This is a genomic window from Pseudomonas sp. JV241A (genome assembly GCF_900275665.1).
Classification (GTDB): Bacteria; Pseudomonadota; Gammaproteobacteria; order Pseudomonadales; family Pseudomonadaceae; genus Aquipseudomonas; species Aquipseudomonas wadenswilerensis.
Genome location: NZ_OPYO01000003.1, coordinates 113,702 through 170,742, shown reverse-complemented (window position 1 = coordinate 170,742; position 57,041 = coordinate 113,702). Strand labels below are relative to the sequence as shown.

Genomic DNA, 57,041 nt, shown 5'->3' with positions numbered 1-57,041 from the left:
ACTGCACTTTTCCGAAGGCCTGCGCGAAGAGCTCAAGCGCACGGGCATCAAGGTCTCGGTACTTTGCCCAGGCCCGGTGCGCTCGCCGTTGCGGCGCATCCCACGGTTGGAGAAAGGCCAGCGCTGCCTCAGCCCGGAAGAAGTCGCCCTGTACACCGTGCGTGCCCTGGACAAGAACCGCGCCCTGATCATCCCCGGCCGCCGTAACCGCTGGCTGGCCTTCAGCCCGCGCCTGCTGTCGCGCTGGGTAACGCGCAAGCTGGCCGGCGCCATCAACCAGGCCTATTGCCCTCGCTAATTTGCACAGAGCTGGGCGCAAGCGCCTGGCCTGCGTACACTCAAGTCCGATTACCCTCATGGAGCAACCGTAAGTGGAAACTCTGTTTACCAAGATCATCAACCGGGAAATCCCGGCCAAGATCATCTACGAGGACGACCAGGTTCTGGCCTTCCACGATATCGCCCCGCAGGCACCGGTACATTTTCTGGTCATCCCGAAAAAACCGATCCGCACGCTCAACGACCTCACCGAAGAAGACAAGGGCCTGGCCGGGCACATCCTCTTCACCGCTCAGCGGTTGGCCAAAGAGCTGGGCTGCGAAGACGGCTTTCGGGTGGTCATGAACTGCAATGAGCAAGGTGGGCAGACCGTCTACCACATTCATATGCACGTGCTTGGCCAGCGTCAGATGCACTGGCCACCGGGCTGATCCAGGGCAAGCCCCGACTTCGCGATTGGGGTAAACTGTCGGGCACATTCTTGCGGAGGTGCCCGATGGCTACCGAACGTCACTATTCCCCGCTCGACCGCTTGTTGCTGCAGGCCGACACCGCCATGCGCACCTTGCTGCCCTTCAGCGGCCAGCCTTCCCGACCGTCGCCGGCGATCATTCAGCCAGACGTCACTCTGGACGAAACGCAGACCCGCCATGTGGCCGGGCTCATGCGCATCAACCATACCGGCGAAGTCTGCGCCCAGGCGCTGTACCAGGGCCAGGCCCTGACCGCCAAGCTGCCCCAGGTACGCAAGGCCATGGAACACGCCGCCGAAGAAGAGATCGACCACCTGGCCTGGTGCGAGCAGCGTATTCGCCAGCTTGGCAGCCACCCCAGCGTGCTCAACCCGTTGTTCTATGGCATGTCCTTTGGCATTGGCGCCCTCGCCGGCCTGGTCAGCGACAAGGTCAGCCTGGGTTTTGTCGCCGCCACCGAGCATCAGGTCTGCAAGCACCTGGACGAACACCTGGAGCAGATCCCGGCCGAGGATGAAAAGTCCCGGGCAATTCTCGAGCAGATGCGCGTCGACGAAGAGCAACATGCCGAATCCGCACTGGATGCTGGCGGCTTCCGCTTCCCGGCACCAGTCAAGTTCGGCATGAGCCTGATGGCCAAGGTCATGACCAAAAGCACCTATCGTATCTAGGACCGCCGATGACAGAACGCTTCGATGCCAAGGACCTGGCCCGCGCAGTCAGTGCCGGCGTTCTGAACCCGGGCCAGGACCAGGCCCTGATTGAGTTTCTCAAGCGCCAGCCGCAAGCCCAGGCCAGTTTTCAACTGGCCCATGTGGCTTTTTACTTCGGCGCCTTGCTGATCATGGCCGCCATGGGCTGGTTGCTCAGCGAAGCCTGGATGCGCGTCGGTGACAGCGCCCTGCTGCTGGTTGCCCTGATCTACATCGGCGTGCTGACCCTGGGTGGCTTACTCATGCAGCGCCGCGGCCAGATCATCCCCGCTGGCGTGCTCGCCGCGGTGGCGGTGAGTATCGTGCCGCTGGCGGTGTTCGCGGTGGAACGTATCACCGGTTTCTGGCCACTGGACGATGCCCAGGGCAATTACCACAACTACTACACCTATGTGCAGGGCGGCTGGCTGCTGATGGAGGCGGCGACGGTACTGGCCGGCTTGTTGATGCTGCGGCTGATCCCTTTCCCATTCATCGTCATGCCGATCGCCGTGGCCTTGTGGTTCATGTCCATGGACCTGAGCGAATGGTTCTACGGCGAAGCCTTCGACTGGAATCAGCGGCGCACGGTGTCACTGTGGTTTGGCCTGGCGACGTTGCTGGTATTCCTGGTGGTCGACGGTCGCACTCGCCAGGACCACGCGTTCTGGGGTTATCTGGCCGGATTGCTGGCCTTCTGGTTCGGCTTGCCGCTGCTGGACACCGACAATGAATGGGACAAAGCCCTGTACTGCCTGATCAACCTCGGCCTGATGGGCGTTGCGCTGCTGCTGCGCCGACCGCTGTTCATGGTCTTTGGCGGCATGGGCGTGGCGATGTACCTGGGTTATCTGTCTTACCAGGTGTTTGCCGAATCGCTGCTGTTCCCGGTGGTACTGACCTTTATCGGCCTGGGCGTGATTGGCCTGGGCCTGCTGTATCAGAAACACCGCGATAATCTGAGCCGTTGGCTACGTGCACAAGTGCCGGAGGGTTTACTCAATCTATTGCCAGGACTGCGTCGCTGATGATCAGGCTGTTTTGTGTTCGCTTGTTGCAAAGCCTGGGTCTGGCGCTGGTGGCCTACCTGTTCGTGTGCCTGATGACCGCCAGCATGAGGGAAGCGCCCTTCAGCCTGACGCTGCCAGAAATCTCCCAACCTGATGGCAACAGTGCTTTCGACCTGCTGTTGTTCTCACTGCCCGGGCAACTGCTGTTCGTGTTGGTCGGCTGTTTTATCCACAGGCGGCGACTGCTCGGCGGGGTCTTTGCGCTGTTTGCCGCGCTGATTGCCTTGCTGCAGTGCCTGCTGTTTGCCGATGCCTTTGGCAATACCTGGAGCACAGCAGAAATCTTCGGCTTGCTTGGCTTTAACCTGCATTGGTTTTTGCTGGCGCTGGTTCCAGGGCTGGCCTGGCTGATTGGGCTGGAGCGCCTGCGCGTTTAGCCTGAGCGTGGGGCAAGCCCGCTCCTACAGAAGCGGGCTTGCTGACCATCAACCGAGCTCGACGATCTCGTAGCCATGGGTGATCTCGACACCGGCCCGGCCGAGCATGATCGAGGCCGAGCAATACTTCTCTGCCGACAACTCGACCGCGCGCTTGACCTGGGCTTCTTTAAGGCCACGGCCCTTGACCACGAAGTTCAGGTGGATCTTGGTGAACACCTTCGGGTCTTCACCGGCGCGCTCGGCTTCAAGAAACACTTCGCAGCTCTCCACCGCCTGGCGGGATTTCTTCAGGATGCTGACCACATCGAAGTTGCTGCAGCCACCCAGGCCCAGCAACAGCATTTCCATGGGCCGTACACCCAGGTTGCGGCCACCGGCCTCGGGCGGGCCGTCCATCACGACCACGTGGCCACTGCCCGATTCGCCCAGAAACATGGCTTCACCTGCCCACTGGATACGCGCCTTCATTACCTGGACTCCCTTGTTTGAAAAAAGGCTGCCAGCTTAGACCCTGCGGGCCCGGTGGAAAAGCTCAAGCGCATGAGTAAATCTGCCGATAGAAGGGCAAGCGTCTGATAAGCTGACGCCAAATCACTGGCGCTTATCGCCAGACTACCTATAAAAGTAAATGAAGCGTCGCCTCCTGACCGGGATCCAGCCATGGTTGCATCAGCCCTTCCAGCCAAGATCAAGAACATCGACAAGCTGCTGGTCCATTGCCAGCGCCGCCGCTATGCGGCCAAGAGCAACATCATCTGCGCCGGCGACAAGGCCGAAACCCTGTCGTTCATTATCAAGGGCTCGGTGACCATTCTCATTGAAGACGACGATGGCCACGAAATGATCATCGCCTACCTCAACAGTGGTGATTTCTTCGGTGAGCTCGGTCTGTTTGAACCGGCCGGGCAGGAACAACAGCGCAGCGCCTGGGTCCGGGCCAAAAGCGAATGTGAGGTTGCGGAAATCAGCTACGAGAAATTCCGCGAGCTGGCACGCCACGACCCGGAGATCCTCTACGCACTGGGCAGCCAGATGGCCCAGCGTCTGCGCAATACCACGCGCAAGGTCGGCGACCTGGCATTCTTCGACGTCACCGGCCGGGTAGCCCGCTGCCTGCTGGAGCTGTGCAAGCAGCCGGATGCAATGACCCACCCCGACGGTATGCAGATCAAGATCACCCGCCAGGAAATCGGCCGGATCGTTGGATGCTCACGGGAGATGGTCGGCCGCGTCCTCAAGGACCTTGAAGAGCGCAGCCTGGTACACGTCAAGGGCAAGACCATGGTGGTCTTTGGCACCCGTTAATCGCGGGCGATGCCCTTGGTCACCTCGGCATAGGCCTGGCCCAGCCGCTCGAGCAGCGGCGCCTGGGGCACCACTTCGTGCAGGGCGATGTGGCTGTCAGCCAGGCAGTGCTGCTCCAGTTCGCAGCATTCGTTGAAGCGGTTGACCGCTGCCACCATTGATTCGCGCTCGTTATCCAGCAACAACGCACCATGCACCAGTACCACCGGGCGCTTGCCTCCCAGGCCCTGGCGCCAGCGCTGGGCAGTGCCGACCAGCTTGCGGCCGTTGAGGTTGACGTTGTAGCGCCCATCACAGAACGCCCCTTCGATTTCCCCCACCGACGCCAGCCCACCCCATTCACGCAGCACATCACACAACGGCAGGCACAGGCGCTCGTAGGCGCTTTCTATGCGGCCGTGATCACCTTCGCTTTTTGGTGCTACGTATACCAGCGCGATGTTGATCACCGCAGGTGACTGCGGCACCGGCTCGCCACCGGTTTCGCGCAGCAGCACCGGCCAGCCAGCAATCGCAAGCTCCGCGCAGGCAGCCTCGAAACCGTCCAGGCGGCTCATGCGCCGGGGCATGACCAAGGCGCGGTCAGTCGGACGCCAGAACAACAGGCCATGATCCTTTTCGCCTTTGCATACAGCCGCCAACAACTCCTGCTCGGCGTGCAGCCCGGCCTCGACAGTGACATCAAGCACTTGATCAGTCATCGCATAAACCTTGTAGAGACAAAAAAGCCGGCATCGCCGGCTTCAGAGTTGAATCAGTCCAGGCCTTGCACCGGGTTCTGCACCACGCGCTCCGGGAAGAACAGGCGCTGCAGTTCCAGCCCCGGGTGCTCGGCACGCATGAACGCTTCGCCGACCAGGAAGGAGTACACCTCGTTGATTTCCATCAGCTCGACGTCGGCGCGGTTGAGGATGCCGCTCTCGGTGATGGCCAGGCGGTCACGAGGGATGCGCGGCAGCAGGTCGAGGGTGGTTTCCAGGCTGACTTCAAACGTGTGCAAGTTGCGGTTGTTGACGCCGACCAGTGGCGTGTCGAGAGTCTTCAGCGCCCGCTCCAGCTCGTCGCCGTCGTGCACTTCGACCAGGACGTCGAGGCCGACGCGCTTGGCGGTATCGGCAAGTTCGGCCATCTTCACGTCATCCAGCGCCGCAACGATCAGCAGCACACAGTCAGCGCCCAGGGCCCGGGCTTCGACGATCTGGTAAGGATCGATCATGAAGTCCTTGCGGATCACCGGCAGCTTGCACGCGGCGCGCGCCTGTTGCAGGTAGATGTCGCCGCCCTGGAAGTAGTCGACATCGGTCAACACCGACAGGCAGGTCGCCCCGCCCTTCTCGTAGCTGACGGCGATGTCGGCCGGAATGAAGTTTTCGCGGATCACACCCTTGCTGGGCGAGGCTTTCTTGATCTCGGCAATGACTGCCGGTTGCTTGCGCCTGGCCTGCTCAATCAGGGCCTTGGCAAAGCCGCGCGGGGCATCGGCGACTGCAGCCATGCGCTCCAGCTCGGCCAGGCTGACCCGGGCGCTGCGCTCGGCCACTTCCTCGACCTTGCGGGCAAGGATCTTTTCCAGAACCGTCGGCACACTCATCCTTCATTCTCCTGCTTGAATACCGCGGTAAAGGCACCGAGTTCTTCGAGTTTTTCCCGGGCGAGACCGGTGTGCAATGCATCATGAGCGAGCTCGACGCCTTGCTTGAGGCTCATGGCGTGGTCGGCAGCGTAAAGCGCGGCGCCGGCGTTGAGCACGATCATTTCCGCAGCCTTCTGGCCGTTCTCGGTCTTGCGCCGGCCCAAGGCATCGCGGATCAGCTCCAGCGACTTGGCCGGGCTCTCCACGGCCAGGCCGTGCAGGCTCTGGCTTTTCATGCCGAGGTCTTCGGGCTCGACCCAATATTCCGTGATCTGGTCATTCTTCAGTTCGGCAACGAACGTCGGCGCCGCCAGGCTGAATTCGTCCAGGCCGTCTTTCGAATGCACCACCAGCACATGCTTGCTGCCAAGGCGTTGGAGCACTTCAGCCAACGGACGGCATAGCGCCTGAGTGAACACGCCGACGACCTGGTGCTTGACCCCGGCCGGATTCGTAAGCGGGCCGAGCATGTTGAACAAGGTACGCAGGCCCAGGTCACGACGTGGGCCGGCGGCGTATTTCATCGCCTTGTGGTGGGTCTGGGCAAACATGAAGCCGATACCGACGCTGTCGATGCAGCGTGCCACTTGTACCGGCGTGAGGTTCAGGTAGATACCGGCTGCTTCCAGCAGGTCGGCACTGCCGCTCTTGCCCGAGACCGCACGGTTTCCGTGCTTGGCCACGGTGCAGCCGGCGGCGGCAACGACGAATGCCGAAGCGGTGGACACGTTGAAGATGTTGGCGCCATCGCCGCCGGTGCCGACCACGTCGACCACCTGGTCGAGGGTGTTGAGCTCGACCTTGTCGGCCAGCTCGCGCATCACTGAGACGGCACCGACGATTTCATCGATGCTCTCGCTCTTCATGCGTATGCCCATCAGGAAGGCGCCGATCTGCGCCTCGCTGCATTGGCCGGTCATGATTTCGCGCATGACATCGCGCATTTCTTCGGTGCTCAGGTCCAGGTGACCGACGATACGGCTCAGCGCGCTCTTGATATCCATGTTCAATCCTTAACGGCGGCCGCCGGTCTGCTTGAGGAAGTTGGCGAACAGCTCGTGGCCCTGCTCGGTGAGGATCGATTCGGGGTGGAACTGCACCCCTTCGATATTCAGCTCTTTATGCCGCAGGCCCATGATCTCGTCCACCGAGCCGTCTTCAAGGACGGTCCAGGCGGTCAGCTCCAGGCATTCGGGCAAGGTTTCGCGCTTGACCACCAACGAGTGGTAGCGGGTGACGGTCAGCGGGTTATTGAGGCCAGCGAACACGCCCTGGTCCTTGTGCAACACCGGGCTGGTCTTGCCATGCATCACCTGGCGGGCGCGCACTACATCACCACCGAAGGCCTGGCCAATGGACTGGTGGCCCAGGCATACGCCGAGGATCGGCAGCTTGCCGGCAAAGTGCTTGATGGCCTCCAGCGACACACCGGCTTCAGTCGGGGTGCACGGGCCGGGGGAGACGACAATGCGCTCGGGGTTCAGGGCTTCGATCTGGGCGATGGTCAGTTCGTCATTGCGAATGACCTTGACCTCTGCACCCAGCTCGCCGAGGTATTGCACGACGTTGTAGGTGAAGGAGTCGTAGTTGTCGATCATCACTAACATCTGGGTTCAACCTCTTGCATCTACTGACTTTGAATACATGCCTTTCGAAGTGCCTGTGCGCTGTGCAACAGGTGCTAGTTCGCCTGTGCGCACCAGCCACAGCCGGCTACAGCAGGTAAAGCGTTCAGAAAGGCAAAGCGGTACAGGGCCGGCGAACCGGCAAGAGATAAAGTCAGGCGCGCCAACGCCAACGGGCGTGGGCCTTGATAACGCGCATCAAGAGTTTGCTGACGATCAACACGGGGTAGGTCTCGTTCATACGTTCCCGCACAGTAGCCTACCGGCGCGGTCCACGCAATATGACCGAGGCATGCCGAAACGCTTTAGCGATGGAAGACGCGCGGAATGTTTTGCTAACGTCTTTAGGCGTCATCCGATAACAACAACGAAAAAGGATCTTTGCGATGTTGAAAGCGCGCTCACTGTTGCCCTGTGCATTCTCGCTTCTGGCCCTGGCCTGCTCCAGCGCCCATGCGGCCCCCTCCCCCTACTCGACCTTGATTGTCTTCGGCGACAGCCTTGCCGATGCCGGGCAATTCCCCGACGGTAACGGTGCGCCGGGCTCTACCCAGCGCTTTACCAACCGTATCGGCCCGACCTATGGCAACGGCGAGGCCTTCGGCGCGGTATCGCCCATGTTGCTCGGGGCGCAGCTGGGTATTGCTCCGACTGACCTGGGCGCTTCGACTTCACCGGTCAATGCCGCACTCGGTCGTCCTGACGGCAACAACTGGGCAGTGGGCGGCTACCGCACCGACCAGATTCTCGACTCGATCACCGGCACTTCCGACGTGATCATTCCACCAGGCAATCCCGGGGCCGGCACCGTGCTGCGCGAACGCCCGGGGTATCTGGCCGGCGGACTGCGCGCCGATCCCAACGCGCTTTACTACCTGACCGGCGGCGGCAACGACTTCCTCCAGGGGCAGATCACCAGCCCGGCCAGCGCCGCAGCCGCCGCCAATCGCCTGGCCGCCAGCGCCCAGGCCCTGCAGCAGGGCGGCGCGCAGTACATCATGGTCTGGTTGCTGCCCGACCTGGGCCTGACCCCGGCGATGAATGGCACCCCGATGCAAGGCCCGGCTTCGCAGCTGAGCAGCCTCTTCAACCAGCAACTGGTCGGCCAACTGAGCCTGATCGACGCACAAATCATTCCGCTCAACGTGCCACTGCTGCTCCAGGAAGCCCTGGCCACTCCGGCGCAGTTCGGCCTGGCCAGCGGTCAGAACCTGGTCGGCACCTGCTTCAGTGGCAACGGCTGCGTGCAGAACGCGACCTACGGCATCAACAGCGCCACGCCCGATCCGAGCAAGTTGCTGTTCAACGATTCGGTCCACCCCACCACTGCCGGGCAGGAGCTGATTGCCGACTACGCCTTTTCGATCCTCTCCGCACCATGGGAGCTGACGCTGCTACCAGAAATGGCCCACGCCAGCTTGCGCGCGCACCAGGATGAACTGCGCAACCAGTGGCAAGGCCACTGGCAACCGGTTGGCCAGTGGCAGGCAATCGTGGCTGCTGGTGGGCAGAATCTGGATATCGACAGCCAGCGCAGTTCCGCCAGCGCCGATGGCCATGGCTACAACCTGACCCTGGGCGGCAGCTACCGCCTGGATGACGCCTGGCGTATTGGTATTGCTACCGGCGTTTACCAGCAGAAGCTCGAAGCCGGCGAGCAAGACTCCGACTACAAGCTCGACAGCTACCTGGCCACCGCCTTCGTGCAGTTCCAGCAGAACCAATGGTGGGCAGATGCGGCCCTGACCGGCGGGCACCTGGACTACAGCGACCTGAAACGCACCTTCGCTCTGGGCGTGAACGATCGCAGCGAGAAAGGTGATACCGATGGCGAGCTGTGGGCGTTCGCCGCGCGCCTGGGATATGACCTCGCGGCTCCCGGCAGCCAGTGGAGCCTGTCGCCTTTCGTCAGCGCCGACTATGCGCGGGTGAAAGTCGATGGGTATTCGGAGAAAGGCACCCGCGCCACGGCCTTGAGCTATGACGATCAGGACCGTGAATCGCGGCGTCTGGGCCTGGGTTTGCAGGGCAAGTATCAGGCACGACCAAGCACCTTGCTGTTCGCCGAAGTGGCTCACGAGCACGAGTTCGAAGACGACCGCCAGGACCTGACCATCCACCTCAACAGCCTGCCGGGCAACGACTTCACCCTGACCGGCTATACCCCGCAGAGCAATCTGAATCGGGCAACCCTGGGCTTGAGCCAGACCCTCGCACCGGGGCTGGCCCTGCGCGGCAGCTACAACTGGCGCAAGAGTGACGAGCTGACCCAGCAAGGGATCAACCTGGCGTTGAGCCTGGAGTTCTAAGGAGGGGATACGGCGCCTGCCACAAGCAGGCGCCGTGGATCAGGCTCAGCTACGTGGTGTCTGCTCGGCCAGCGCCACCGCACGGAACATGGCCCGGCGCTTGTTGATGGTTTCTTCCCACTCAAGCGCTGGCACCGAGTCGGCAACGATACCGCCACCGGCCTGCACATGCAGCTCACCGTCCTTGATCACTGCGGTACGGATGGCAATCGCGGTGTCCATGTTGCCGTTCCAGGCAAAGTACCCCACCGCACCGCCGTAGACCCCGCGCTTGACCGGCTCCAGCTCGTCAATGATTTCCATGGCGCGGATCTTCGGCGCCCCGGACAAGGTGCCCGCCGGCAGGATCGCGCGCAGTGCATCCATGGCGCTCAGGCCCTGCTTCAGCTCGCCGGTGACGTTGGAAACAATGTGCATGACGTTGGAGTAGCGCTCGATCACCATCTTCTCGGTGACCTTGACCGAGCCGGTTTCCGAGACCCGGCCAGCGTCGTTACGGCCCAGGTCGATGAGCATCAGGTGCTCGGCGATTTCCTTGTCGTCGGACAGCAGGTCTTCTTCCAGCGCACGATCGGCTTCTTCGGTGGCACCGCGTGGGCGGGTTCCGGCGATCGGGCGAACGGTGACCAGGTTGTCCTCGACCCGCACCAGCACTTCTGGCGAGCTGCCCACTACATGGAAGTCGCCGAAGTTGAAGAAGTACATGTACGGCGTCGGGTTGAAGCAGCGCAGTGCCCGGTACAGGTCGATCGGCGCGGCCTTGAAGTCGATGGACATGCGCTGCGATGGCACCACCTGCATGCAGTCGCCAGCGAGGATGTACTCCTTGATGGTATCGACCGCACGCTCGTAGTCGCTCTGGGTAAAGCTGGAGCGGAACGCCGGCTCTGCCGGCAACGGGCCGCCCAGGTCCAGCCCGCGACGCGGGGCGATGGGCTGGCGCAGCTGTTCGAGCAGGCCTTCGAGACGGGCCAGGCCGTTTTCATAGGCCTGTTCCTGAGCCGGATCGGCGAGCACGATAGCGTGCATCTTGCCGGCCAGGTTGTCGAACACCACCACCGCGTCGGACACCATCAGCAGGATGTCCGGTACGCCCAGCGGATCAGGGTTCGGGCACTTGCCCAGGCGCCGCTCGACATAGCGCACGCAGTCATAACCGAAGTATCCGACCAGGCCACCATTGAAGCGCGGCAGGCCGGCGATGGTCGGCACCTGGTAGCGCTCCTTGAAGGCTTCGACGAAGGCCAGCGGATCTTCTACTTCATGCTGTTCGATCAGTTCACCGTCGTGGGTGATCCGGACCTGGTGATCATGCACCCGCAACACCGTACGGCACGGCAGGCCGATGATCGAGTAACGCCCCCACTTCTCGCCACCCTGCACCGATTCGAGCAGGTAGGAGTTGGGTTGATCAGCCAGTTTCAGGTAGATCGACAGTGGCGTGTCGAAGTCGGCCAGGGTTTCGCAGGCCAGGGGAATGCGGTTATAGCCGGCAGCGGCCAGGCGCAGGAATTCTTCGCGGGTCATGATAGCCTCGTGGCAAGCAGCAGATGGGTCAGGCAGGCAAGCAGGCCGGCATGTGCCGGCAGATGGCAGTCAGGCGCGCCAACGCCAGCGGGCCAGGGCCTTGATGACTTTCATCCAGAGTTTGCCGGTAACCGCCACGATGGAATCTCGATCTGAGGGGGATTGAACGTCCGCCAACGTTATCCCAGTGGCCGGATCTAAGCAACCAGGCAACAGCGCGCGCAGGTCGTCGATGACCAGGCACGGCGCCTCTTCGCTGATCGGCCGGCCATGGTTGTAGCCATAGGTCAGGCCGACGCACTTGACTCCAGCCGCTTTGGCCGCCAGCACATCGCTGCGCGAGTCGCCGACGAACAGGGCCTGCTCAGGCGCAACGCTGGCCATTTTCATGACAAACAGCAAGGCGGCAGGGTCGGGCTTTTTCTGCGGCAGGGTATCGCCGCCGATGATCCAGCGGAAATAGCGGCCGATCTTCATCTGATCGAGCAAGGGTGCAACGAAGCGCTCGGGCTTGTTGGTGATCAGGGCCATTTCCACGCCCTGCTTGTGCAACCACTTGAGGGTGTCGCGCACGCCGGGGTAGACCACCGTCAGCTCATGACTTTCGGCGTAGGCCTGCATGAACAACTCCAGGCCCCGCTCGGCTTCGTCGTCATCGACCGCTTCGTGGTCGATGCCACCAGCCAGGGCGCGACGCACCAGCACCGGCGCACCATTGCCGACCCAGTGGCGTACCGCCTCAAGGCCGGCGGGCTGACGCCCCATTGCGAGCAGCATGTTGTCCACCGCCGCTGCCAGGTCCGGTACCGAATCGATCAGGGTACCGTCCAGATCAAACATCACCAGTTTGGGCAGGGCGCCGGGGAACAGCTGCTCGAAGCCACTCATGGGCGGGCCAGGGCCAGTTCGGCGTGCATCTTGGCAATCACCTCACGGTAGTCCGGGGTGTTGAAGATCGCGGAACCGGCGACGAAGGTGTCGGCGCCCGCGGCGGCGATTTCACGGATGTTGTTGACGTTCACACCACCGTCGATTTCCAGACGGATGTCACGGCCACTGGCATCGATCAGCGCACGGGCTTCGCGCAGCTTGTCGAGGGTGCCGGGGATGAACTTCTGGCCACCGAAGCCCGGGTTGACGCTCATCAACAGGATCATGTCGACCTTGTCCATCACGTACTTGAGGGTGTCGAGCGGGGTCGCCGGGTTGAACACCAGGCCGGCCTTGCAACCGCCGTCGCGAATCAACTGTAGCGAACGATCGATGTGCAGGCTGGCTTCCGGATGGAAGGTAATGTAGCTGGCGCCCGCTTCGATGAAGTCGCCGATGATGCGGTCGACCGGACTGACCATCAGGTGCACATCGATCGGCGCGGTGATGCCGTACTTGCGCAGGGCGGTGCAGACCATCGGGCCGATGGTCAGGTTGGGCACGTAGTGGTTGTCCATCACATCGAAGTGAACGATGTCGGCACCCGCGGCCAGGACGTTGTCGACTTCCTCGCCCAGGCGGGCGAAGTCGGCAGAAAGAATCGAGGGGGCAATAGCGTAGGGCTGCATGGCGCACCTGTAGGCAGAATCACAGTGGCGCGCATTGTACCTCAGGGAAACAGTCTAGGGCTGACCGGTATCAAGGCGGTCGACGGATGTTCATCGCAGGGCAAGCCCGCTCCTATGGGAGCGGGCTTGCCCTGCGAAAAGGCCTCAACCCGGCTGCTGGGTACGCAACTTCTCGCTACGCCCACGCAACCACTCCAGGGTCAGCAACAGCACCACCGAGAAGGCAATCAACAAGGTTGCCGCTGCGGCGATGGTCGGGCTGAGGTTCTCGCGAATGCCGCTGAACATCTGCCGGGGCAGGGTCGCCTGCTCGGGACCGGCGAGGAACAGGGTGACCACTACCTCATCGAAAGACGTGGCGAAGGCGAACAGCGCCCCGGAAATCACCCCCGGCGCAATCAGCGGCAAGGTCACCCGACGGAACGTGGTCAGCGGCGAAGCACCCAGGCTGGCGGCGGCGCGCACCAGGTTATGGTTGAAGCCCTGCAGGGTCGCCGAGACGGTGATGATGACGAACGGCACACCGAGCACCGCATGCACCAGGATCAGCGAGATGAAGCTGTTGCCCATGCCCAGCGGGGCAAAGAACAGGTAGCTGGCCACACCGATGATCACCACCGGCACCACCATGGGTGAAATCACCAGGGCCATGATCAGCGACTTGCCCGGGAAATCACCCCGGGTCAGGCCGATCGAGGCCAGGGTCCCGAAGACCATCGCCAGCACCGTGGCGGCTGGCGCCACGATGATGCTGTTCTTCAGCGCCCGCATCCACTCGGCCGAGGCGAAGAAATCGTGGTACCACTGCAGCGAGAAGCCCTGCAGCGGGTAGACCAGGAAGCTGCCGGAGTTGAACGACAGCGGAATGATCACCAGCACCGGCAACACCAGGAACAGCAGGATCAGCCCGCAAAGGATGCGCAAACTGTAGAACCAGACCCGTTCGACGGGCGACATGTAGGGACTCAGCATGACAACGCTCCTCAGCTCAGGCGCAGGCGGCTGGCGCCGACCAGCCAGCTATAGATCAGGTAAAGCAGCACGGTGGCCAGCAACAGCAAGCCGCCCAGCGCGGTCGCCATGCCCCAGTTGATGCTGGTGTTGGTGTAGAAGGCCACGAAGTAGCTGACCATCTGATCGTTGGGGCTGCCAAGCAGCGCCGGGGTGATGTAGTAGCCGATGGCAAGGATGAACACCAACAGACAGCCCGCGCCTACACCAGCGTAGGTTTGCGGGAAGTACACCCGCCAGAAGCTGGCGAACGGATGACAGCCGAGGGAAATCGCCGCACGCATGTAGGTCGGCGATATGCCCTTCATCACGCTGTAGATCGGCAGGATCATGAACGGCAGCAGGATATGCACCATGGAGATGTACACCCCGGTGCGGTTGAACACCAGTTCCAGCGGCTTGTCGATGATGCCCATGGCCATCAGCGCGCTGTTGATCAGCCCGCCCGATTGCAGCAGCACGATCCAGGCCGCAACCCGAACCAGGATCGAAGTCCAGAACGGCAGCAGCACCAGAATCATCAGCAGGTTGCTCTGCCGGGTCGGCAGGTTGGCCAGCAGGTAGGCCAGGGGATAAGCCAGCACCAGGCAGATAGCGGTGATGACGAAGCCCATCCACAGGGTACGGGTGAAGATATCCAGGTAGATGGCCTGGTCCGGGGTGGCCTTGGCCAGCTCGCCGAGATCATCGATACGATGGTCGAGGGCCGCCAGCAGGTAAAACGGGGTGACGCTACTGGTGTTACGGCGAATCGCCTGCCAGTAGGCCGGATCGCCCCAGCGCTCGTCCAGTTCCTGCAGGGCTTCTTTATAGGAAGCCGGCTCGGTCTTGAACGGCAGCGCCCGGGCGGTCTTGGCCAGCAGGCTGCGATAGCCGGCCAGCTCCATGTTCAGGCGCTTGGAGGTATCGCCCAGGGTCTGGTTCTTGCGCGCCTGGGCAAGGTCTTCGCTCAGCGCCTTGTACACCGCCTCCCCTGGCAGGCCCTTGCCATCCCACTCGGCCACGGCGGTCACGGTCTGCGGCAAGCCGCCCACCACTTCCGGGTTACCCACGCTCTTGTACAACAACGCGGCAATCGGCACGAGGAACACCAACAGCAGAAACAGCGCCAGTGGCGCGATCAGCGCTTGCGCCTTCCAGCGGTTGACCCGCTCGGCACGCTTGAGGCGCTGCTTGAGGTTGGAACCGGCGCCTTCATTCAGGGGCACTGCGATGGCCATAGCGAACTCCGAAATCTTGAGAACAAGGAGCGCCGGCGGCAAGCCGACGCCCCATCAGCCGCCCTTACTTGGCAGCCCAGGCGTTGAAGCGTTGCTCCAGCTGCTCGCTGTTGTCCGCCCAGAACGCCACGTCGATCTGCACCTGGTTGGCGATGTTCTCCGGGGTGGTAGGCATGTCTTTCTTGATCTCGTCGGACAGCAGCGCGACCGCCTTGGAGTTGGCCGGGCCGTAGGCGATGTTCTGCGAATAGGTCTTCTGCTGTTCAGGCTGGACCGAATAGGCGATGAACTTCTTCGCCTGCTCGACATCTTTGGCGCCTTTCGGGATGGCCCAGGCGTCGAAGTCGTAGATACCGCCGTTCCAGACGACTTTCAGGTTGCTCTCTTTTTGCACGGCGGCAATGCGGCCGTTGTAGGCCGAACTCATGACCACGTCACCCGAGGCCAGGTATTGCGGTGGTTGCGCACCGGCTTCCCACCACTGGATGCTCGGCTTGAGTTCGTCGAGTTTCTTGAAGGCACGGTCCTGGCCTTCCTTGGTGGCGAGTACCTTGTAAACGTCCTTGGGCGCAACACCGTCGGCCATCAGGGCAAATTCGAGGGTGTACTTGGCGCCTTTGCGCAGGCCGCGCTTACCCGGGAACTGCTTGGTGTCCCAGAAATCCGCCCAACTGGTCGGCGCAGTCTTCAGCTTGTCGGCGTTGTAGGCCATGACCGTGGACCAGACGAAGAAGCCAACACCGCAAGGCTGGATAGCGCCGGGAACGTAGTCGGATTCGTTACCGAAAAGTGCAGGATCAAGCTCCTCGAACATGCCTTCGTCGCAACCACGGGCAAGCTCTGGCGATTCGACCTCCACCAGGTTCCACGACACGCTCTTGGTGTCGACCATGGCTTTGACCTTGGCCATTTCACCGTTGTACTCGCCAGCGACGATCTTGCCGTTGCCCGCCTTTTCCCATGGCTCGTAGAACGCCTTGACCTGGGCCGCCTTGTTGGCGCCGCCGAAGGAAATCACGGTCAGGTCGGCCGCCGCCATGGCCTGGGTTGCCGCGAACAGGCCCAGGGTCAGGGCGGTCAACTTCAAGTGTTTGCGCATTATTATTCTCTCCACAGTACAGGGTTGGTGAAGCAAACCTTCAATTGGCTTCCAGCAAAGGATCGAGCGCGCGGGCGTGCTCCACCTGCCAGCCAAGCGGTACCACATCGCCCACGGCCAGGGCCGGGTCGAGTTCGGCAATCGGCTGCTTCACGAAGAAATCGGCCTTGCCGCAGACTTCCAGGCGTACCCGCACGTGGTCGCCCAGGTAGATGAATTCGGCTACGCGCCCGGAGAAACGGTTGACGCAGCTTTCGCTGTGACCATTGAGGCGCACGCGCTCGGGGCGGATCGACAGGGTTACCGGCTCGCCGGCCTGGCCGACATTGACCGCCAACGCCTCGACCTTCTCGCCGCGCGGCAGCAGCACCTGGCAGCGCTCGCCGTCGTGGCTGAGCAGACGACCATTGATGCGGTTGTTTTCGCCGATGAAGTTGGCGACGAAGGTGTTCTTCGGCTCTTCATAGAGGGTGCGCGGGTCGGCGATCTGCTGGATCTCGCCCTGGTGGAACACCGCGACGCGGTCGGACATGGTCAGCGCTTCGCCCTGGTCGTGGGTGACGTAGACCACGGTGACGCCCAGGCGCTGGTGCAGATGCTTGATCTCCATCTGCATGTGTTCGCGCAACTGCTTGTCGAGGGCCCCCAGCGGTTCGTCCATCAGTACCAGTTGCGGCTCGAACACCAGCGCGCGGGCCAAGGCCACCCGCTGCTGCTGGCCACCGGAAAGCTGGCCGGGGTAACGCTGGGCGAAGGCGTCGAGCTGGACCATGTTGAGCACACGTTTGACCCGCTCGCTGATGTCGGTCTTGCTCAGGTTGCGCACGCTCAGGGGAAAAGCCAGGTTCTCGGCCACGGTCATGTGCGGGAACAGCGCATAGTTCTGGAACACCATGCCGATGTCGCGCTTGTGCGGCGGCACGTTGTTGATCGAACGGCCGGCCAGTTGAATCTCGCCTGCGGTCGGCGTTTCGAAGCCGGCCAGCATCATCAGGCTGGTGGTCTTGCCAGAACCGGACGGGCCGAGCAAGGTGAGGAACTCACCCTTGCGGATATCCAGGTTGAGGTCTTTGACGATCAGCGACTCGCCGTCGTAGCTCTTCTGCACACCACGGAAGCTGACCAGCACTTCGCCGGTTGCAGCGCTCGAATTCACCTCACTCATACCCGCACCTTTTTATTGGATGACTGCTGTATCCAAAGCCTAGTGAAGGCGGCAAGCGGCGCAAATCGGGGGTGGAGAGAGATTGATATCAGCGCGATGGAAGGCTTGGGGTAGGGATTTCCCTACAAGGGTGGCGTTTTTGGATATGTGCACGGCAGGTTAAAGGCTATCGCGGGGCAAGCCCGCTCCTACAGTCCCGCCCCTGTGGGAGCGGGCTTGCCCCGCGATGAGCTCAGCGCAATGTCGCTTCTGAAACACTCACAACAGTTTGTGCTCCATCGCATACTTCACCAATTCCGCCAGCGAGTTCACGTTGAGCTTCTGCATCAGCCGCGCCTTGTGGGTGCTGATGGTCTTGTTGCTCAGGGCCAGTTGCTGGGCAATGTCGTTGACGTTGGCGCCCTGGGCCAGGCGCTCGAACACCGAAAACTCGCGCTCCGACAGCAACGAATGCAACGGCCGTGCATCGGTCAGGCCGACCTCGAAGACCATGCGGTCGGCCAGGTCCGGGTCGATATAGCGCCCGCCACCGGCCACCCGACGAATGGCGGTCAGCAGCAGGGCCGGATCGCTGTCCTTGGTGGCATAGCCGGCAGCGCCGACCTTCAGCGCCCGCGCCGCCATCTGCGCTTCGTCGTGCATCGACAGCACCAGGATCGCCGGCGGGTTGTTCAAGGCGCGAATCCGTGGAATCGCCTCCAGGCCGTTGACCCCAGGCATGGAAATATCCAGCAGGACCACCTCGCACGCGGTATGGCGCAGGGTTTCCAGCAGTTGCTCGCCATTGCCGGCCTCCCCCGCTACCTGCATGTCCTTGGCCAGGCCGATCAACTGCTTGATGCCTTCACGGACAATGGTGTGGTCTTCGGCAACCAGTACTCGAATCACGCAATGCTCCTAATCCAGGGGGATGGCCACGCTCAGGCTGGTGCCCTCGCCCGGCTCGCTTTCCAGGGTCATGCTGCCGCCCAGCATGAGCACCCGCTCACGCATGCCGACCAGGCCAAATGAGCTTGGCCTACTTTGTTCCAGGACAAATCCTGCGCCATCGTCGATCACCGTCAGCCGCAAGGTCTGGCCGTCGAGGCTCAAACTGATCTGCACAGTATGCGCCTGGGCATGGCGCATGACATTGGTCAGCGCCTCTTGCAGAATGCGGAACAGGCCAATGGCCTTGGCATCACTCAAGGGTGGCGGGTTTTCCAGCACTTGCACCAGGCAAGGGATCTGCGTGCGCGCTTCGAAGCGCCGGGCCTGCCACTCAATGGCCGAAGCGATGCCGGCATCGAGGATCGGCGGACGCAGGGCGGTGGCCACATCGCGCACCAGCTGGAACAGCTGGGCGATCAGGCGTTTCATGCTGCCCAGGCGCTCGTTGAGGCCGGGATCCAGCTCGGCGTAGGCCAGTTCGCACATGGAGGTTTCCAGCTTCAGTACTGTGAGCATCTGCCCCAGTTCATCGTGCACTTCCCGCGCTATACGGGCTTTTTCTTCCTCACGAACGCTTTCCAGGTGCGCCGACAGTTCACGCAGCTGTTCCTGGGAGCGGGCCAGTTCGAGCTCGACGCGCTTGCTCTGGCTGATATCCCAGACCACCCCGTCCCAGACCACCCGGCCATCCACCAACGTCCGGGTGCTGGCCTTGATATCGGCCCAGCGCTGTTCACCCTGGCGGGTCAGGATCCGCCCCTGCCAGGACCAATCGCTGTCAGTGGCCAGGGCCAGGTCCTGGACCCGGTGATACTCGGCGCGATCGTCCGGGTGCACGAGGTTGCGCAGGCCCATGTCCGGGTGTTGCAACGCCGCAGGCGGATAGCCCACCAGGGCTTCGCTGCCTTCACTGATATAGGGGAATTCCAGCTCGCCTTCGGCCGGGTTGCGTTCGAGGCGAAACACCAGGCCCGGCACGTTGCCGGCGATGCCCTTGAGCCGCGCCTCGCTCTCGCGCAATGCCGCCAATGCCCGTCGGCGCTCGGTGACGTCGGCGAGAAACACCACCAGGTACTCGGCATCGCGAAAACGCAGGAAGCTCAGCGACACATCCACCGGCAACAGGCTGCCATCGGCGCGCAGGCACCGGGTTTCAAAGTGCTGAGGGGCTTCATCGCTGGTTCGGGCGCGCTTCCACAGGTCGAGCCAGCGGTCCATGTGCAGGGTCGGCTCGAAATCGATCAGCGGCCGATCGATCAGAGCCCCCGAAGCGTAACCAAGCATGCTTTCAGCGGCCCGGTTGGCGTAGCGTACATGGCTGTCCCAGTTGACCCAGAGAATACCCACGGTGCTCTGGTCGATGGAGAACTGGCTCAGGCGCAGGGCTTCTTCGCGGGCCTGACGCTGGGCCAGGGTGTCGCGGGTGGCCAGCAGGCTGTGTTCGAGCTGATGCAGTTGCCGACGCTGCCAGATGACGATGGCCACACAACTGAGCAGCAGTGCCGCCAGCAGCAGGCCGAGGTTCTGCCAGAATCCCGGGGATTCGCTCAGGCGCGGGTATTTTGGCTCCAGCCAGCGCTGGTGCAGTTGTTCCAAGTCCTTGGCCGGAACAGCCTGCAGGCCGCGTTCAACAATCCCGGCAAGCTCGGGCCAGTCCCGCCGCGAGCCCACCCGTAACAATTGCGGCAGGCCGATATCACCGACCACCACCAGTTCGCTGAACTCGCTTTCCCGTGACAGGCGGCTCAATTGCGCCTCATCCACCACGGCAAATCTTGCTTGCTCGCTGAGCACCAACTGCAAGGCCTGGCGCTCTTGAGGCACCCCTTGCAAATTCAGGTTCGTATAGGTGGCACGCAGATAGTCGGCAACGGTGCTGGGCATGCGCACGGCGACCCGATCGGTACTGGCCAGTTTCTCCAGATCCACCGCCACTGCGCCGGTACGCGGCCCGACGATCAGTTGCGGTACCCGCATGTAAGGGTCGCTGAACAACCACAGACGCAAGCTGGCCGGTGTCTGGGTCAGACCCGGGGCAAGATCGACTTCACCGGCCAGCAGCGCATGCTCCAGTGCCGCCTGGTCAGGAAAGTTGCGCCAGGTGAGGTCCAGCCCCAGCGAGCGGCCGAGCCAGTTCATCAGCTCGACGTTAACCCCGTAGAGCTGCTGCAAACGCCGATCGAACTGGGCAAAGGGTGCTTGCAGCACCAGCCCGACCCGCAGGCTGCGATGCTGCTCAAGCCACTGTTGCTGGGCAGGCTCCAGCACAACCTGCGCAGGCGCGGCAGCCGAAGCTGCCCCCGTGATCAAGGGCAGACAAAAACAGCCGATAAGCAACAGGCAGCGCAAAAGTTTCATCTGCACTCTCATCAAGGGTAGGACGGCCACCGAGCATGGCCGTCCCGAGCAAATACTATTAGGCTGCCGGTATTAATCTGGCCTGGATCGATCCATGTTCGCACTTTATCGCACGACGCTGCCGGCGTTATGCCTGTCACTGATACTACCTTGTACCGCACAAGCGGCAGCTGGCGAAACGCCAGAAGCTGCCGCCGACAGCAAACCTGCCGCTGTCGAACGCCAACCGCTGGCCGAACGCAGCCAGGAAGATGCCCTGGCCCTGGAGCGCCAGGTTCCTCAGGCTGAACAGCAAACCCTGCAGGCCGGCAGCGACAGCTTCCTGGCCCTGTGGAAGCCAGCCAACACCGCCGAGCCCGAAGGCGCCCTGATTATTCTCGCCGGTGCCGGCGAAAATGCCGATTGGCCAAAGACCGTCGGCCCGTTGCGGCGCAAGTTTCCCGATGCCGGTTGGCACAGCCTGAGCCTGGCCCTGCCAGACCTGCTGACCAACAGCCCGCAAGCGCGCATCGAAGCAGCGCCGGCGCCGGCGCAAAAGGCCGAGCAAGGCGAAAGCGCGCCGGTCAAGGACACCCCGGCCAATGCCAATGCCAGTATCGAACAGGCCACGGCCGCCGAAAACGACAACAGCGAAAGCGTCGAGCAGGCAAAGGCGCCGGTCGAGAATGACAAGGCCGATGCCGAACGTATCTTCAATCGCCTCGATGCCGCCGTTGCCTACGCCCAGCAGCAAAATGCTCGCAGTATCGTCCTGCTCGGCAACGGCAGCGGTGCTTATTGGGCAGCCCGCTACCTGAGCGAGCGGCAACCGGCGCAGGTACAGAAGCTGGTGATGGTCGCCGCACAGACGCCGACTCAGGCCGAACACGGCCTGGACAGCCTGGCGCCGACGTTGAAAGTGCCGACTGCAGACTTTTTCTATGCCACCCTGCCTCAGGCCAAGCGCGCGGCCGAACAGCGCCTGCAAGCCAGTAAACGCTTGAAGGACGCCAACTACCGCCAGGTCAGCCTGACCGCCGTGCCGGGCAACAGCGCAGCGGAACAGGAACAACTGTTCCGCCGCATCCGTGGCTGGCTGAGCCCGGAAAAACTCGACTAGAAGCCGCGGCGCTTGCGAATGACGGCGTAGGCCTGATGCAGCTCGCGGGTACGTTCGGTTGCCTCGCGAATCTGCAAAGGGCTGGCGCCATTGCCCACCAGCTTGTCCGGATGGTGGCGGCTGAGCAGCCGCCGATAGGCTTGCTTGATCTGCCCGGCGTCGGTTTCTGCACTGACCCCGAGCATCCGCAAGGCCTGCGGATAGCCCAGGATACCGTCGGCCAGCGCCGCCTTCTGCGGTTCGTAGTCCAGCGCCAGGGCCTGGACCTTGGCCGACGACCAGCCCAGGGCCTGGCCCCACGCCAGTAACAGCTCACGCTCGTGCCGGCCGGCCTGGCCATCGGCCCAGACCATGCGCCAGCAAGCACGCAACATGCCTTCGGCGGCATGAGGCTGTTGCTTCAGACGCCGCAAGTGCGCACCCAGGCGCTCTTTGCCGCGCTTACCGCGATTGAAGGCAGCAATGGCGCGGCGCCTGGCCGGCTCGTTCATCTCCAGCCGCTGCATCTCCACCCGCGCCTGCTGGATATGGCCATCGACCACGCGCCCGTCGCTCTTGGCCAGGCGCCCGAGCAGCACGAACAGTACTTCGTCGTCGCGCAACACCGGCCGCCCTCCCAGGCGTTCGCGCACATGCGCCCAACTGTGCAACTGCAAACGGCGGTCCATCGCCTGACCCAGCAACGCCCCCAGCAAAGCCCCTGGAATACTGGCGATGGCAAAGCCTGCCCCGGCACCTATCACTGTGCTCGGCCACAACATGTCAGCGGCGCTCGGCGAGCAGTTGCTCGACTTCAGCCAGACGTTCCAGGGTGCCGACATCCACCCAGTGCCCACTGAAATGCTCGCCACTGACTTGCCCGGCCGCCATCGCCTGACGCAGCAGCGGCGCCAGCTTGAAAGCACCCGCCTGGCAGTCGGCGAACAGTTGCGGGGCCAGCACGGCAATGCCGCTGTAGGTCAGCGTGTCGACATCGGCATTACCGTCACGGACCTGGCTCTGATCCAGGCAAAAATCGCCCTTGCCATGATGGTCAGGGTTATCCACCAGCACCAGGTGGGCCAGCCCGTTCAGGTTTTTGGGCAGGCGGGCAAAGTCGTATTCGGTCCAGATATCGCCGTTGACCAGCACAAATGGCTCATCGCCCAGCAACGGCAGGGCCTTGAAGATGCCACCGCCGGTTTCCAGCGGCTCGCCTTCCGGCGAGTAACTGATACTCAGGCCCCAGCGTGAACCATCGCCCAAGTGATCTTCGATCTGCTGCCCAAGCCAGGCGTGGTTGATCACCACGTCCTTGAAGCCGGCCGCCGCCAGGGCACGCAGGTGATACTCGATCAGCGGCATGTCGGCCACCGGCACCAGCGGTTTTGGCGTGTGCAGGGTCAGCGGGCGCATCCGCTCGCCCTTGCCCGCGGCGAGAATCATCGCTTTCATGGACGCACTCCGGCAGCGGCCTGAAGGCTCTCGATCAACTCGTCCAGCTCGGCCAGTTCCGGGCGACGGGCGATCACATCATCTATATAGGCAAAGAAGCGCGGCACATCGGCCAGGTAGCGCGGCTTGCCGTCGCGGTGGCAGATACGAGCGAAAATACCGATGACCTTGAGGTGGCGCTGTACGCCCATCAGGTCGCTGGCACGGTGGAAGTCTTCGAAATCGGCCTGCACCGGGATGCCTTTGGCCTGGGCGCGCTGCCAGTAATCCTTCAGCCAGCCCTGCACGCGTGCCTGCGGCCAGCTCAGGAAAGCATCCTTGAACAGGCAGGTGATGTCATAGGTGGTCGGTCCGTATACCGCATCCTGAAAGTCCAGCACGCCGGGGTTCGGCTCGCTGTGCATCAGGTTGCGCGGCATGAAGTCGCGGTGCACCAGCACTTTCGGCTGGGCCAGCGCGCTGTCGATCAGCAGGCTGCTGATACGCTGCCAGGCGGCCAGTTGCGCGTCGTTAAAGCCAAGGCCCAGCTCACGGCCCACGTACCACTCGGGGAACAGCTCAAGCTCGCGACGCAGCAACGCCACGTCGTAGCTTGGCAACGGCGCGTCCATCGGCAACTGCTGGAAGGCCAGCAGCGCTTCGATGGCGTCGTTGAACAGGCCATCGGCATTCTCGGCGTTGATCACATCGAGGTAGGTCTGGGTGCCCAGGTCGCTGAGCAGCAGGAAGCCGCGCTCAAGGTCCTCGGCATGAATAACCGGCACATTGACCTTGGCAGTGGCCAGCAAATGAGCAATATCAACGAACGGCCGGCAGTTTTCCTGCGGCGGTGGCGCATCCATGACAATAAAGCTGTGGCCTTCGGCCTGCCAGCGGAAGTAGCGGCGAAAGCTCGCATCGCTGCTGGCGGCGGTCAGGCTACCCGCGGGAACCGTGCCCCAGCCCTGTTTATGGAACAGGTTTGCCAGCTGCTCGGCGAGCCAGACATTCAGGTGTTGCAAGCGTACATCGTGATCGGGCATTACAAGGGTCTCCGACGGCCCTAGCCGTCAAGCGGGTCATGCTTTATTATCCAGCATCTTTTTCAGACCATCGAGAGGCGTGCGGCCCCACACGCGGGCAGATGGCACGCAGGAAGCCCGGACTAATAAGATGGCATTGAAATCCCCCGCGTTTCGTAAAAAATTCCCGTTGCTGGTCACCGGCGGTTTGCTGGCGATGCAACCTCTGGCCACCCCATACGTGGTTGCCGCAGAGCAGTTCGACTGCCAAGTGTCTGCTGCCGGAGGCTGGGACTGCAAGCCCAAAACCCCAGCCGCCGCACTGCCGCCACGCCCGGTGCATGTCGGTGCCGCTGCCCCCTCGTCCGGTGAAACGCCAGCCGGTACCGGCGAGGTTGCCCAGGAGCAGGGTCAAGGCCCGGTGCTGGTCACCGAAGCCAAAGGCCGCGTGCTGAAGTCCCGCAGCCCCGACGCCAGCCACCTGGACTGGGTGCCGCGCGACCAGCTGACCCCGGCCCAGCTCGCCGAAACCGGGCCTTATTGCGCCGGTGCCTACATCGAACCGACGCGTCCGGGCATGGACGACACCACACCCAAAGACGAATCGCCGACCTTTATCGGCGCCAAGGTCTCGCGCTACCAGCAGGAGCAGCAGATCGCCACCCTCGCCGGTGACGTGGTCATGCGCCAGGGCAGCATGCAGGTCGAGGCCGACGAAGCCAACCTGTACCAGGCCGAGAACCGTGGCGAGCTGAGCGGCAACGTGAAGATTCGCGACAACGGCTCGCTGGTCGTGGGCGATCACGCCGACATCCAGCTGGACACCGGTGAAGCCAAGGTCGACAACGCCGAATACGTGATGCACAAGTCACGTATCCGCGGTAGCGCGCTGTACGCCAAGCGTGCCGAAAACGCCATCATCCGCCTCAAGGACGGTACTTACACCACCTGTGAGCCGAACAGCAACGCCTGGCAGCTCAAGGGCAACAACATTACCCTGAACCCGGCCACCGGCTTCGGTACCGCGACCAACGTTACCCTGCGGGTCAAGGATGTACCGGTGTTCTACACACCTTACATCTACTTCCCGATTGACGATCGTCGCCAGTCCGGCTTCCTGCCGCCGTCGTTCAGCACCAGCAGCGACACCGGCTTCATGCTGGTCACGCCGTACTACTTCAACCTGGCGCCAAACTACGACGCCACCTTGTATCCACGCTACATGGCCAAGCGCGGCATGTTGATGGAAGGCGAGTTCCGCTACCTGACCAAGTCCAGCGAAGGGCAGTTTGGTGGTGCGTACCTGAATGACAAGAATGATGATCGCAAGCTGCAGACTGACTACGAAGACCAGCGCTGGATGGTCAACTGGCAGCATAAAGGCGGGCTGGATTCTCGCCTACTCACCGAAGTCGATTACACCGATATCAGCGACCCGTTCTACTTCCAGGATCTGGAATCGGATCAGATTGGTATTGAAAAACGGGACTTCATCAATCAGCAGGGTGCACTGACCTACCGCGGCGACAGTTATACCGCTCGGCTGAACCTGCACGCCTACGAACTGGCGACTATTTCGCAGATCACCCCATATGATCGACTGCCGCAAATTACCTTCAATGGCATGCTGCCGTATCACCCGGGTGGTTTTGACTTCAGTTATGAAACTGAAGCCGTCCGCTTTGACCGTAACCTGAAGAACGATCTGGTTTTTGACGAAGATGGCAATCCTGATCCTTCTGCCGGCCTCGTACTTGACTCATCCGGCAATACCATTGGTGGCAAGCGACTGGACGAAAACGTCTTCGGTGTAGCCCGTTCGAACGGTACCCGCCTAAATGCAGCGCCGAAGATCAGCCTGCCACTCACGGCTACCTATGGCTACCTGACGCCGTCGCTCAAATACATGACGACACACTACGATCTTGATCTGGATGGTAAAGGCAAGAGCGATCTGGCGGCCGCGTCCCCAGAAACATTGGCACTCCAAGGCGACTTCAGCAGCTCCCAGAACCGGAATGTGCCGATTTTCAGTATCGATAGCGGGCTTTACTTCGATCGCAGCACTCAGTGGTTTGGCAAAAACTACCGGCAGACCTTGGAACCTCGGCTCTTCTATCTGTATGTCCCATATGAAGAGCAGCGGGATATCCCTGTTTTCGACACCAGCGAATACACCTTCAGTTACGCCTCGCTGTTCCGCGACAACCGCTTCTCGGGTATCGACCGCATTGGCGACGAAAACAAACTGTCCCTGGGCGTGACAAACCGCTGGATTGAAGAAAACGGTTTTGAGCGCCAGCGCCTGAGCGTCGGCCAAGCCCTCTACTTCAAAGACCGCAAAGCCCAGCTCCCTGGCATCGCCTTCGAAGATCGCAAGGATGCCAAGTCAGATGTGTCCCCGTACGCTCTCGAGTACGAGTACCGCTTCAACCGCGACTGGCGCTTCAATTCCGACTTCAACTGGGACCCGGACAGCCGCAGCACCCGCTCGGGCAGTGCAATGTTCCACTACCAGCCTGAAAAAGACGTCAACAAAGTGGTCAACCTCGGTTACCGCTATCGCAACGACATGGTCACCTACAACAGCACCACTGGTCGTTGGCAGGTAGGCGGTGGTGATTACGGCACCCCGGGCGATGCTAATTATGTCAAGGACTACTACAAGATCCAGCAACATGACTTCTCGGTCATGTGGCCGATCGTTCCACAGTGGACCGCGATTGCTCGCTGGCAGCATGACTACAACCGCAACCGCACGCTGGAAGCCTTCGGTGGTTTCGAGTATGACAACTGCTGCTGGAAGCTGCGTCTGATCAACCGTTACTGGATCGATTACGACGATTTCAGCCAGGCAACTCCGCAAAACGAAAAAGGCGACCACGGCGTCTTCCTGCAGATTGTGCTGAAAGGCCTCGGCGGCGTAGTGGGCAACAAGGTCGAGTCTTTCCTCGACCAGGGCATTCAAGGTTATCGTACTCGTGAAGACCAAGCTTACTGATTGTCTGCGCCCGCTGTTGCTGGGCGCGGTATTGCTGACCGGCACGGCGCACGCCGCCGTGCAACCCCTGGACAGCGTTGTGGCCATCGTCGACAACGACGTGGTGATGAAAAGCCAGCTGGACAGCCGCGTGCGTGAAGTCCAGCAGACCATCGCCAAGCGTGGTGGCTCCGTGCCGCCCGCCGGCGTGCTGGACCAGCAGGTGCTCGAGCGCCTGATCGTCGAAAACCTGCAATTGCAGATCGGCGATCGCTCGGGTATCCGCATCACCGACGAAGAGCTGAACCAGGCCATCGGTACCATTGCCCAGCGCAACGGTATGAACCTGGAACAGTTCCGCGCGGCCCTGGCTCATGATGGCCTGTCGTACGAAGATGCCCGCGAGCAGGTTCGTCGCGAGATGATCATCAGCCGCGTACGTCAGCGCCGGGTTGCCGAGCGCATTCAGGTCTCGGAGCAGGAAGTGAAGAACTTCCTCGCTTCGGAGCAGGGCCAGATGCAACTGTCGGAAGAATGGCGACTGGCCAACATCCTGATCCCGACGCCGGAAAGCGCCAACTCGGCGCAGATCCAGGCGGCGGCCCAGAAGGCCGGCGAGGTGTACACGCGCCTGAAGAGCGGCGCCGACTTCGGCCAGATGGCAATCGCCAGCTCCGCCAGCGAAAACGCCCTGGAAGGCGGCGAAATGGGCTGGCGTAAAGCCGGTCAGCTACCGCCTGACTTCGCCAAGTTGCTCAGCAGCCTGGACGTCGGCGACGTCACTCAGCCGCTCCGTATCCCTACCGGTTTCATCATCATCAAGATGCAGGAAAAACGTGGCGGCGGCGGAGCCACCATGCGTGACGAAGTGCATGTCCGTCACATCCTGATCAAGCCGAGCGAGATCCGCAGCGAAGCGGCGACCCAGGAGCTGGCCCAACGGCTCTATGACCGTATCCAGAACGGTGAGGACTTCGCCACGCTGGCCAAGAGCTTCTCCGAAGACCCTGGCTCGGCACTCAATGGCGGCGATCTCAACTGGATCGATCCAAGCGCCCTGGTGCCGGAGTTCCGCGAAGAAATGGCCAACGCCCAACAGGGCCAGGTGACCAAGCCGTTCAAGACCCAGTACGGCTGGCACGTCCTTGAAGTGCTGGGCCGGCGTGCCACCGACAGCACCGAGCAAGCCCGCGAGCAACAAGCCATGAACGTGCTGCGTAATCGCAAGTACGATGAAGAGCTGCAGACCTGGCTGCGTCAGATCCGTGACGAAGCCTACGTCGAAATCAAGCTTCCTGGCGCCGATCAGGCCGCGCAGTGAAACCTCAGCGCTTCGCCCTCACACCCGGCGAGCCGGCCGGCATAGGTCCTGACCTGTGCCTGCTGCTCGCCACGCAAGCCCAGCCACACCCCCTGATTGCCATTACCAGCCGTGACCTGCTCGCCGAGCGGGCCGCGCAGCTGGGCGTGGCCGTCAGCCTGTTGCCGGTGAGCCTCGACGCCCTCCCCGACCAGCCCGCGCCCGTGGGCAGCCTGTATGTCTGGGATACGCCGCTGCAAAACCCGGTGGTAGCAGGCCAGCTGGACAAGGCCAACGCCGGGTTCGTGCTGGAAACCCTGACCCGCGCCGGGCAAGGCTGCCTGGACGGGCATTTCGCCGGGATGATCACTGCCCCCGTGCACAAGGGCGTGATCAACGAAAGCGGCATCGCCTTCTCTGGGCATACCGAATTCCTCGCCGACCTGACCAGCACCGCGCAAGTGGTGATGATGCTGGCAACCCGCGGCCTGCGCGTGGCCCTGGTGACGACTCACTTGCCCCTGCGTGACGTTGCCGACGCCATCACCAGCGAACGCCTGGAGCGTGTCACGCGGATCCTGCATGCCGACCTGCAACACAAGTTCGGCATTGCCAACCCGCGCATCCTGGTTTGCGGCCTCAATCCGCACGCCGGCGAAGGTGGCCACCTGGGCCATGAAGAAATAGACACCATCGAACCGACATTGGCGCGCCTGCGCAGCGAGGGCATGGACCTTCGCGGCCCGTTGCCCGCCGACACCCTGTTTACCCCCAAATATCTGGAGCACTGCGACGCAGTGCTGGCGATGTACCACGACCAGGGCCTGCCCGTGCTCAAGTACAAAGGCTTCGGCGCGGCGGTCAATGTGACCCTGGGCCTGCCGATCATCCGCACCTCGGTCGACCATGGCACTGCCCTGGACCTGGCCGGCAGCGGCAAGATCGACACCGGCAGCCTGCAGGTCGCCCTGGAAACCGCCTACCAGATGGCCGAGACCCGAAAATGACCGAGCAATACCAACACAAGGCGCGCAAGCGCTTTGGCCAGAACTTCCTGCACGACGCCGGCGTCATCGACCGCATCCTGCGCTCGATCCACGCCAAGGCCGGCGAGCGCATGCTGGAAATCGGCCCGGGTCAGGGCGCCCTGACTTCCGGCCTGCTGGCGAGCGGCGCACAGCTGGACGTGGTCGAGCTGGACAAAGACCTGGTACCGATTCTCAACCAGCAGTTCGCTAACCGCGACAACTTCCGCCTGCACCAGGGCGATGCGCTGAAGTTCGACTTCACCAGCCTGGGTGCGGCGCCGAACAGCCTGCGCGTGGTCGGCAACCTGCCGTACAACATCTCCACGCCGCTGATCTTCCACTTGCTGGCCAACGCCGAACTGATCCGCGACATGCACTTCATGCTGCAGAAAGAAGTGGTCGAGCGCCTGGCCGCAGGCCCTGGCGGTGGTGACTGGGGCCGCCTGTCGATCATGGTGCAGTACCACTGCCGGGTCGAACACCTGTTCAACGTCGGCCCGGGCGCGTTCAATCCGCCGCCCAAGGTCGATTCGGCGATCGTGCGTCTGGTACCGCACGAAACCCTGCCATTCCCGGCCAAGGACCATCGCCTGCTAGAGCGCATTGTCCGCGAAGCCTTCAACCAGCGCCGCAAGACCCTGCGCAACACTCTCAAGGCCCTGCTCAGCAGCGACGCCATCGAGGCTGCCGGCGTCGATGGCAGCCTGCGTCCGGAGCAACTCGACCTGGCCGCCTTCGTGCGCCTGGCCGACAAGCTGGCCGAGCAACAAGGCGCCGCGTAACGTGCGCCAATGGCCAGTCATGCCCGCATGACTGGCCGGCTACCCCGCCGATAGCCTAGACTGACGCCATCGCCGTATCCGCGTCTGTTGCCAAGGCCCCTTGCATGTCTGATCCCCGTTACCAGATCGACGTCAGCGTCGTGACCCGCTTTCTCAAAGAACAATCCGACCCCGAAAACGACCGTTTCGCCTTCGCCTATACCATCACGGTGAAGAACAACGGCACTGTGCCCGCCAAGCTGATGTCGCGGCACTGGTTGATCACCAACGGTGATGGCCATGTCGAAGAGGTCAAGGGCGCGGGCGTTATCGGCCAGCAACCGCTGATCGAACCTGGCGAAAGCCACACCTACAGCAGCGGCGCGGTGATCAGCACCACGGTCGGCACCATGCAGGGCAGCTACCAGATGTTCGCTGAAGACGGCAAGCGCTTCGACGCCATCATCGCGCCGTTCCGCCTCGCCGTCCCCGGAGCCCTGCACTGATGGCGGTATACGCAGTCGGCGATCTGCAAGGCTGCCTGCAGCCACTCAAGTGCCTGCTCGAGCGGGTTGCCTTCAACCCGAAGGTCGATCGCCTGTGGCTGGTCGGTGACCTGGTCAACCGCGGCCCGGAGTCACTGGAAACCCTGCGCTTCCTTTATTCCATCCGCGAATCGCTGGTGTGCGTACTGGGCAACCATGACCTGCACCTGCTGGCCGCCTGGCACAACATCGAGCGCTTGAAAAAAAGCGACACCCTGCGCGAAATCCTCGATGCCCCGGATGCCGGTGAACTGCTCGACTGGCTGCGCCGGCAAAAGCTGCTGCACTACGACGAGCAGCGCGGCGCAGTGCTGGTGCACGCCGGCATCCCGCCGCAGTGGACCCTGGGCAAGGCCCTGGAGCTGGCAGGCGAAGTGGAGGAAGTGCTGCGCGACGACAACCGTTTAAAGCCCTACCTCGACGGCATGTACGGCAACGAGCCGAACAAGTGGAGCAAGGACCTCAGCGGCGTCACCCGCTTGCGGGTTATCACCAATTACTTCACCCGCATGCGCTTTTGCACCAGCGAAGGCAAGCTCGACCTCAAGGGCAAGGAAGGCGCCGATACCGCCCCGCCTGGCTACAAGCCCTGGTTCGCCCACAAGGGCCGTCGCTCTCGGCATGTGAAGATCATCTTCGGCCACTGGGCGGCGCTTGAAGGCCGCTGCAAGGAGCCCGGGGTCATTGCCCTGGACACCGGCTGCGTCTGGGGCGGCGCGATGACCCTGTACAACGTCGATACCGGCGCATTCCATCGCTGCGAATGTTCCGACCAAGGCACCCCGCGCGCGCAGCCTGCGTCCGCACAACCGGCTAGAATGAACGACCAGTCCTGAAGGAAACCGTACCCATGAGCGAATTCAAACGCATCCCTCCCGAGCAGGCCCAGGCGCTGCGCGAGCAAGGTGCGGTCGTGGTCGATATTCGCGACCCGCAAGCCTTTGCCGCCGGCCACATCACTGGCGCGCAACATCTGGACAACCATTCGGTAGCGGATTTTATTCGCGCCGCTGATCTCGATGCGCCAACCGTGGTGGTCTGCTATCACGGCAACTCCAGCCAGAGCGCTGCCGCTTATCTGATCAGCCAGGGCTTTTCCGACGTCTACAGCCTCGACGGCGGCTTCGAGCTGTGGCGTGGCACCTACCCGACGGAAACCGCCCAGGGCACTGCCGAATAATTTTTTTCACCTCCCGCAGCCCGCGTCCTGTGCGGGCTCGCGCCTGACCAGACGAACGGTCATGGCGAACTTCATGTACAAGCGGCCTTGACCTCCCCGATTACGAACTATCCTTAAGCCCAGGCCATCCAAAAAGGGGAGAGCCGGTACACCGGCGTGCGGGTCATCGGTAGCGAGTTCTAGGTGTTCTGGGGGGTATACAGCAATTGGCAGTGCCGATTGCATGCCAGCATCAGCTGACTGATCCGGCGTCGGCTCCACGTATCGAGCGAGGTGACGTCATGAGTATTTTTAGCCACTTCCAACAACGTTTCGAGTCCACCCGTCAGGAAGAACTTTCGCTGCAAGAGTACCTTGAGCTCTGCAAAAGCGATCGCAGCGCTTACGCGTCGGCGGCCGAACGCCTGTTGATGGCCATCGGTGAGCCAGAACTGGTCGACACCTCGAACAACTCAAGGCTGTCGCGCATCTTCTCCAACAAGGTGATCCGCCGCTATCCGGCCTTTGAAGACTTCCATGGCATGGAAGAATGCATCGACCAGATCGTGTCCTATTTCCGCCATGCCGCCCAGGGCCTGGAAGAGAAGAAACAAATCCTCTATCTGCTCGGCCCGGTAGGTGGCGGCAAGTCTTCCCTGGCCGAAAAGCTCAAACAACTGATGGAGAAGGTGCCCTTCTATGCCATCAAGGGCTCGCCGGTATTCGAGTCGCCCTTGGGGCTGTTCAACGCTACCGAAGACGGCGCCATTCTCGAAGAAGACTTCGGCATCCCGCGGCGCTACCTGAACACCATCATGTCGCCCTGGGCGACCAAGCGACTGGCCGAATTCGGGGGCGATATCAGCCAGTTCAAGGTAGTCAAACTCTACCCGTCGATCCTCAACCAGATCGCCGTGGCCAAGACCGAACCGGGTGACGAGAACAACCAGGATATTTCCGCTCTGGTGGGTAAGGTCGATATCCGCAAACTGGAGGAATACCCACAGAACGACGCCGACGCCTACAGCTACTCGGGCGCATTGTGCCGGGCCAACCAGGGCCTGATGGAATTCGTCGAGATGTTCAAGGCGCCGATCAAGGTCCTGCACCCGTTGCTGACGGCCACCCAGGAAGGTAACTACAACAGCACCGAAGGCCTCGGTGCGATCCCCTACTCCGGGATCCTGCTGGCCCACTCCAACGAATCGGAATGGCACAGCTTCCGCAACAACAAGAACAACGAAGCCTTCATCGACCGGATCTACATCGTCAAGGTGCCGTACTGCCTGCGGGTCAGCGACGAAATCAAGATCTACGACAAGCTGCTGTTCAACAGCTCGCTGGCCAAAGCCCATTGCGCCCCCGACACCCTGAAGATGCTGGCGCAGTTCACCGTGCTGTCGCGGCTCAAAGAACCGGAAAACTCGAACATTTACTCAAAAATGCGCGTGTATGACGGCGAAAACCTCAAGGATACCGATCCCAAGGCCAAGTCGATCCAGGAGTACCGCGACGCGGCCGGGGTGGACGAAGGCATGAACGGCCTGTCGACCCGCTTTGCCTTCAAGATCCTCTCCAAGGTGTTCAACTTCGACCCCCATGAGATTGCCGCCAACCCGGTGCACCTGCTGTATGTGCTGGAACAGCAGATCGAACAGGAACAATTCCCGGCCGAAGTGCGTGAACGCTACCTGCGCTATCTGAAGGAATACCTGGCACCACGCTACATCGAGTTCATCGGCAAGGAAATCCAGACCGCTTACCTGGAGTCCTACAGCGAATACGGGCAGAACATCTTCGACCGCTACGTGCTGTATGCCGACTTCTGGATCCAGGACCAGGAGTACCGCGACCCGGAAACTGGCGAGATCCTTAACCGCATCGCCCTCAACGAAGAGCTGGAGAAGATCGAGAAGCCGGCCGGCATCAGCAATCCGAAGGATTTCCGCAACGAGATCGTCAACTTCGTGTTGCGCGCCCGGGCCAACAACAACGGCAAGAACCCGACCTGGCTCAGCTACGAAAAACTGCGGGTGGTGATCGAGAAGAAAATGTTCTCCAACACCGAAGACCTGTTGCCGGTCATCAGCTTCAACGCCAAGGCCAGCAAAGAGGATCAACAGAAACACAACGACTTCGTCACCCGAATGGTGGAACGCGGCTACACAGACAAGCAAGTTCGGCTGCTCTCGGAATGGTACCTGCGGGTCAGGAAATCGCAATAAGCGGCAAGCGGCAAGCTGTCAGCTGCAAGCCGCGCACGTATGTCGAATGCGTGCCGTGCTTGCGGGGACAGCGGTGATCCAACTTGAAGCTTGAAGCTTACAGCTTGCAGCTACCGCCTACTCCCGGAGGGGCCTATGAGCTATGTGATCGACCGACGCCTGAACGGCAAGAACAAGAGCACGGTCAACCGCCAGCGCTTTTTGCGGCGTTACCGTGACCACATCAAGAAGGCCGTCGAGGAGGCAGTGAGCCGGCGCTCCATCACCGACATGGAGCATGGCGAGCAGATCAGCATTCCCGGTCGCGACATCGACGAGCCGGTGTTGCACCATGGCCGTGGCGGCAAGCAAACGGTTGTGCACCCAGGCAACAAGGAGTTCACTGCTGGCGAGCGTATCGCCCGTCCGCAAGGGGGCGGGGGTGGCGGTGGCCGTGGCAAGGCCGGCAACTCAGGCGAAGGCATGGACGAGTTCGTCTTCCAGATCACCCAGGAAGAATTTCTCGAGTTCATGTTCGAAGACCTCGAACTGCCCAACCTGGTCAAACGGCACCTGACCGGCACCGACACTTTCAAAACCGTGCGCGCCGGTATCAGCAACGAAGGCAACCCGTCGCGCATCAACATTATCCGCACCCTGCGTTCGGCCCATGCCCGGCGCATCGCCCTGTCCGGCAGCAGCCGGGCAAAGCTACGCGAAGCCCAGGAGGAACTGGCGCGACTCAAACGAGAAGAACCAGACAACTTCGGCGATATTCAGGAAATTGAAGCAGAAATAGAGCGACTGAGTGCGCGCATCCATCGCGTGCCGTTCCTCGACACCTTCGACCTCAAGTACAACCTGCTGGTCAAGCAACCCAACCCCAGCTCCAAGGCGGTGATGTTCTGCCTGATGGACGTTTCCGGTTCCATGACCCAGGCCACCAAGGACATTGCCAAGCGCTTCTTCATCCTCCTGTACCTGTTTCTCAAGCGAAACTACGACAAGATCGAAGTGGTATTCATCCGCCACCACACCAGCGCCCGCGAAGTGGATGAAGAGGAGTTTTTCTATTCCCGGGAAACCGGCGGCACCATCGTCTCCAGCGCCCTGAAGCTGATGCAGGAGATCATGGCTGAACGCTACCCGGCCAATGAATGGAACATCTACGCGGCCCAGGCCTCGGACGGTGACAACTGGAACGACGACTCGCCGATCTGCCGCGAGATCCTCACCAATCAGATCATGCCGTTCGTCCAGTATTACACTTACGTTGAGATCACCCCTCGCGAACATCAGGCATTGTGGTACGAGTATGAGCGTATCGGCGAAGCCTATGCCGATACGTTCGCCCAGCAGCAGCTGGTGTCGGCCGGCGATATCTATCCGGTCTTCCGTGAACTCTTCCAGCGCAGGTTAGTGACATGACCGCTAGAGAGCAGAAGCGCCATCCCATTTCTACCGGGTCCGAATGGACATTCGAACTGATCCAGGCCTATGACCGGGAAATCAGCCGCCTGGCCGAGCGCTATGCCCTGGACACCTACCCCAACCAGATCGAGGTGATCACCGCCGAGCAGATGATGGACGCCTACGCCTCCGTCGGCATGCCCCTGGGCTATCACCACTGGTCCTACGGCAAGCACTTCCTCAGCACTGAAAAGTCTTATAGCCGCGGTCAGATGGGCCTGGCCTACGAAATCGTGATCAATTCCGACCCCTGCATCGCCTACCTGATGGAAGAAAACACCATCTGCATGCAGGCGCTGGTGGTCGCCCATGCCTGCTACGGGCACAACAGCTTCTTCAAGGGCAACTACCTGTTCCGCACCTGGACCGACGCCAGTTCGATCATCGATTACCTGGTGTTCGCCAAGCAGTACATCACCCAGTGTGAAGAGCGCCACGGCATCGATGCCGTGGAAGACCTGCTCGACTCCTGCCACGCCCTGATGAACTACGGCGTTGACCGCTACAAGCGGCCCTACCCGATCTCTGCCGAAGAAGAGCGGCGCCGGCAGAAGGAGCGCGAAGAACACCTGCAGAAACAGATCAACGACCTGTGGCGCACCATTCCCAAGGGCGCCGACAAGAATAGCGATCGCGACAACGCACGCTTCCCGGCCGAACCCCAGGAGAACATCCTCTACTTCATCGAGAAACACGCGCCATTGCTCGAGCCCTGGCAGCGTGAAATCGTGCGCATCGTGCGCAAGATCGCCCAGTACTTCTACCCGCAGCGCCAGACTCAGGTGATGAACGAAGGCTGGGCGACCTTCTGGCACTACACCCTGATGAACGACCTGTACGATGAAGGCCTGGTCACCGAAGGCTTCATGATGGAGTTCCTGCAGTCACACACCAGCGTGGTGTTCCAGCCCGGCTTCGACAGCCCCTACTACAGTGGCATCAACCCCTACGCCCTGGGTTTCGCCATGTACCGCGACATCCGCCGCATGTGCGAACACCCTACCGAAGAGGACCGCCGCTGGTTCCCCGACATCGCCGGCAGCGACTGGCTGTCGACCATCAAGTTCGCCATGAGCAGCTTCAAGGATGAAAGCTTCATTCTCCAGTACCTGTCACCCACGGTGATCCGCGACCTCAAGCTGTTCAGCATCCTCGATGACGACCAGCGCGAGGACCTGTTGGTGCCAGCCATCCATGACGAAAGTGGCTACCGGATCATCCGCGAGACCCTGGCCGCCCAGTACAACCTCGGCAACCGCGAACCCAACGTGCAGATCTGGAGCATCGACCGCCGTGGCGACCGCTCCCTGACCCTGCGTCACCAACAACACGACCGCAAACCCCTGGGTGACTCCACCGAAGAAGTTCTCAAGCACCTGCACCGCCTCTGGGGCTTTGATATCCACCTGGAAACCCTGCAGGGCGACCAGGTGATGAAAACCCACCACGTGCCGCCCAGAGGCGAGCACGGCGAAGCGGACTATGGTCGCCTGGACCTGGCTGTAGTGCACCTCTAGCACGCCCTCCGTAGCTGCCAGACAGGTTATCCTGTGGCATCAACGGAGGTTCTACATGCAGATCTACAAAGTCGGCGGCGCGGTACGCGACCGTCTGCTCGGCAGGCCGGTCAGTGATATCGACTGGGTCGTGGTCGGCGCCACGGCGGAACAAATGCAAAACTTGGGTTATCGCCCGGTAGGGGCGGATTTCCCGGTGTTCCTGCACCCCAAAAGCGGCGAGGAATACGCCCTGGCGCGCACCGAGCGCAAGAGCGGGCGCGGCTATGGCGGCTTCACTTTTCACGCCAGCCCCGAGGTCACCCTTGAAGAAGACCTGATCCGTCGCGACCTGACCATCAATGCCATGGCCGAAGATGACCAGGGCAATGTCTGCGATCCGTATAACGGCAAAAGGGATCTAGAAGCCCGCATCTTGCGTCATGTATCCCCGGCGTTCGCCGAAGATCCATTGCGCGTGCTGCGCGTTGCCCGCTTTGCTGCGCGGTATGCCGGCTTGGGGTTCACCGTGGCCCCGGAAACCATTGAGCTGATGCGCGAACTCAGCGAATCAGGCGAGCTGCAGGCCCTGACCGCCGAGCGCAGCTGGAAGGAAATCGCCCGGGCACTGATGGAAGATCAACCCCAGGTGTTCATCCAGGTGCTGCGCGATTGCGGCGCCCTCAAGCAGCTGATGCCTGAACTCGATGCGCTGTTCGGTGTGCCGCAGCCTGAGGCTCATCACCCGGAAATCGACAGCGGTATCCACACCCTCTCGGTGCTCGAACAAGCCGCCCTGCACCAACAGCCCCTGAGCGTGCGCTGGGCCTGTTTGCTGCATGACCTGGGCAAGGGCCTTACCCCTGAAGAGGAATGGCCGCGACACATAGCTCACGAGCAACGCGGGCTGAAATTGATCAAGGCGGTGAACCAGCGCTTCAAGGCCCCCCGCGAGTGCCAGGAGCTGGCTTTGCTGGTGGGTGAGTACCACACACACTGTCATCGGGCGCTGGAGCTGCGGGCCTCGACCTTGCTGGAATTGCTGCAAAGCTTCGACGTGTACCGTCGGCCACAGCGATTCGAGGAATTCATCGCTGCGTGCGAGATGGACGCCCGGGGCCGCAAAGGGCTGGAGCAACGTGAATATCCACAGGCGGACTATCTGCGCGGCGCGGCAGCGGCGGCGCGAGCGGTGCAGGTGCAGCCACTGGTGCAGAGGGGCCTGGCTGGGCAGGCGCTGGGCGAGGCGCTCAAGGGCGAGCGGCTGAAGGCGTTGAAGGCGTACAAGGACGGCGCCAAGCCGTAATGCGTGTCGCCTTCATCGCTGGCAAGCCAGCTCCCACAGGGCCTGCCTACACCGGACCTTGTGGGAGCTGGCTTGCCAGCGATGGGGTCAAAACCTGGTTAGCTGCTGCCCACGCCACTCGAAGGGCACCGGCGCGAGCACTTGCTCGATCTGCGCCTCGACCCACAGCTGGCCCATGGTTTTCCCGGCGCCCGGATGCATCAGCTCAGGCGCAATCAACGCCAGCGGCCACAACACAAATGCGTTCCTGAGGATCTCCGCCCGCGGCAACACCAGCCCGTCAAAGCTGCCATGCAGGTCGTTGTACATCAGCACATCGATATCCAGCGGCAGGCCCTTGCGCTCGGGGGCATAGCGGCCATTGTCGGCCTCGATGAACTTGAGCCGGCGGTCCAGCTCCATCAGTGGCAGCTCGGTCAGGCCGGTGACCACCAGATTGAAGAACGGTCCGCTCTTGATCCCCACCGCCTGACTCTCGAACACTGCCGAGCAACGCATGCCCGCAAGCATCCCGGCCAAGGCGTCGAGCCCGGCAGTCAGATGCCGTTCGCGCTCGATATTACTGCCCAGCCCGAGGTAAACCCTGTTCAGAGACATCCGCGCTCGATCTCCACGCCCACCCCACTGGCGGCAGGTACCGCGCCTGGCTTGGTCAGCTTCAGGCGTAACCAGGGGATCTGGAACTCGCTCATCAGCACCGCCGCCAGACGCTCGGCGAAGGTCTCTACCAACTGGAATTCGGACTGCTCGGCAAATGCCTGGATGCGCGCCGAGACGCTGGCGTAGTCCAGGGCCTTGGTCAGGTCGTCACCGGCTGCTGCGGGGCGATTGTCCCAGGCAAAACTCAGGTCCAGACGCAGGCACTGGCGAATTCCGCGCTCCCAGTCATAGGCGCCGATCACGGTATCGACTTCCAGCCCCTCGATGAACACTCTGTCCAAGCACTTCTCTCCACAGCACGACAAGGGCGCGTTGCGCCGTTAGAATCAGGGCGTCCTCGCCCGGAATGGTTAGCATGTTTTGGTTACTGGCGCTGTGCGCCTACCTGCTCGGCTCTCTGTCCTTTGCCATCGTCCTCAGCCGCCTCAATGGCAGCCCGGACCCGCGCATGAGCGGTTCAGGCAATGCCGGTGCAACCAACATGCTACGCCTGGCCGGCCGCAAACTGGCGGTCCTGACCCTGCTTGGCGACTTGTGCAAGGGCCTGGTGCCCGTGCTGATCGCCAATCTTGCTGGCCTCGACCTGCAACAACAGGCCTGGATCGGCGTGTGCGCGGTGATTGGCCATCTGTTCCCGGTGTACTTCCGCTTTCGCGGCGGCAAAGGCGTCGCCACCGCTGCCGGCATGCTGCTGGGGCTCTACCCGCCAGCCGCCTTGCTGGCCATCAGCGCGTGGCTGCTGACCTTCCTCCTGACCCGCACCAGCTCGCTGGCGGCCCTGGTGGCAACGCCCCTGACCTTGCCGTTACTAGCCTGGCGCGAACCGGAAGCGCTTTTGCCGATCAGCGTGCTGACAGTGCTGATCGTCTGGCGCCACCGCGGCAATCTACGCGACCTTTTCGCCGGACGCGAACGGCATTTCTGAATCCACTGCATGAGCAACGCTCAGCTTCACAGCGGCGCCAGCTGCTCCATCGGCCAGCGGGCCTGCACGCTGATCGCCAGGCTTTCCTGCTGCCCGGCAGCCAGACGCTGGCAGCCGGCATAGGCAATCATTGCGCCGTTATCGGTGCAAAACTGCGGCCGGGCGTAGTACACATTGCCCTTGATGCCGGCCAGCATGTCTTCCAGCGAAGCGCGCAAAGCCTTGTTGGCACTGACGCCGCCAGCGATCACCAGGCGCTTGAGGCCGGTCTGCTTCAGCGCACGCTTGCACTTGATGGTCAAAGTCTCCACCACCGCCTGCTGGAAGGCCAGCGACACGTCGCAACGAGTTTGTTCGCCGTCGTCTCCAGCACTCTGGCAGCGCTGCCAGGTGTTGAGGGCGAAGGTTTTCAAACCACTGAAGCTGAAATCAAGACCGGGGCGATCGGTCATCGGCCGCGGGAACACGAAGCGCCCAGGCACGCCCTGGGTCGCCAGGCGGGCGATCTCCGGGCCACCCGGGTAGTTCAGGCCCATCAGCTTGGCGGTCTTGTCGAAAGCTTCGCCAGCGGCGTCATCGAGGGTCTCGCCGAGCAGTTCGTAACGGCCGATACCATCGACCCGCACCAACTGGGTATGCCCGCCCGACACTAGCAAGGCGACGAACGGGAACTCCGGCGGCTGCTCTTCGAGCATCGGCGCGAGCAGATGGCCTTCCATGTGGTGTACGCCCAATGCCGGAATGCCCCAGGCAAAAGCCAGGGCCTGGGCACAGGAAGCGCCCACCAGCAGAGCGCCGACCAGGCCAGGGCCTGCGGTATAGGCGATGGCATCGATCTCGGTGGCGACGCAGTCGGCTTCGGCCAGCACCTGGCGGATCAACGGCAGCATGCGCTTGACGTGATCACGCGAGGCCAGCTCCGGCACTACCCCGCCATAAACGCGGTGCAGGTCGATCTGACTGAACAATGCATCGGCCAAAAGGCCGCGCTCACTGTCGTATAATGCGACGCCGGTTTCGTCGCAGGATGTTTCCAATCCCAGTACTAGCATGGGTCCGTGCCTTGTTGAGGCTGAATTCGAAGGCGCGCATGATAGTCCCCGCTCCCGACGCCGACCAGCGGTTTTCGATCAGAGGCTTTGCATTCCGGTCGGCTAAGGGTTAACATCCGCAACCCTTAAAAACCGACGTTCTCCAGCGCACATTTTTGCCACGAGTTCGTTGACCCCGGTAATGAATGAAGGTAGCTCTGGATGCCAGCCGTCAAAGTTAAAGAGAATGAACCCTTCGACGTAGCTCTGCGTCGTTTCAAGCGCTCCTGCGAAAAAGCCGGTGTTCTGGCTGAAGTTCGTAGCCGCGAATTTTACGAGAAGCCGACTTCTGAGCGTAAGCGCAAAGCAGCAGCCGCTGTTAAACGTCACGCCAAGAAAGTTCAGCGCGAACAGCGCCGCGCCGTTCGCCTGTACTAATACAGTCGTCCGTCGCAAGCTTCTGCCTCGCCCGGCCCAAAGCCGGGCTGCCGGCAGTCGTTGCTTGATCCTTTGGCCTTCGGGCCCAAGGCGTCCTGCTGCCCTGCAGCATGGACAACCTGCCTGAATCGTCAGAACTGGCCTCAACGCCAGCTGTGCACGTCCTTCCTGACGAGCCTTCACCGGCTGCAGACGAGCACGTCTTTCCGTATTTTGTGTTACGCCATTCGACATCGCTCGAACGCGCAGCCGTTCCCGCCGCATTAGCGATTACACTTGCTTATCGCCTGATGATGAGAGTGCCATGGCCGGGCTGATTCCCCAGAGTTTTATCGACGACCTGCTTAACCGTACCGACATCGTCGATGTGGTGAGTTCGCGTGTGCAGCTGAAAAAAGCTGGCAAGAACCTCACGGCCTGCTGCCCGTTCCACAAGGAAAAAACCCCGTCCTTCAGCGTCAGCCCCGACAAACAGTTCTATTACTGCTTTGGCTGCGGCGCGGGCGGCAACGCCCTTGGCTTTATCATGGACCACGACAACCTGGATTTCCCCCAGGCTGTCGAGGAACTGGCCAAGGCCGCCGGCATGGAGGTCCCCCGCGAAGAAAGCGGGCGCAGCCACAAACCCCGGCAACCGGTCGATTCACCCCTGTACCCGCTGCTTGACGCCGCCGCCGACTTTTATCGCCAGGCGCTGCGCAGCCACCCGACACGCAAATCGGCCGTCGACTACCTCAAGGGCCGCGGCCTGTCCGGTGAGATCGCCCGCGATTTCGGCTTGGGCTTTGCTCCGCCAGGCTGGGACAACCTGTTCAAGCACCTGAGCAGCGATACCTTGCAGCAAAAGGCCATGATCGATGCCGGCCTGCTGGTCGAGAACGCCGAGTCCGGCAAGCGCTACGACCGCTTCCGTGACCGGGTGATGTTCCCGATCCGAGACAGCCGTGGCCGGGTCATTGCCTTCGGCGGCCGGGTGTTGGGCGACGACAAGCCCAAGTACCTGAACTCCCCGGAAACCCCGGTGTTCCACAAGGGCCAGGAGCTGTACGGGCTTTACGAGGCGCGCAAGTTCAACCGCAACCTCGATGAGATCATCGTGGTCGAAGGCTACATGGACGTCATCGCCCTCGCGCAGCAAGGCTTGCGCAATGCGGTGGCCACCCTGGGCACGGCCACCAGCGAAGAACACCTCAAGCGCCTGTTTCGCGTGGTGCCGAACGTGCTGTTCTGTTTCGACGGCGACCAGGCCGGCCGCAATGCTGCCTGGCGCGCCCTGGAAGCAACGCTTTCGAGCCTGCAGGACGGACGCAAGGCGCGCTTTCTATTTTTACCCGAAGGCGAAGACCCGGACACCCTGGTACGCGCCGAAGGCACTGACGCCTTCCGCGCCCGCATAAACCAGCATGCACAGCCGCTGGCCGATTACTTTTTCCAGCAGTTGACCGAGGAAGCCGACCCGCGCTCGCTCGAGGGCAAGGCGCACATGGCCACCCTCGCTGCACCGTTGATCGAAAAAGTGCCCGGGGCCAACCTGCGTGCACTGATGCGCAATCGCCTCAAGGAAATCACCGGGCTGGACAACCAGCAGGTCGAACAACTGGCGCACAGTGCGCCGGCAGAAGCACCACCCAGTTACGACCCGGGCATCGATTACGACGCCATTCCCGACTACACGCCGGATTACGGCGATTTTCATCAGCCCGAGTACGCGCCAGCGCAACAGCAGTGGACGCCGAACAAGGGCGGCAAGAAAAAATGGGACGGCAAGCCGTGGGACAAGAAGGGCAAACCCTGGGAGCGCAATGGCCAGCGCCAGGATCCGCCGCCACGGGTACCGACCTCGGTAGAACCGCCGACCTTGAGCGCCCTGCGCACCCTGCTTCATCACCCGCAGCTGGCGAAAAAGGTCGAGGATGCCAGCCAATTGGCGGCCGAAGAACACGTCTACGCCCAGCTGCTGGTGGCCCTGCTGGAGGCGCTGCAGAAAAATCCTGAACTACGCTCACTACAGTTGATCGCCCGCTGGCACGGCACCGAACAAGGCCGCCTGCTCAGGGCTTTGGCAGAGAAGGAATGGCTGATCGATGCCGACAACCTTGAACAACAGTTTTTCGACACTATAACTAGCTTGTCCGCTCGCCAACGCGAGCGCAGCCTGGAACATCTGCTCAGGAAAGCACGTCAAAGTGACTTGAGCGCAGAGGAAAAAAATCAGCTGCGTGACCTGTTAAGCCGGAATGTTCCCGCACAAACCCCGACCTCAACTGGCGCGTGAGGTCCTAGCTCGGGTATAATCCTCGGCTTGTTTTTTGCCCGCCAAGACCTTCAGTGGATAGGGTGTTATGTCCGGAAAAGCGCAACAGCAGTCTCGCATCAAAGAGTTGATCACCCGCGGTCGTGAGCAGGGCTACCTGACTTACGCGGAGGTCAACGACCACCTGCCAGAGGATATTTCAGATCCGGAGCAGGTGGAAGACATCATCCGCATGATCAACGACATGGGGATCAACGTATTCGAGAGTGCTCCGGATGCGGATGCCCTTTTGTTGGCCGAAGCCGACACCGACGAAGCCGCAGCTGAAGAAGCCGCCGCAGCGTTGGCGGCTGTGGAAACCGATATTGGTCGCACGACTGACCCGGTGCGCATGTACATGCGTGAAATGGGTACCGTCGAGCTTCTGACCCGCGAAGGCGAAATCGAAATCGCCAAGCGGATCGAAGAAGGTATCCGTGAAGTCATGGGTGCTATCGCCCACTTCCCGGGTACTGTCGATCACATCCTCTCCGAGTACGATCGCGTCACCACCGAAGGTGGCCGCCTGTCCGACGTTCTCAGCGGCTACATCGACCCGGACGACGGCATTGCGCCGCCAGCCGAAGTGCCGCCACCAGTCGACCCGAAAGCACCGGCCAAGGCCGAAGCTGACGACGAAGACGAAGAGAAGGAAGGTGACGAGGAAGAGGAAGAGACCGAAAGCGGTCCCGACCCGGTCATTGCACAGCAACGCTTTGGTGCCGTTCAGGAACAACTGAACGCTACCCTCAAGGTGCTGAAGAAGAACGGCCGCAGCCACAAGGACAGCATCAAGGCGATGCTCGACCTGGCTGAGCTGTTCATGCCGATCAAGCTGGTGCCCAAGCAGTTCGAAGCCCTGGTTGAGCGCGTTCGCAGTGCCCTGGATCGCCTGCGTCAGCAAGAACGCGCCATCATGCAGCTGTGCGTCCGTGACGCACGCATGCCACGCGCCGACTTCCTGCGCCTGTTCCCGAGCAACGAAACCGACCAGACCTGGAGCGGCGATCTTTCCAAGCGCAGCACCAAGTGGGCTGCAGCGCTGGGCGAGAAGAACGACGCTATCGTTGCTTGCCAGCAGAAGCTGATCGACCTCGAAAACGAAACCGGCCTGACCATCGCCGAGATCAAGGACATCAACCGTCGCATGTCGATCGGTGAAGCCAAGGCTCGTCGTGCCAAGAAGGAAATGGTCGAGGCCAACCTGCGTCTGGTTATCTCGATCGCCAAGAAGTACACCAACCGCGGCCTGCAATTCCTCGACCTGATCCAGGAAGGCAACATCGGCCTGATGAAGGCGGTGGACAAGTTCGAATACCGTCGTGGTTACAAGTTCTCGACCTATGCCACCTGGTGGATTCGCCAGGCGATCACCCGTTCGATCGCCGACCAGGCTCGCACCATCCGTATTCCGGTGCACATGATCGAGACGATCAACAAGCTCAACCGCATTTCCCGGCAGATGTTGCAGGAAATGGGTCGCGAACCGACCCCGGAAGAGCTGGGTGAACGCATGGAAATGCCTGAGGACAAGATCCGCAAGGTATTGAAGATCGCCAAAGAGCCGATCTCCATGGAAACCCCGATCGGTGACGACGAAGATTCGCACCTGGGTGACTTCATCGAGGACTCGACCATGCAGTCGCCAATCGATGTGGCCACGGTCGAAAGCCTCAAGGAAGCGACCCGTGACGTGCTCTCCGGTCTGACCGCTCGCGAAGCCAAGGTGCTGCGCATGCGTTTCGGTATCGACATGAACACCGATCACACCCTCGAAGAGGTCGGCAAACAGTTCGACGTGACCCGTGAACGGATCCGTCAGATTGAAGCCAAGGCGCTGCGCAAGCTGCGCCATCCGACGCGAAGCGAGCATCTGCGCTCCTTCCTCGACGAGTGATGACAAACCCCGGCCCAGGCCGGGGTTTTTCTTTTCCGGCGAACGGCGCTTTTAAGCCTTTGCCCACTACCCCGCCGCTTGAATGCCCGTCTACACTCGAATCAATCCACCTGTGTGACGAGGCCGCTATGCCCCCAATGCCGGCACTTCTGTTGGCTCTCCTGCTCATCTGGAGTGCAACGGCCGGCGCCCTGACCCTGACTGAAGAAGAACAAGCCTGGCTCAGCGCGCATCCGCAGCTGCGTCTGGGCGTCGATGCATCCTGGCCACCTTTCGAATACCGGGACCAGGACGGTCGCTACCAGGGATTGGCCGCCGACTACATTGCCTTAATCCAGGAACGCCTGGGGGTGCAGTTCAAGCCGATCGAACCGATCAGCTGGACCGCTGTACTCGAGCAGGCACGCAAGAACAAACTCGACTTGCTGCCCGGCATCATGTCGACCCCCGAGCGCCAGAGTTACCTGGCCTTCACCCGCCCGTACCTGGATTTCCCGATCGTCATCCTCGCCCATGACGGCGGGCCGCAACCGCGCACCATCAAGGACCTGTACGGGCTGAAAATCGCCGTGGTGGAGAACTACGCGCCCCATGAGCTGTTGCGCACCCATCACCCGGATCTCAACCTGGTGGCCCTGCCCAACGTCAGCTCGGCGCTGCAGGCCCTGGCCACCGACGAGGTTGATGCAGTGGTTGGTGACCTCGCCTCGAGCATCTGGTGCCTGCGCCAGCTCAAGCTCGAGGGCCTGTACGTGAGTGGCGAAACCCCTTACCGCTATCAGCTGGCCATGGCTGTGCCCCGGGAGCAGAAAATCCTCGTCGGAATCCTCGACAAAGTCATGGCCGACATGACCCCCAATGAGGTCAGCAATATTCAGGAGCGCTGGGTTGGCAAGGTGCTCGATCACCGCACGCTGTGGTACGACCTGCTGATCTACGGTCTTCCCGCCTTGCTGTTGATGGTGGCGATTCTGGCCGCGGTGATGCGCGTGAACCGGCGCCTGAGTTCGGAAATCTCCCGGCGCATTGCCCTGGAACAGGAGCTGCGCAGCAGCGAGTACCATTACCGCGGCCTGGTCGAAAGCCTCTCGGCAATTGCCTGGGAAGCCGATGCAAACGACTTTACCTACAGCTACGTTTCGCCCCATGCCGAAGACCTGCTCGGCTACCCTTTGAGCCAGTGGCTGCGCCCGGGCTTCTGGCGCAGCATCATTCACCCCGACGACGCGCTGTGGGCCCAGGCCTTCTGTGACAGCGAAACCGCCGCTGGGCGCGATCACAGCCTCGATTACCGGGTAATCCGCGCCGACGGACGCAGCCTGTGGGTACGCGATATCGTCAGCCTGATCGAACACGGGCATAAACCGTTGATGCGCGGGCTGATGATCGATATCAGCGAAACCAAGAACGCCGAAGAGGCCCTGCGCCTGTCCGAACAGAAGTTCGCCTCGGTGTTCCAGCAATGCCCGGACATCCTGGTCATCGCCCGCCTGAGCGATGGCTGCCTGCTGGAAGTAAACGAAGCCTTCGAAGAGCAGATCGGCCTAAGCCCGGCGCAGGTTCTGGGCCGCACCGCGACCGAACTGAGTATCTGGGGCATCGACGGCGTCGGCCCTGACCTGCTCAAGCGCTTGCAGGCAGGCAGTATCCGCAACCTGGAAATGCTCTTTCGCCGCAGCAATGGCCAGGTGTTCACCGGGCTGACCTCCGCCGAAACCTTTCAGCTCGACAGCACGCCGGCGCTGGTGGTCGCGGTACGCGACATCAGCCAACTGAAAGAAACCCAGGAGCAGTTGCAAACCTCCGAAGAGAAGTTCGCCAAAGCCTTCCACGCCTCCCCCGACGGCCTGCTGCTGTCGCGCCAGAGCGACGGGCTGCTGATCGAGGTGAACGAAGGTTTCTGCCGCCTGACCGGTTACGACACCCAAATGTCGCTGGACCACACTTCGTTGGACCTGGGCATCTGGGTAGATCTCAACGAGCGCCGCCGCTTGCTGGAGATGCTTCAGCGCGATGGTTTCGTGCGCGACTTCAGTTGCCATATCCGCCGCAGCGATGGCCAGATTCGCTTGTGCGAGCTTTCCGCCCGACCGCTGCCAATCGCCGGTGTCGATTGCATGCTGACCATTGCCCGCGACATCACCGAGCGCCACCTCATGCAGGAAAAACTGCAACTGGCCGCCACGGTGTTCGAAAACACCGCCGAGGGGGTATTGATCACCGATACCGACCAGCGCATCAGCGCGGTCAACCGCGCCTTTAGCGAGATCACCGGTTACAGCGAGTTCGAGACTCTGGGCCAGACCCCTCGCCTGCTGGCTTCGGGTCAGCACGACAGCGCCTTCTATGTGGCCATGTGGCACCAATTGACTGCCGAAGGTCATTGGCAGGGTGAAATCCATAACCGGCGCAAGAATGGCGAGATCTACCCCAGCTGGCTGACCATCAGCGCCGTGCGCAACACCGAGCGGGTCATCACCCACTTTGTTGCGGTGTTCGCTGACATTTCCAGCCTCAAGCATGCCCAGGCCAAGCTCGATTACCAGGCCCATCACGACCCGCTCACCGGGCTGCCCAACCGCACCCTGTTCGAAAGCCGCCTGCAGGCCGCGCTCAATTGCACCCAGGCGTCAAAGCGCCAGGGCGCAGTGCTGTTTCTCGACCTGGATCGTTTCAAGCACATCAACGACAGCCTCGGCCACCCGGTCGGCGACCTGCTGCTCAAAGGCATTGCTCAACGGCTCAAGGAACAGGTGCGTGATATCGACACCGTGGCGCGCCTGGGTGGGGACGAGTTCATCATCCTGCTGCCCGGCCTGCACCAGCCCAGCGATGCCGAACATATCGCACACAAGCTGCTGGCCTGTTTCAGCGCACCGTTCCAGGCTGGCGAACACGAGTTCTTCACCAGCGCCAGCATCGGCACCAGCCTTTATCCACAGGACGGCACCGACGTCGCCTCGTTGATCCGCAACGCCGACGCCGCCATGTACCGTTCCAAGGCCAAGGGCCGCAACCGAGTCGAGTCCTACACCCGCGATCTCACCGCCCAAGCCAGCGAACGCGTCGCCCTGGAGCACGAACTGCGCCGGGCCATCGAACGCAATGAGCTGAGCCTGTGCTACCAACCCAAGTTCAGCCTGAAAACCCAGAGCCTGGTGGGCGCCGAAGCGCTGATCCGCTGGTCCCACCCGACCTTTGGTGACGTACCACCGGAACATTTCATCCCACTGGCCGAAGAAAACGGCATGATCCTGCAACTGGGCGACTGGGTGCTGGAACAGGCCTGCCGACAAATGCAGGACTGGAAGCACAATTACCAGGCATTCGGGCCGCTATCGGTCAATCTTGCCGGCGCCCAGCTGCGCCAACCAAGCCTGGTCAAACGTATCGAACAGCTGCTCAAGACCCACCAGCTCAAGGCCGGCGACCTGCAGCTGGAGATCACCGAAAACTTCATCATGAGCCAGGCCGAGGAAGCCCTGGCCATCCTCCACCAGCTCAAGCACCTGGGCGTGCAACTGGCGATCGACGACTTCGGTACCGGTTACTCGTCACTGAGCTACCTCAAGCGCCTGCCGCTGGACATCCTCAAGATCGACCAGTCGTTCATCCGCGGCCTGCCCGACGACCCCCACGATGCCGCGATTGCCCGCGCCATCATCGCCCTGGGCCGCAGCATGCAACTGACCATCATCGCCGAAGGGGTGGAAAGCCAGGCCCAGCAACAATTCCTCGCTGCCGAAGGTTGCGAACAGATCCAGGGCTACATCGTCAGCCTGCCGCTGCCGGCCGAGGAATTTGCCGCAACTTTCCTTCGCATAGCTCTTTCAGATCTTTCGGATGGCACAGCCTGGAAACCCTCGTTATAATCCGCGTCCACTGGGGCCTATAGCTCAGTTGGTTAGAGCAGGGGACTCATAATCCCTTGGTCGCAGGTTCGAGTCCTGCTGGGCCCACCAAACAAAAAACCGCGCCTTTGCGCGGTTTTTTTTTGCCTGCAATAACAGGGGTCACCTGCGCTGCTTGAGCTTCTCCTGCAGCCAGTCACCGACGATCAAAGGCACCCACACCAGCGGTATCAGCACGAAGCCGGACAGGGCCAACGCACTCAGAAAAGCGTCCTTCAGTGCTTGAAGTGCGCGAAAGCATTTTTTGCCAATCATCTCGAACCCTGAGCAATGAATGTGCCGTGGCATCCGTGCCACGCTTACCTTCACCACTTTAGTCCGTTACCTCAGAAACGCACCCGAAACAGCGTGCGCCAGAAATTCTTCAGCGGCGAAATGCGATGTTTGTCCCAATTACGCTGCCAGAAATCATCCTCATTCCTGACCTGCGCTTCGATGTCGCTACCCGTCGCTGATGCCGCGTGCTGACGGAACAGCATCGGGAACACACAATGCTGTTTGATCCGTTGCTTAAACAGCACATCCACTGGCGTGCCGTCATAAGGCGTTTCGGCCAGAATCCGGCAGCCCTCAGGCGACAGGACGTAGGCGTGCAAGGCCACCACACGGCCGCGGGCAATATAGGGGAACCAGGTTAGCCAAGTCCGGCCCATGCTGTAACCCAGGTGCAAGGCTTCGAATGAACGGGTTCGGATAAAGCGGTTGACCCAACGAACCGGGGTTGCTTTGAGCTCATACGCCTTGACGTCATCCTCGAAGACCAGAATCCGTTGCAAACCTCCATCCAAGGCCTGCCTGGCCAAGGCTTGATGAGATTCGTAACAGCCCCGGACAGGATCATCACTGCGCTCGACCACGTGAAAAATCACCTGGTTATGAATCTGTCCACCCACCGTTCGCCTGAACAACTCGCGGCGGTCATTACGCTCTTTGATAGAGATGCAATACACCGCATCTACGTCGAACTTGATCTTGCTCACCACACCGTTCCCTCGAGCTGCAACCGGTTCTCCCGAAGGGCTGCATATAAAAGCCGACGAGTTTAATCCGCCCTAACTGCCATTACAAAGCCACTACCTATATCCATTCCTCAAGCCGGCATCCTGCTGCTGGAACTGAACCTTGGGAGACTGGTCACAATCGTTAACAGTTTTTAACAAACTGACAAACAACACCTATACTTTGTATGGCCTTTACCCAGTCACTACCACTGTGGTGATTATCTATATGCACAAGGAATTGGCACATGGGCGCCTCTGCAGCAAGATCACTTCTTGGCGAGCGCTGCAATATCCACGATTTTGCAGATTGCCAGAACATACAATCCGGTTCGGTATTCATCATTGCATCGGGCGGTTCGGCAAAGGATTTCCCCTTTCAAACCTTCCATGACATCCCCATGATCACAATGAATGGGGCAATCTCGATGTTTCTCGACACACCGGTCAGGCCCTTCTTCTACGCCTGTACAGACAGGGACTTCTCCAACCAGCAACCACAGCTGTTTGCTGAAGCGTTACATCGCAGTGACCGCGTTGCTCTTTGGGAAGAGCACGTTCGGTCCTTGTCGATCCGGACGGACGGCGAGCTGTACCTTTTGCACAAAGCCCCTAAACCGAGTTTCATCGACATTCTGCGGCGAAAGGACCAGGAACTTGTCCGTAACCACACCTTCCCAGGCTGGGGACAAAAGCTGCTCGGGTTCAGCAAAAATCTGCAGCGTGGCTTCTTTGATGCACGCACGGTGGCCTACCTGGCCTTGCAAATCGCCTATCACGTCGGTTTCACCAAGGTGTTTCTGGTAGGCGTTGACCTTAACCAGGACCTGGGAAGATTCTACGAACGCAATGATATGGCGGTATCCCCCTGCGGGCTGGACCAGCACTACGAGTCTCGCATCCTGCCGTCATTCCAACTTGTCGCCAACTCGGTGGTGGACGACACCTTCGCGGTCTACAATCTTTCCGAATTTTCCCGCTTACCGCACAGCGTCATTCCCTACAAAACCCTTGAAGAAGTGACCGCGATGGTTCGTGAGGGCTGATTGTCACCCGGAGTCCGGGCACAAAACCGCGTGCCATACAGGCCTGGAGTGACACCATAATGTCGCTGAAACAGCGCAATAAACGCCGACACCGAGTCATACCCCAACTCGTTGGCCAGCGCCGTGACACTCATGCCTTGCGCCAACAAGGGCAAGGCCGCGAGCAGGCGCAGCCGTTGGCGCCACTCTCTGAACGACAACTGTGTCTGCGCCTGAAATAGCCGCACAAGTGTGCGCCGCGAAGCCCCAACCTGCTGCGCCCAGTCTTCAATACTACGGTTATCGCCTGGGTTGGCCTGCAATGCTTCGGTGATGCGTCGCAAGCGCGGATCACTGGGCAGTGGCAGGCCAAAGGGCGCTTCAGGCAACTCCCGCAGTTCATCGACCAGCACCTGCAGCAGCCGCGCCTGGGCACCTTGCGCCGGATAATTCGGCGCAAATCGGCTGGCCTTGTCGATCAACTCGCGCACCAGTGGTGTCACCTGCAGCACTCCACAAGGCCGCTGGTAACCGTTAAGCAGCGATTCGTCCAGATAAAGCCCGCGAAACTCGATGGTCTGATCGCTATAGGCGGTGTGCTCGACACCCGCCGGTATCCACAACGCGCATTGAGGCGGCAGCAGGTAACTGTGCTGCTCGGTCAAAACCTCCATGATCCCGACGCTGGCATAGGTGAACTGCACCCAGGGGTGGCTGTGCATCTGCACCCGATGGCCCGCCGGAATGGCAAACATGCGCCGGTAGACCGGTTCCGGCAGCTGCTGAAAGTCCGGCAGCGACGGTACTTCACTGGTTTGTCTCATTGGCGGCATTGCCTGTCTCCTTTGCTCAAGTGAGCCGACAAAGGCCGATGGTAGCCTGCGCCCGGCTTAGTTGAACAACCCCTAGGAGAGACCGATGAGCAGCCATGTGCGTGAAAACCGTTTGAGCGTGCCCGCCATCCAGCAGCGCAAAGGCGCTGGCAATCTGGTAGTTCTGACTGCGTACAGCATGCCGATGGCGCGCTGGGTGGATGCCGAGGCCGATGTGATCATTGTCGGTGACTCGGTCGGCATGGTCCTGTATGGCATGCCCAGCACCCTCGGGGTCACCCTGGAAATGATGATTGCCCACGGCCAGGCGGTGATGCGCGGGTCGCAACGCGCCTGCGTGGTCATCGACCTGCCGTTCGGCAGTTATCAGGCCTCGCCCGAGCAAGCCTTCCTCACTAGTGCGCGACTGCTGCGCGAAACCGGTGCCCAGGGCATCAAGCTTGAAGGCGGCGAAGAGCTGGCCGAGACCGTCGCCTTCCTCACTCGCCGTGGGATTCCGGTAATGGCCCATGTCGGACTGATGCCGCAGCAGGTCAACAGCCTCGGCGGATTCAAGGCCCAGGGCCGGGATGACCAGAGTGCTGCCAAAGTACGCCAGGACGCCCTCGCCATGCAGGCAGCCGGGGCTTTCTCGGTGGTACTGGAAGGCATCGCCGAACCCCTGGCCCGTCGCCTGAGCGAGGAGTTGGCAATCCCCACCATTGGCATTGGCGCTTCACCTGCCTGTGACGGCCAGGTTCTGGTCACCGAGGATTTACTGGGCTTGTTCGGTGAATACCAGCCACGCTTCGTCAAACGCTTCGCCGACCTGCAGCCACAGATTGCCCAAGCCCTGGCAGCCTATGCCCGGGAAGTGCGCGACGGCAGCTTTCCCCAGGCCGAGCACTGCTTCAAGTCGCGCTGAGCACAGACGCCTTGCTCAAGGGTGAGGGCAATGGATAGGCTATCGCGCTTATTCCATGAGCCGTGAAAAGCGGCTCTCGCCAGAGAGTGCCCATGCCTGACAGCCGCCCCGTCGCCCTCGACGAAATCGATCGCCAGCTGATCTCGCTGCTGCAGATCAACGCCCGTGAAAGCGTCGCCACGCTCGCCCGGCAACTGGGTATCGCGCGCACCACGGTGACTTCGCGCCTGGCCCGCCTGGAAAAGACCAAAGTCATCAGCGGCTACGGCGTGCGCCTGGGTCAGCGGCTGATCGATGGCGGCTTGCAGGCCTATGTGGGGATCAAGGTGCAACCGCGCTCGGGCAAGGACGTGGTGCGGCGCCTGAGCGCCATGGGCCAGGTGCAGCAATTGTGCGCGGTCAGCGGCGAATTCGATTACGTCGCCTGGCTGCGCAGTGATTCGCCCGAGCAACTGGACCAGTTGCTCGATCAGATCGGCAGCGTTGATGGGGTGGAGAAGACCACCACCTCGATTATCCTCAGCAGCAAGGTAGATCGCGGGCAGCCGGTTTAAAGCCACATTATGTGTAGGAGCGGGCTTGCCCCGCGATGAGGGTTGATCGCGGGGCAAGCCCCCTCCTGAAGGAGTCAATATGAATTACAGATACGTCATATCGACCAAAAACATGACCAAACGACGACACTCTGCATCTTAATTACGTAACCCCCACCCCCTAAAATGACCGCCAGTGTTTTCCTATACTCAAGCTCCGCACCCCGCGCAGCGCCTGGCAAGGTCACGTATGAACAAGAACAATCGCCACCCCGCCGACGGCAAGAAACCCATCACCATTTTCGGCCCGGATTTCCCGTTCGCCTTTGACGACTGGATCGAGCATCCGGCCGGCCTGGGCAGTATTCCGAGCGAGCGCCAAGGCGAAGAGGTTGCAATTGTCGGCGCCGGTATCGCCGGGCTGGTAGCGGCCTACGAGCTGATGAAGCTGGGCCTCAAGCCTGTGGTGTACGAAGCCTCGAAAATGGGTGGGCGCCTGCGCTCGCAGGCCTTCGAAGGCACCGACGGGATCATCGCCGAACTCGGCGGCATGCGCTTTCCGGTGTCGTCCACGGCGTTCTATCACTACGTCGACAAGCTCGGCCTTGAGACCAAGCCGTTCCCCAACCCGCTGACACCCGCCTCGGGCAGCACGGTCGTCGACCTGGAAGGCCAGACCCACTACGCGGAAAAACTTTCCGACCTGCCCAAGCTGTTCCAGGAAGTGGCCGATGCCTGGGCCGATGCCCTGGAGGACGGTGCCCGCTTCGGCGATATCCAGCAGGCTATCCGCGACCGCGATGTGCCGCGCCTCAAAGAGCTGTGGAACACCCTGGTACCGTTGTGGGACGACCGCACCTTCTATGACTTCGTCGCCACTTCCAAAGCTTTTGCCAAGCTCAGCTTCCTGCACCGCGAAGTATTCGGCCAGGTCGGTTTCGGCACCGGTGGCTGGGACTCGGACTTCCCCAACTCGATGCTGGAAATCTTCCGCGTGGTAATGACCAACTGCGACGATCACCAGCACCTGGTGGTCGGTGGCGTCGAGCAGGTGCCGCTGGGCATCTGGCGCCATGTGCCGGAGCGCTGCGCGCACTGGCCGGCCGGCACCAGCCTCAGCTCGCTGCACCGCGGCGCACCACGCCCCGGGGTGAAAAGCATTGCCCGCGACAGCGACGGGCGCCTGGCGGTGACCGACAACTGGGGCGACACCCATCATTACGCCGCCGTGCTGACCACCTGCCAAAGCTGGCTGCTGACCACTCAGATCGAGTGCGAAGAATCGCTGTTCTCGCAGAAGATGTGGATGGCCCTGGACCGTACCCGCTACATGCAGTCATCGAAGACCTTCGTCATGGTCGACCGGCCATTCTGGAAGGACAAGGACCCGGAAACCGGCCGCGACCTGATGAGCATGACCCTGACCGACCGCCTGACCCGCGGTACCTACCTGTTCGACAACGGCGACGACAAGCCGGGGGTGATCTGCCTGTCCTACTCGTGGATGAGCGATGCGCTGAAGATGCTCCCGCACCCGGTGGAAAAACGCGTCAAGCTGGCCCTCGATGCGCTGAAGAAGATCTACCCGAAAGTGGATATCGCCGGGCACATCATCGGCGACCCGATCACCGTGTCGTGGGAAGCCGACCCGCACTTCCTCGGCGCCTTCAAGGGCGCCCTGCCCGGCCATTACCGCTACAACCAGCGCATGTACGCGCACTTCATGCAGCAGGACATGCCGACCGAACAGCGCGGCATCTTCATTGCCGGTGACGATGTGTCGTGGACCCCGGCCTGGGTCGAAGGCGCGGTGCAGACTTCGCTCAATGCGGTGTGGGGTATCATGAATCACTTCGGTGGGCAGACCCACCCGGACAACCCAGGCCCGGGCGATGTGTTCAATGAGATCGGACCGATCGCCCTGGCCGACTGACGGGAGAATCGCCATGCGCATCGCCCTGTTCCAAGGCGAACCGCAACCGCTGGACCTGTCCGGCAACCTCGAGCGCCTGCACCAGCAGGCGCAACTGGCCGCTGCCCGCGGCGCCGAGTTGCTGGTGTGCCCGGAGATGTTCCTGAGCGGCTACAACATTGGCAGCGAAGCCGTCGCGCGCCTGGCCGAAGCCGAAGACGGCCCGTCGGCCATGGCCGTGGTGGAGATCGCCCAGAGCAATCGCATCGCCATTGCCTACGGCTACCCGGAGCTGGCGGACGACGGTCAGATCTTCAACAGCGTGCAGTTGATCGACGCCCATGGCAGCAGCCTGTGCAACTACCGCAAGACCCACCTGTTCGGTGGCCTGGACCGGGCGATGTTCAGCCCGGGGCCGGATCACTTCCCGGTGGTCGAGCTCAACGGCTGGCGCCTTGGATTTCTGATCTGCTACGACATCGAGTTCCCGGAAAACGCCCGGCGCCTGGCCCTGGCCGGTGCCGAGCTGATCCTGGTGCCGACGGCGAACATGGTGCCCTTCGACTTCATTGCCCAGGTCACCGTGCGCGCCCGCGCCTACGAGAACCAGTGCTACCTGGCGTACGCCAACTACTGCGGCAGCGAAGACGAAATCCACTACTGCGGGCAAAGCAGTATCGTCGGCCCGGACGGCAGCATCCTGGCCATGGCCGGTCGTGACACGGCGCTGCTGAGCGCCGACCTGGACCTGCAGCGGGTGCAGCAAGGGCGGGCCAACAACCCTTACCTGCACGACCTGCGCCCCGAGCTCTACAGCACGCCGCGGCAATAATCCGCTAGCATGACGGTTCGCCTGTATCCGGAGCCGTCATGCCCAGCGCCCTTCACATCCTGACCCTCGCCAATGGCCTGCAGGTGACCCTGCGCCATGCGCCGCAGCTAAAACGCTGCGCAGCGGCAGTGCGGGTACAGGCCGGCAGCCATGACGCGCCACGGGCGTGGCCGGGGTTGGCGCACTTTCTCGAACATCTGTTCTTTCTTGGCAATCAACGTTTCGCGCTGGAAGACGGCCTGATGCGCTACGTGCAGCACTACGGCGGCCAGGTGAATGCCAGTACCCGTGAACGCAATACCGAGTTCTTCTTCGAAGTGCCGCCAGCGGCCTTTGCCGGTAGCCTGGAGCGTCTTTGCCAGATGCTTGCGCACCCGCAGTTCGACCTTGAACGGCAAGTGCGCGAGCGGGAAGTGATCCATGCCGAGTTC

53 protein-coding genes and 1 tRNA gene (2 of these 54 running past the window's edge) are annotated in these 57,041 nt (G+C 61.6%); 31 read left to right on the top strand and 23 right to left on the bottom strand.

Annotated features, from left to right (window positions below):
* The 5 genes from JV241A_RS01915 to JV241A_RS01895 all read left to right on the top strand — a co-directional run.
* A protein-coding gene (locus JV241A_RS01915) for an SDR family oxidoreductase (RefSeq protein WP_134061278.1) crosses the window boundary here: on the top strand, nt 1–298 show its final stretch. Its footprint begins 476 nt before the window's first position; only the last 298 of its 774 coding nucleotides appear in the window; its start codon lies beyond the left edge, outside the window; it ends in the stop codon at nt 296–298.
* Nucleotides 299–371: 73 nt separating this feature from the next.
* Nucleotides 372–710, top strand: a complete 339-nt coding sequence (locus JV241A_RS01910) for a histidine triad nucleotide-binding protein (RefSeq protein ID WP_038998468.1) — start codon at nt 372–374, stop codon at nt 708–710.
* A gap of 65 nt (nt 711–775) precedes the next feature.
* Nucleotides 776–1,423, top strand: coding sequence for a 2-polyprenyl-3-methyl-6-methoxy-1,4-benzoquinone monooxygenase (gene coq7, locus JV241A_RS01905; RefSeq protein ID WP_038998467.1), 648 nt, complete (start codon nt 776–778; stop codon nt 1,421–1,423).
* Nucleotides 1,424–1,431: 8 nt separating this feature from the next.
* A complete protein-coding gene (locus tag JV241A_RS01900) occupies nt 1,432–2,472 on the top strand; it encodes a DUF2157 domain-containing protein (protein WP_134061277.1) in 1,041 nt (346 codons plus the stop codon).
* A complete protein-coding gene (locus JV241A_RS01895; protein WP_115085051.1) occupies nt 2,472–2,891 on the top strand; it encodes a hypothetical protein in 420 nt (139 codons plus the stop codon). Before JV241A_RS01900 ends, JV241A_RS01895 begins: the two co-directional genes overlap by 1 nt.
* A gap of 48 nt (nt 2,892–2,939) precedes the next feature.
* On the opposite strand, the gene JV241A_RS01890 is transcribed toward JV241A_RS01895, so the two are convergent.
* Complete coding sequence (locus tag JV241A_RS01890) at nt 2,940–3,362, bottom strand: OsmC family protein (RefSeq protein ID WP_115085050.1); 423 nt, start codon at nt 3,360–3,362, stop codon at nt 2,940–2,942.
* Nucleotides 3,363–3,554: 192 nt separating this feature from the next.
* On the opposite strand from JV241A_RS01890, the gene crp reads away from it, so the two are divergent.
* Nucleotides 3,555–4,199 carry a cAMP-activated global transcriptional regulator CRP gene (crp, locus tag JV241A_RS01885; RefSeq protein ID WP_115085049.1) on the top strand — a complete coding sequence of 215 codons (645 nt, stop codon included), beginning with the start codon at nt 3,555–3,557 and terminating at the stop codon, nt 4,197–4,199.
* Here the strand turns inward: crp and JV241A_RS01880 are convergent.
* From JV241A_RS01880 to JV241A_RS01865, 4 genes are read right to left on the bottom strand one after another with little or no spacing between them, the layout of a single operon-like run.
* Nucleotides 4,196–4,900, bottom strand: coding sequence for a lipoate--protein ligase family protein (locus JV241A_RS01880; RefSeq protein WP_134061276.1), 705 nt, complete (start codon nt 4,898–4,900; stop codon nt 4,196–4,198). The two genes, crp and JV241A_RS01880, sit on opposite strands and share 4 nt — an antisense overlap.
* Before the next feature lie 53 nt (nt 4,901–4,953).
* The gene (gene trpC, locus JV241A_RS01875; RefSeq protein ID WP_115085047.1) at nt 4,954–5,790 is read right to left on the bottom strand and encodes an indole-3-glycerol phosphate synthase TrpC; all 837 of its coding nucleotides are present in this window, start codon (nt 5,788–5,790) and stop codon (nt 4,954–4,956) included.
* Nucleotides 5,787–6,836, bottom strand: a complete 1,050-nt coding sequence (gene trpD, locus JV241A_RS01870) for an anthranilate phosphoribosyltransferase (protein WP_115085046.1) — start codon at nt 6,834–6,836, stop codon at nt 5,787–5,789. The genes trpC and trpD overlap by 4 nt, the downstream gene beginning before the upstream one ends.
* A gap of 9 nt (nt 6,837–6,845) precedes the next feature.
* Entirely contained in the window at nt 6,846–7,439 is a 594-nt protein-coding gene (locus tag JV241A_RS01865) for an aminodeoxychorismate/anthranilate synthase component II (RefSeq protein WP_134061275.1), read from the bottom strand.
* Between the two features lie 404 nt (nt 7,440–7,843).
* Between JV241A_RS01865 and estP the strand changes: the two genes are divergently transcribed.
* The gene (gene estP, locus JV241A_RS01860) at nt 7,844–9,766 is read left to right on the top strand and encodes an esterase EstP (RefSeq protein ID WP_134061274.1); all 1,923 of its coding nucleotides are present in this window, start codon (nt 7,844–7,846) and stop codon (nt 9,764–9,766) included.
* Nucleotides 9,767–9,811: 45 nt separating this feature from the next.
* Here estP and trpE read toward each other — a convergent pair whose 3' ends face one another.
* The 9 genes from trpE to JV241A_RS01815 form a co-directional block, all read right to left on the bottom strand.
* Nucleotides 9,812–11,293 carry an anthranilate synthase component I gene (gene trpE / locus JV241A_RS01855; RefSeq protein WP_115085043.1) on the bottom strand — a complete coding sequence of 494 codons (1,482 nt, stop codon included), beginning with the start codon at nt 11,291–11,293 and terminating at the stop codon, nt 9,812–9,814.
* A gap of 69 nt (nt 11,294–11,362) precedes the next feature.
* Nucleotides 11,363–12,181: a phosphoglycolate phosphatase gene (locus JV241A_RS01850; protein WP_115085042.1), complete on the bottom strand. Its 819-nt coding sequence runs from the start codon at nt 12,179–12,181 to the stop codon at nt 11,363–11,365.
* Complete coding sequence (rpe, locus tag JV241A_RS01845; RefSeq protein WP_115085041.1) at nt 12,178–12,852, bottom strand: ribulose-phosphate 3-epimerase; 675 nt, start codon at nt 12,850–12,852, stop codon at nt 12,178–12,180. Before rpe ends, JV241A_RS01850 begins: the two co-directional genes overlap by 4 nt.
* Nucleotides 12,853–12,996: 144 nt before the next feature.
* Entirely contained in the window at nt 12,997–13,824 is an 828-nt protein-coding gene (locus tag JV241A_RS01840) for an ABC transporter permease (protein WP_010221459.1), read from the bottom strand.
* 11 nt (nt 13,825–13,835) lie between these two features.
* Nucleotides 13,836–15,083 (bottom strand): ABC transporter permease, encoded by a 1,248-nt coding sequence (locus JV241A_RS01835; protein WP_036995062.1) that lies wholly within the window; start codon nt 15,081–15,083, stop codon nt 13,836–13,838.
* 64 nt (nt 15,084–15,147) lie between these two features.
* Nucleotides 15,148–16,182, bottom strand: a complete 1,035-nt coding sequence (locus JV241A_RS01830; protein ID WP_134061273.1) for an ABC transporter substrate-binding protein — start codon at nt 16,180–16,182, stop codon at nt 15,148–15,150.
* A 40-nt stretch (nt 16,183–16,222) separates the two neighbouring features.
* Nucleotides 16,223–17,347, bottom strand: a complete 1,125-nt coding sequence (locus tag JV241A_RS01825; RefSeq protein WP_038998451.1) for an ABC transporter ATP-binding protein — start codon at nt 17,345–17,347, stop codon at nt 16,223–16,225.
* A gap of 258 nt (nt 17,348–17,605) precedes the next feature.
* Entirely contained in the window at nt 17,606–18,235 is a 630-nt protein-coding gene (locus tag JV241A_RS01820; protein ID WP_115085040.1) for a response regulator transcription factor, read from the bottom strand.
* Nucleotides 18,236–18,244: 9 nt separating this feature from the next.
* Nucleotides 18,245–20,635: a sensor histidine kinase gene (locus tag JV241A_RS01815; RefSeq protein WP_134061272.1), complete on the bottom strand. Its 2,391-nt coding sequence runs from the start codon at nt 20,633–20,635 to the stop codon at nt 18,245–18,247.
* Between the two features lie 94 nt (nt 20,636–20,729).
* On the opposite strand from JV241A_RS01815, the gene JV241A_RS01810 reads away from it, so the two are divergent.
* Nucleotides 20,730–21,734 (top strand): alpha/beta hydrolase family protein, encoded by a 1,005-nt coding sequence (locus tag JV241A_RS01810; protein ID WP_134061271.1) that lies wholly within the window; start codon nt 20,730–20,732, stop codon nt 21,732–21,734.
* Here the strand turns inward: JV241A_RS01810 and JV241A_RS01805 are convergent.
* From JV241A_RS01805 to JV241A_RS01795, 3 genes are read right to left on the bottom strand one after another with little or no spacing between them, the layout of a single operon-like run.
* Nucleotides 21,731–22,495, bottom strand: coding sequence for a TerB family tellurite resistance protein (locus JV241A_RS01805; RefSeq protein ID WP_115085037.1), 765 nt, complete (start codon nt 22,493–22,495; stop codon nt 21,731–21,733). The genes JV241A_RS01810 and JV241A_RS01805 overlap by 4 nt on opposite strands.
* Nucleotide 22,496: 1 nt before the next feature.
* Complete coding sequence (gene murU, locus JV241A_RS01800) at nt 22,497–23,168, bottom strand: N-acetylmuramate alpha-1-phosphate uridylyltransferase MurU (RefSeq protein WP_115085036.1); 672 nt, start codon at nt 23,166–23,168, stop codon at nt 22,497–22,499.
* A complete protein-coding gene (locus JV241A_RS01795) occupies nt 23,165–24,190 on the bottom strand; it encodes a phosphotransferase (protein ID WP_115085035.1) in 1,026 nt (341 codons plus the stop codon). Before JV241A_RS01795 ends, murU begins: the two co-directional genes overlap by 4 nt.
* 130 nt (nt 24,191–24,320) lie before the next feature.
* Here JV241A_RS01795 and JV241A_RS01790 point away from each other — a divergent pair, with 130 nt between their 5' ends.
* The 11 genes from JV241A_RS01790 (at nt 24,321) to JV241A_RS01740 (ending at nt 38,418) form a co-directional block, all read left to right on the top strand.
* Complete coding sequence (locus JV241A_RS01790) at nt 24,321–27,170, top strand: LPS-assembly protein LptD (protein ID WP_134061270.1); 2,850 nt, start codon at nt 24,321–24,323, stop codon at nt 27,168–27,170.
* The gene (locus JV241A_RS01785; RefSeq protein WP_115085033.1) at nt 27,151–28,470 is read left to right on the top strand and encodes a peptidylprolyl isomerase; all 1,320 of its coding nucleotides are present in this window, start codon (nt 27,151–27,153) and stop codon (nt 28,468–28,470) included. Before JV241A_RS01790 ends, JV241A_RS01785 begins: the two co-directional genes overlap by 20 nt.
* A complete protein-coding gene (pdxA, locus tag JV241A_RS01780) occupies nt 28,467–29,456 on the top strand; it encodes a 4-hydroxythreonine-4-phosphate dehydrogenase PdxA (protein ID WP_134061269.1) in 990 nt (329 codons plus the stop codon). The genes JV241A_RS01785 and pdxA overlap by 4 nt, the downstream gene beginning before the upstream one ends.
* Complete coding sequence (rsmA, locus tag JV241A_RS01775) at nt 29,453–30,259, top strand: 16S rRNA (adenine(1518)-N(6)/adenine(1519)-N(6))-dimethyltransferase RsmA (RefSeq protein ID WP_115085031.1); 807 nt, start codon at nt 29,453–29,455, stop codon at nt 30,257–30,259. The genes pdxA and rsmA overlap by 4 nt, the downstream gene beginning before the upstream one ends.
* A gap of 104 nt (nt 30,260–30,363) precedes the next feature.
* Nucleotides 30,364–30,744 (top strand): Co2+/Mg2+ efflux protein ApaG, encoded by a 381-nt coding sequence (apaG, locus tag JV241A_RS01770; RefSeq protein ID WP_115085030.1) that lies wholly within the window; start codon nt 30,364–30,366, stop codon nt 30,742–30,744.
* Entirely contained in the window at nt 30,744–31,619 is an 876-nt protein-coding gene (locus JV241A_RS01765; protein ID WP_115085029.1) for a symmetrical bis(5'-nucleosyl)-tetraphosphatase, read from the top strand. Before apaG ends, JV241A_RS01765 begins: the two co-directional genes overlap by 1 nt.
* Nucleotides 31,620–31,633: 14 nt before the next feature.
* On the top strand, nt 31,634–31,963 hold the full coding sequence (glpE, locus tag JV241A_RS01760) for a thiosulfate sulfurtransferase GlpE (protein ID WP_115085028.1): 330 nt from the start codon (nt 31,634–31,636) through the stop codon (nt 31,961–31,963).
* Nucleotides 31,964–32,244: 281 nt separating this feature from the next.
* Nucleotides 32,245–34,167 carry a PrkA family serine protein kinase gene (locus JV241A_RS01755; RefSeq protein WP_028942155.1) on the top strand — a complete coding sequence of 641 codons (1,923 nt, stop codon included), beginning with the start codon at nt 32,245–32,247 and terminating at the stop codon, nt 34,165–34,167.
* Nucleotides 34,168–34,302: 135 nt separating this feature from the next.
* Nucleotides 34,303–35,574, top strand: coding sequence for a YeaH/YhbH family protein (locus tag JV241A_RS01750; protein WP_115085027.1), 1,272 nt, complete (start codon nt 34,303–34,305; stop codon nt 35,572–35,574).
* The gene (locus JV241A_RS01745; RefSeq protein ID WP_038998436.1) at nt 35,571–37,133 is read left to right on the top strand and encodes a SpoVR family protein; all 1,563 of its coding nucleotides are present in this window, start codon (nt 35,571–35,573) and stop codon (nt 37,131–37,133) included. Before JV241A_RS01750 ends, JV241A_RS01745 begins: the two co-directional genes overlap by 4 nt.
* A 55-nt stretch (nt 37,134–37,188) precedes the next feature.
* The gene (locus JV241A_RS01740) at nt 37,189–38,418 is read left to right on the top strand and encodes a multifunctional CCA addition/repair protein (protein WP_134061268.1); all 1,230 of its coding nucleotides are present in this window, start codon (nt 37,189–37,191) and stop codon (nt 38,416–38,418) included.
* A gap of 87 nt (nt 38,419–38,505) precedes the next feature.
* On the opposite strand, the gene folK is transcribed toward JV241A_RS01740, so the two are convergent.
* Both folK and folB read right to left on the bottom strand, forming a co-directional pair.
* A complete protein-coding gene (folK, locus tag JV241A_RS01735; protein WP_115085025.1) occupies nt 38,506–39,015 on the bottom strand; it encodes a 2-amino-4-hydroxy-6-hydroxymethyldihydropteridine diphosphokinase in 510 nt (169 codons plus the stop codon).
* Nucleotides 39,006–39,359, bottom strand: a complete 354-nt coding sequence (gene folB, locus JV241A_RS01730; protein WP_115085024.1) for a dihydroneopterin aldolase — start codon at nt 39,357–39,359, stop codon at nt 39,006–39,008. The genes folK and folB overlap by 10 nt, the downstream gene beginning before the upstream one ends.
* Before the next feature lie 74 nt (nt 39,360–39,433).
* Between folB and plsY the strand changes: the two genes are divergently transcribed.
* Nucleotides 39,434–40,003 (top strand): glycerol-3-phosphate 1-O-acyltransferase PlsY, encoded by a 570-nt coding sequence (gene plsY / locus JV241A_RS01725; protein WP_166675631.1) that lies wholly within the window; start codon nt 39,434–39,436, stop codon nt 40,001–40,003.
* Between the two features lie 26 nt (nt 40,004–40,029).
* Here plsY and tsaD read toward each other — a convergent pair whose 3' ends face one another.
* The gene (tsaD, locus tag JV241A_RS01720) at nt 40,030–41,055 is read right to left on the bottom strand and encodes a tRNA (adenosine(37)-N6)-threonylcarbamoyltransferase complex transferase subunit TsaD (protein WP_115085022.1); all 1,026 of its coding nucleotides are present in this window, start codon (nt 41,053–41,055) and stop codon (nt 40,030–40,032) included.
* Nucleotides 41,056–41,256: 201 nt separating this feature from the next.
* On the opposite strand from tsaD, the gene rpsU reads away from it, so the two are divergent.
* The 5 genes from rpsU to JV241A_RS01695 all read left to right on the top strand — a co-directional run bounded on the left by rpsU (nt 41,257) and on the right by JV241A_RS01695 (nt 49,624).
* Nucleotides 41,257–41,472, top strand: coding sequence for a 30S ribosomal protein S21 (gene rpsU / locus JV241A_RS01715; protein ID WP_002551877.1), 216 nt, complete (start codon nt 41,257–41,259; stop codon nt 41,470–41,472).
* A gap of 304 nt (nt 41,473–41,776) precedes the next feature.
* The gene (gene dnaG, locus JV241A_RS01710; protein ID WP_134061266.1) at nt 41,777–43,747 is read left to right on the top strand and encodes a DNA primase; all 1,971 of its coding nucleotides are present in this window, start codon (nt 41,777–41,779) and stop codon (nt 43,745–43,747) included.
* Nucleotides 43,748–43,814: 67 nt separating this feature from the next.
* Entirely contained in the window at nt 43,815–45,662 is a 1,848-nt protein-coding gene (gene rpoD, locus JV241A_RS01705; RefSeq protein WP_115085020.1) for an RNA polymerase sigma factor RpoD, read from the top strand.
* 128 nt (nt 45,663–45,790) lie between these two features.
* Nucleotides 45,791–49,534, top strand: a complete 3,744-nt coding sequence (locus JV241A_RS01700) for an EAL domain-containing protein (protein WP_134061265.1) — start codon at nt 45,791–45,793, stop codon at nt 49,532–49,534.
* A 13-nt stretch (nt 49,535–49,547) separates the two neighbouring features.
* Nucleotides 49,548–49,624: transfer RNA gene (locus JV241A_RS01695), tRNA-Ile, on the top strand.
* Between the two features lie 51 nt (nt 49,625–49,675).
* Here the strand turns inward: JV241A_RS01695 and JV241A_RS27385 are convergent.
* Together JV241A_RS27385 and JV241A_RS01690 are read right to left on the bottom strand one after the other, a co-directional pair.
* Nucleotides 49,676–49,828, bottom strand: a complete 153-nt coding sequence (locus tag JV241A_RS27385; RefSeq protein ID WP_166675630.1) for a hypothetical protein — start codon at nt 49,826–49,828, stop codon at nt 49,676–49,678.
* 71 nt (nt 49,829–49,899) lie between these two features.
* On the bottom strand, nt 49,900–50,553 hold the full coding sequence (locus JV241A_RS01690) for a hypothetical protein (protein ID WP_134061264.1): 654 nt from the start codon (nt 50,551–50,553) through the stop codon (nt 49,900–49,902).
* Nucleotides 50,554–50,819: 266 nt separating this feature from the next.
* Here JV241A_RS01690 and JV241A_RS01685 point away from each other — a divergent pair, with 266 nt between their 5' ends.
* Nucleotides 50,820–51,617 carry a lipopolysaccharide biosynthesis protein gene (locus JV241A_RS01685; RefSeq protein WP_115085017.1) on the top strand — a complete coding sequence of 266 codons (798 nt, stop codon included), beginning with the start codon at nt 50,820–50,822 and terminating at the stop codon, nt 51,615–51,617.
* Here JV241A_RS01685 and JV241A_RS01680 read toward each other — a convergent pair.
* A complete protein-coding gene (locus JV241A_RS01680) occupies nt 51,572–52,420 on the bottom strand; it encodes a helix-turn-helix transcriptional regulator (protein WP_233674572.1) in 849 nt (282 codons plus the stop codon). The genes JV241A_RS01685 and JV241A_RS01680 overlap by 46 nt on opposite strands.
* Before the next feature lie 94 nt (nt 52,421–52,514).
* Here JV241A_RS01680 and panB point away from each other — a divergent pair, with 94 nt between their 5' ends.
* The 5 genes from panB to pqqF all read left to right on the top strand — a co-directional run.
* Entirely contained in the window at nt 52,515–53,333 is an 819-nt protein-coding gene (panB, locus tag JV241A_RS01675; RefSeq protein ID WP_115085016.1) for a 3-methyl-2-oxobutanoate hydroxymethyltransferase, read from the top strand.
* 92 nt (nt 53,334–53,425) lie between these two features.
* Nucleotides 53,426–53,887: an Lrp/AsnC family transcriptional regulator gene (locus tag JV241A_RS01670; protein ID WP_115085015.1), complete on the top strand. Its 462-nt coding sequence runs from the start codon at nt 53,426–53,428 to the stop codon at nt 53,885–53,887.
* A 229-nt stretch (nt 53,888–54,116) separates the two neighbouring features.
* A complete protein-coding gene (locus JV241A_RS01665) occupies nt 54,117–55,799 on the top strand; it encodes an NAD(P)/FAD-dependent oxidoreductase (RefSeq protein WP_134061263.1) in 1,683 nt (560 codons plus the stop codon).
* 13 nt (nt 55,800–55,812) lie between these two features.
* Nucleotides 55,813–56,610, top strand: coding sequence for a carbon-nitrogen hydrolase family protein (locus tag JV241A_RS01660; protein WP_134061262.1), 798 nt, complete (start codon nt 55,813–55,815; stop codon nt 56,608–56,610).
* Nucleotides 56,611–56,648: 38 nt separating this feature from the next.
* Nucleotides 56,649–57,041: the beginning of a pyrroloquinoline quinone biosynthesis protein PqqF gene (gene pqqF / locus JV241A_RS01655; RefSeq protein ID WP_134061261.1), read on the top strand. The gene runs 1,941 nt beyond the window's last position; 393 of the gene's 2,334 nt are visible here — the first part of the coding sequence; it begins with the start codon at nt 56,649–56,651; the stop codon falls past the right edge of the window.

Bases quoted from the DNA above. Each gene is read 5' to 3' on its own strand.
- coq7 (WP_038998467.1), top strand. From the start codon at position 776: ATGGCTACCGAACGTCACTATTCCCCGCTCGACCGCTTGTTGCTGCAG.
- JV241A_RS01900 (WP_134061277.1), top strand. From the start codon at position 1,432: ATGACAGAACGCTTCGATGCCAAGGACCTGGCCCGCGCAGTCAGTGCC.
- JV241A_RS01895 (WP_115085051.1), top strand. From the start codon at position 2,472: ATGATCAGGCTGTTTTGTGTTCGCTTGTTGCAAAGCCTGGGTCTGGCG.
- JV241A_RS01890 (WP_115085050.1), bottom strand. From the start codon at position 3,362: ATGAAGGCGCGTATCCAGTGGGCAGGTGAAGCCATGTTTCTGGGCGAA.
- crp (WP_115085049.1), top strand. From the start codon at position 3,555: ATGGTTGCATCAGCCCTTCCAGCCAAGATCAAGAACATCGACAAGCTG.
- JV241A_RS01880 (WP_134061276.1), bottom strand. From the start codon at position 4,900: ATGACTGATCAAGTGCTTGATGTCACTGTCGAGGCCGGGCTGCACGCC.
- trpC (WP_115085047.1), bottom strand. From the start codon at position 5,790: ATGAGTGTGCCGACGGTTCTGGAAAAGATCCTTGCCCGCAAGGTCGAG.
- trpD (WP_115085046.1), bottom strand. From the start codon at position 6,836: ATGGATATCAAGAGCGCGCTGAGCCGTATCGTCGGTCACCTGGACCTG.
- JV241A_RS01865 (WP_134061275.1), bottom strand. From the start codon at position 7,439: ATGTTAGTGATGATCGACAACTACGACTCCTTCACCTACAACGTCGTG.
- estP (WP_134061274.1), top strand. From the start codon at position 7,844: ATGTTGAAAGCGCGCTCACTGTTGCCCTGTGCATTCTCGCTTCTGGCC.
- trpE (WP_115085043.1), bottom strand. From the start codon at position 11,293: ATGACCCGCGAAGAATTCCTGCGCCTGGCCGCTGCCGGCTATAACCGC.
- JV241A_RS01850 (WP_115085042.1), bottom strand. From the start codon at position 12,181: ATGAGTGGCTTCGAGCAGCTGTTCCCCGGCGCCCTGCCCAAACTGGTG.
- rpe (WP_115085041.1), bottom strand. From the start codon at position 12,852: ATGCAGCCCTACGCTATTGCCCCCTCGATTCTTTCTGCCGACTTCGCC.
- JV241A_RS01840 (WP_010221459.1), bottom strand. From the start codon at position 13,824: ATGCTGAGTCCCTACATGTCGCCCGTCGAACGGGTCTGGTTCTACAGT.
- JV241A_RS01835 (WP_036995062.1), bottom strand. From the start codon at position 15,083: ATGGCCATCGCAGTGCCCCTGAATGAAGGCGCCGGTTCCAACCTCAAG.
- JV241A_RS01830 (WP_134061273.1), bottom strand. From the start codon at position 16,182: ATGCGCAAACACTTGAAGTTGACCGCCCTGACCCTGGGCCTGTTCGCG.
- JV241A_RS01825 (WP_038998451.1), bottom strand. From the start codon at position 17,347: ATGAGTGAGGTGAATTCGAGCGCTGCAACCGGCGAAGTGCTGGTCAGC.
- JV241A_RS01815 (WP_134061272.1), bottom strand. From the start codon at position 20,635: ATGAAACTTTTGCGCTGCCTGTTGCTTATCGGCTGTTTTTGTCTGCCC.
- JV241A_RS01810 (WP_134061271.1), top strand. From the start codon at position 20,730: ATGTTCGCACTTTATCGCACGACGCTGCCGGCGTTATGCCTGTCACTG.
- JV241A_RS01805 (WP_115085037.1), bottom strand. From the start codon at position 22,495: ATGTTGTGGCCGAGCACAGTGATAGGTGCCGGGGCAGGCTTTGCCATC.
- murU (WP_115085036.1), bottom strand. From the start codon at position 23,168: ATGAAAGCGATGATTCTCGCCGCGGGCAAGGGCGAGCGGATGCGCCCG.
- JV241A_RS01795 (WP_115085035.1), bottom strand. From the start codon at position 24,190: ATGCCCGATCACGATGTACGCTTGCAACACCTGAATGTCTGGCTCGCC.
- JV241A_RS01790 (WP_134061270.1), top strand. From the start codon at position 24,321: ATGGCATTGAAATCCCCCGCGTTTCGTAAAAAATTCCCGTTGCTGGTC.
- rsmA (WP_115085031.1), top strand. From the start codon at position 29,453: ATGACCGAGCAATACCAACACAAGGCGCGCAAGCGCTTTGGCCAGAAC.
- apaG (WP_115085030.1), top strand. From the start codon at position 30,364: ATGTCTGATCCCCGTTACCAGATCGACGTCAGCGTCGTGACCCGCTTT.
- JV241A_RS01765 (WP_115085029.1), top strand. From the start codon at position 30,744: ATGGCGGTATACGCAGTCGGCGATCTGCAAGGCTGCCTGCAGCCACTC.
- glpE (WP_115085028.1), top strand. From the start codon at position 31,634: ATGAGCGAATTCAAACGCATCCCTCCCGAGCAGGCCCAGGCGCTGCGC.
- JV241A_RS01755 (WP_028942155.1), top strand. From the start codon at position 32,245: ATGAGTATTTTTAGCCACTTCCAACAACGTTTCGAGTCCACCCGTCAG.
- JV241A_RS01750 (WP_115085027.1), top strand. From the start codon at position 34,303: ATGAGCTATGTGATCGACCGACGCCTGAACGGCAAGAACAAGAGCACG.
- JV241A_RS01745 (WP_038998436.1), top strand. From the start codon at position 35,571: ATGACCGCTAGAGAGCAGAAGCGCCATCCCATTTCTACCGGGTCCGAA.
- JV241A_RS01740 (WP_134061268.1), top strand. From the start codon at position 37,189: ATGCAGATCTACAAAGTCGGCGGCGCGGTACGCGACCGTCTGCTCGGC.
- folK (WP_115085025.1), bottom strand. From the start codon at position 39,015: ATGTCTCTGAACAGGGTTTACCTCGGGCTGGGCAGTAATATCGAGCGC.
- plsY (WP_166675631.1), top strand. From the start codon at position 39,434: ATGTTTTGGTTACTGGCGCTGTGCGCCTACCTGCTCGGCTCTCTGTCC.
- tsaD (WP_115085022.1), bottom strand. From the start codon at position 41,055: ATGCTAGTACTGGGATTGGAAACATCCTGCGACGAAACCGGCGTCGCA.
- rpsU (WP_002551877.1), top strand. From the start codon at position 41,257: ATGCCAGCCGTCAAAGTTAAAGAGAATGAACCCTTCGACGTAGCTCTG.
- dnaG (WP_134061266.1), top strand. From the start codon at position 41,777: ATGGCCGGGCTGATTCCCCAGAGTTTTATCGACGACCTGCTTAACCGT.
- rpoD (WP_115085020.1), top strand. From the start codon at position 43,815: ATGTCCGGAAAAGCGCAACAGCAGTCTCGCATCAAAGAGTTGATCACC.
- JV241A_RS01700 (WP_134061265.1), top strand. From the start codon at position 45,791: ATGCCCCCAATGCCGGCACTTCTGTTGGCTCTCCTGCTCATCTGGAGT.
- JV241A_RS27385 (WP_166675630.1), bottom strand. From the start codon at position 49,828: ATGATTGGCAAAAAATGCTTTCGCGCACTTCAAGCACTGAAGGACGCT.
- JV241A_RS01685 (WP_115085017.1), top strand. From the start codon at position 50,820: ATGGGCGCCTCTGCAGCAAGATCACTTCTTGGCGAGCGCTGCAATATC.
- JV241A_RS01680 (WP_233674572.1), bottom strand. From the start codon at position 52,420: ATGAGACAAACCAGTGAAGTACCGTCGCTGCCGGACTTTCAGCAGCTG.
- panB (WP_115085016.1), top strand. From the start codon at position 52,515: ATGAGCAGCCATGTGCGTGAAAACCGTTTGAGCGTGCCCGCCATCCAG.
- JV241A_RS01670 (WP_115085015.1), top strand. From the start codon at position 53,426: ATGCCTGACAGCCGCCCCGTCGCCCTCGACGAAATCGATCGCCAGCTG.
- JV241A_RS01665 (WP_134061263.1), top strand. From the start codon at position 54,117: ATGAACAAGAACAATCGCCACCCCGCCGACGGCAAGAAACCCATCACC.
- JV241A_RS01660 (WP_134061262.1), top strand. From the start codon at position 55,813: ATGCGCATCGCCCTGTTCCAAGGCGAACCGCAACCGCTGGACCTGTCC.